Consider the following 57,671-nt stretch of genomic DNA (forward strand, 5'->3'; position numbering starts at 1 on the left):
GCGTATAAATCCGGAGCAAGGATTTTTTTCCATTCTTCATTGGAAATATTAAGTTTTGCAGTATCGGTTCTGGAATAGTATGGATTGTTTTTTGCTTCTGTATTTTCCATAAGAGTTTTTTTAATAGGTTCGTATTTCTGCGTACATGCCTGCAGAAAAAATAATAAGGGGACTGAAACTAAAAATTTCATCGTAAATTTCATTCTTTAACCGCAAAATTTTTGAAGTTTAAAAGCTTTTATTAAGATTAAACGGTTTCATAACCAAATTTAGTAAATTTGAGAATATGAATGACGAAGCAAAAAGAAAACAACTCAGAAAATATAAAGCATTTGCCACTGGATTATTTGTCCTGATGGCCATTATTTTCATTGTTACCACTATTTTACAGAAGTCTAATACCTCTCATTGGATCGGCTATGTACGGGCTTTTGCTGAGGCTGCTATGGTAGGGGCACTTGCTGACTGGTTTGCAGTAACCGCATTATTCCGTCATCCTTTGGGACTTCCTATTCCCCATACCAATCTGATTGAAAACAGTAAACAGAGACTGGGAGACAATCTTGGGAGTTTTGTGGTGGGCAACTTCCTTTCTCCTCAGAATATCCGTCCTTATATCCAAAAACTTAAAGTTTCTAATTTTGTCGGGGAATGGCTGGGCAAGGAAAAAAGCCAGGAGATTTTGATTAAAAATCTTTCTGATATTGTTCTTGATATTCTTAATAAGCTTGATGATTCTACGGTAAGCCAGTTTATCAGTAAAAAGGTTTCTGAAATGACGGATGATATTAAGCTTAATAAAGTGGTTGGAAACGGAATCGGATATATTCTTGAAAAAAATGACCACCAGAGAATCATCACCAATCTTTCGAAACAGATCAAAGAATACATCATTGAAAATGATGCAATGATTCAGGAACGGGTAAAAAAAGGAAGCTATTCTTTCATTCCATCATTTGTAGACACTAAAATTGCAGATAAAATTGCAGACGGACTTTCTGATTTTTTCAAAGAAATAGAAGAAAATCCTGAACATGAAGTAAGAGCATTGATTACTCAGAAAATTCATGAGTTCTCCGTTGATCTGAAAGAAGATCCGAAATGGGACGAAGAATTTAAAACTATCAAAAACGGACTTCTCAAGAATGATAAATTGGATGAATATTCCAACGATATCTGGGTCTCTATCAAAAAAACGCTGATGAAAGAACTTCAGGAAGAAAATTCTGCTTTGAAAAACTATCTTACTAAAAATCTGAATGAATTTGCTCAAAATTTAAAGACCGATGAAAATCTTCAGAACAAAATTGATCATTGGGTGCGTGTGACAGCTTATAAATATATTCTGAAAAACACCCATCAATTCGGGAACCTCATCAGTACAACTGTTGGGAACTGGCAAGGAAAAGAATTGAGTGAAAAGCTGGAGCTGGAAGTGGGAAAAGATCTGCAGTTTATCCGGGTCAACGGAACATTGGTCGGAGGTCTGGTAGGATTGATTATCTACACCATCGCACACTTTTTCATTTAAAAAACTAAAATCCACGATCACTCAACCATGAAAAAAATTTTCACCGTATTCTTTTTCTTTTCCTTCTCATTTTTTCTCTGCCAGAAAGTTGAACTCAAGAAAGTAACAGATTCTTCACAGACTTTTACAGGAGAGATCGGCGGAACTCCCATTACGATAGAGCTCAACTATACCGGTGTGGTAGATTGTGACCAGTATCAGCATTATGTTGACGGATGGTATTATTATGACAAATACAAAAAGAAAATCCCTCTCACCGGAATATATGATTACTATGGAAATCTTTCTCTGTATAGTTTTGGAACGAAACAAAAACAGAAATCAAAGCTTCTGAAAGAACAGATCACCTCTCTGCAGAAAGTAGAAAAAACAGATGAAATTGCACAAAAGCTTCTGCCTCAGGAATATTTTATATTTGAAGAGATCAATATGAGTAAAAATCCGGTTTCGGGGCATTTTTATGTTGGAAAAAAAGTTCATCCTGTAAAACTGTCTACAGGGAATATTATGATTTATCGCCTCAACAATTATCTGTTTTTACCGAATAACAAAAAAATTAATACCTACGATTTCATTAATAAAGCGGGCGGGAATGAATTGATTTCCTATGCCACCGGAGAAAACGGAAACAGAGTGCTGCTTTATTTTGAACAGACTTCAAATTTTAATGCCTGCGGACAGTGCGGAGCAAGTGAAGGGGAGAAAGGCTACAGGGTTCTTTATTTTACAAAAGACTGGAATTATAAAAACTATGAAGAATTTCTCACTGAAAGCTGCCGGGAAAATATTGATAATGCAACCAAAACAAAATCAAAAGACAAGCAAACCATCCAATATAAAATAGGGAAATCTAATACGACTCCCGCTCATAAACTTACTGTAGATATTAAAAATGCAACTGTTGTGAAGTCTAAATAAAAAAGAGAGTCGCAATAACTCTCTTTTTTATTTATCTTGGTAATCTGCTGGCTCTTTTCAGAATTTCCTTGTTGATTTCGTTGATCAGTTCCGGACCTTCATAAATAAATCCGGTATACAGCTGGATCAGACTCGCTCCTGCATCTAGTTTTTCCATAGCATCTTTTGCGGAATGTATTCCTCCTACCCCAATGATTGGGAATGCTCTGTTGCTTTTATCAGAAAGATACTTGATCATTTTTGTACTTCTCTCACGAATCGGCTTTCCACTTAGCCCTCCGTTTCCTATCTGTTCTAGGACTTCCGGAGAGGTTTTCAGCCCTTCTCTGCTTACGGAAGTATTGGAGACCACAATACCATCAATTTTTGTCTCTGCAATCAGCTCAATGATTTCATCTAATTGATTATTATTCAGGTCCGGTGCGATTTTCAGTAATATAGGTTTCTGTACAGATTTTGACAGATTTATTTTCTTTACTTCCGTGATCAGTTCTCTCAGATATTCTACGTCTTCCAGTTTAGCGTGGCTTCCTACATTCGGGCAGCTTACATTCAGTACGAAATAGTCTACATGAGGGTGAAGACCTTCAAAACAGTCCAGATAATCCTGCGTATAGTTTTCCGGGATTGTATCGGTATTTTTTCCGATGTTTCCACCGATGATTATTTTTCCTTTGTTGGATTTCAGTTTTTCAATAGCGGCTTCAAGACCTTCATTGTTGAATCCCATTCTGTTGATGATTCCGCCATCTTCGATGAGACGGAACAATCTTTTCTTAGGATTTCCGGCCTGAGCTCTCGGGGTTACTGTTCCGATTTCTACAAATCCAAATCCCAGGTCTCCTAACTCGTTAAATAGCACTGCATTTTTATCGAAACCGGCTGCCAGTCCTACAGGATTTTTAAATTTTAATCCGAAAACTTCTCTTTCCAGACGTTTGCCTTCAATAGGTTTGGGTAAAAACAGTCTGGTAAGAAATCCAAAATTTTTAAGCATTGAAAATGTAAAATGATGAACTTCTTCAGGGTCAAATTTGAAGAGGATAGGACGAATGAGCGATTTGTACATTGAAAAAAAGTTTTACAAAATTACTCATTTTAAAATTAATCTCAGATTATCCTATGATATTTTATCAAAATGTTTTATTTATAGAATCTAAGAGCCTGTTTAAATTTTCGTAGAAAATTTTGTTAAGAGGCTTTCAGAGGTTGGATATTTGAAAAAAAAAAATGAAATACCCAACCGATTTAACTGAAAACCAGTGGCAATATATAAAGAAAACGATGAACCTAAAAGAGAGAAAGAGAAAATATCCTCTTCTTTTGATTTGGAACTCCTTAATGTATTTGATAAAAACAGGTTGCCAGTGGCGTATGCTTCCTAAAGATTTCCCCAAATGGCAATTGGTTTATTACTATTATATCCGTTGGACGGAGTTGGGATATTTTGACTTAATTCTAGAAAAGCTACGAATGAAAGTTCGTATAAAAAAGGGTCAGCGAGCAGAAGCCTCCTTAGGAATAATGGATAGCCAAAGTGTACGCTGGGGCAATAATAGAGGTCTTCATGGCGTAGATGGAAATAAGAAAATAAAAGGAATAAAACGCCATGTGCTAGTAGATAAGAATGGATTTTTAATCGCAGTGATGGTTTGTGTAGCCAATATTCATGATAGTAAGGCTGGATTGCTTTTGCTTAGATTACTCAGGGAAGAGCTGATGAATTTCAAGTGTATTCTTGCTGATGCAGGCTATAGAGGAGATTTTCTAGATAAAGCTCATAGCCTTTATTCATACCTGGTAAAAGTGGTAAGTCGGGATAAAGAAAAACAAGCTAAAAAAGAGTTTAAACCCGTAAGTAAACGATGGGTAATAGAAAGAACTTTTGCTTGGTTTGATAATGACAGAAGGCTTTGTAGGAACTATGAACTACTGCATGAGTCTTCCGAAAATATGACCAAATTATCCGCTATAAAATTATTACTCAATAAAATTTAAACAGGCTCTAAAAGAGAGAGTATAATGAAAGAGGCTGAGTACGTTGAAAACTTCATCTTTAGAAAGTGAAGTTAGGTAGATTTAATCGTTTGGGCTAAATTAAGAGTACGCACTCAGATCAAATTTCAGAATATCTCCTACTTTTTTAAACTCCTCATCTATAGTGGCATTTACTGTAATTCTTTCGTTAGAAACAGGATGATTAAAAATCAGCTGATGGGCATGAAGTGTCATTTTGCTGATCTCAAATGTTTGAAGCCATAATTTATTCTGTTTATTGCAGCCGTGTTTTCTACAGCCTAAAATAGGATGCAGAATATGTTTAAAATGTTTTCTCAGCTGATGAAACCTTCCTGTTTCAGGAATTGCTTCCACTAAAGAATATCTCGAAGTCTGATGTTTTAAGAAAGGCAGATCTATTTCTGAAGTCTGCAAACGACGATAGTAAGTAACTGCGTTTTGCTTAACTTCATTTTCATTAACCAAATCATAATCAATGGTTTCTTCTTCTTTTGTCCAGCCACGAAGAATAGCCAGATATTTCTTCTCCACTTCGCGTGACGCAAACTGATCACTCATGATTCTAAGAGTATCTTTATCTAAGGTAAACAGCAGAACGCCCGAAGTTTTTCGGTCTAACCGATGTACGGGATACACTTTTTGCCCGATCTGTTTCTTCAGTTCCTGAATGGCATAAGTATCGGCTTCTCCCGCATAGAAGGATTTGTGAACCAGTAATCCGCTGGGTTTGTTGATGGCAATAATATGCTCGTCACGATAAAGAATTTCTAACATTCGGCAAAAGTAAAGATTTTCAACTGATATTATATGCTGCCATCTTTGTAAACCTAACAGGTTTTGAAAACCTGTTAGGTTTAGACATTTCTTTATCAATAGCCCCGATCTAAGAGAAAATCCCGCAGTGAGGCGGCGGCGCGAAGCAGAGCCGCCGAGCGAGGAATTGCAACGGAGAGCGGGTTCCCGGCTCCTTAAAAATTAAATTGTAAATATTTGTCTGTTTATTAACTGCTTTTTTTATTGAAACTCATGATTTTGATTCCAAATTCATATTTTTGCACATCAGACGTAAAAAAATTATGGCAAAGCAAGAAGATGTTTTCAAGAAAGTGATTTCTCACGCTAAAGAATATGGTTTTATTTTCCCATCGAGTGAGATCTATGATGGTTTATCCGCTGTTTATGATTATGGACAGAATGGTGCCGAACTAAAAAATAATATCAAACAATATTGGTGGAAAGCTATGGTACAGCTTAACGAAAATATTGTCGGCATTGATTCGGCGATCCTTATGCACCCAACTACATGGAAAGCATCAGGCCACGTAGACGCTTTCAACGATCCATTGATTGATAATAAAGATTCCAAGAAACGTTTCAGAGCAGACGTTTTGGTGGAAGATTACTGTGCTAAAATTGAAGATAAAGAGAACAAAGAAATTGAAAAAGCTGCAAAAAGATTCGGAGAGGCTTTCGATAAGGATCAGTTTGTTGCGACGAATCCAAAAATCATTGAATACAGAGCAAAAAGAGAAGCTATTCTTTCAAGACTGGCTAAATCTCTTGAAAATGAAGACCTTGCTGATGTAAAAGCTTTGATCGAGGAGCTTGAAATTGCAGATCCTGATACGGGTTCTAAAAACTGGACAGAGGTAAGACAATTCAACCTGATGTTCGGAACTAAATTAGGTGCTTCTGCTGACAGTGCAATGGATCTTTATTTGAGACCTGAAACAGCTCAAGGTATCTTTGTTAACTTCCTGAATGTGCAGAAAACTTCACGTCATAAGCTGCCTTTCGGTATCGCACAGATTGGTAAGGCGTTCAGAAATGAGATTGTTGCAAGACAGTTTATTTTCAGAATGCGTGAATTCGAACAGATGGAAATGCAGTTCTTCGTTGCTCCGGGAACAGAACTTGAATTCTATGAGCAGTGGAAGCAAAAACGTCTGAACTGGCACAGAGCTTTAGGTTTAGGAGATGAAAACTACAGATTCCACGATCACGAGAAATTAGCTCACTACGCGAATGCTGCTGCTGATATTGAATTTAATTTCCCATTCGGATTTAAAGAACTGGAAGGGATTCACTCAAGAACAGATTTCGACTTAAAAGCGCATGAAGAATTCTCAGGAAGAAAGCTACAGTTCTTTGACCCTGAAAGAAACGAAAACTATGTTCCTTATGTAGTGGAAACTTCAGTAGGTTTAGACAGATTATTCCTTTCTATATTCTCACATTGTTTAAGAGACGAAGTATTGGAAGACGGTTCAGAAAGAACAGTTCTATCTTTACCTCCGGCATTAGCGCCAATTAAGGCAGCTATTCTTCCATTGATGAAGAAAGATGGTCTTGCAGAATATGCAGAAAAGATTTTCAACGACCTGAAGTATGACTTCAACTTGTTCTACGAGGAGAAAGATGCCATCGGAAAACGTTACAGAAGACAGGATGCCATTGGTACTCCTTACTGTATCACTGTAGATCACGATTCTTTAACGGATCATACGGTGACCATCAGAGACAGAGACACGATGCAGCAGGAAAGAGTTCCGGTTTCAGAGTTGAGAAGAATCATTGATGAGAAAACAAACTTCAGAAATTTACTTTCTAAAATATAATTGAAAAGCCCTGGTTTCAGTAGTCATGGTCGGAAGAAATTTCCGACCATTTTTTATGTTTTAAGTTTTGAAGACTTTTGCAGGATCCCCCCCGCAAATATTATTAAAATTGCGGTAATCATATCCCGAAGTTCCATAGCGATGCGTCTTTTAGCTGTTTTATATCCTAAATTGTTTACTTTTTTGTAAATCAAGAGCAGCATAGAAGCAATCATTGTCATGTAGAGCATTACTTCAATTCCGTTTTTATTGAGCGAAACAAGATGGCTTAAATTCAACTCTTGTTTCATAAATCTGAAGAATACCTCAATATCCCACCTTTTACGGTAATAATCCGATATTTCTTTGGCAGAAAGTTCAAATTCGTTGGTTATGAACCAAAGTTCTTTAGCTGTTTTTTCATTTTTGATAACGATCAACCGAAAATATGTTTCTACTTTTTCTTCACGATGATGAATATTTCCCCGTTTGTTTTGGATGGGTTTTCCGGTGTAAAGCTTCACTTTGCTGTCTTTAATAACTCCCCAATCATCCCATTTTATTGGGGTTTCTGTTTTAATAAAAGATTCAATCTCTTCATATTTCCTGTTTTCTTTGGAACGGATAATAAATTTCAGAAGCTTTTCTTCAAAATCTTTCATCGTCCTTGTAGACTGGATCCCTCTGTCTATGATATAAATATTATCATGATGATCTTCTTTTTTCACCTGGTTCAGAACAGCCTGGGCAAGAGCATTATCTTCTGTTGAGTATTTTTGCCCCGTAAAAACATCTACCGCTGATGGCAAAATTCCGTCAAATGAAAAACTGAATTTCACTAATTTTTTTCCACTTTTCTGATCAATTCCTTCTTTAAGCTTGTTACATGTATCAGCTACAATGGTACTGTCAACTCTGATTAAGTTGTATTTTTCGATTTCTGTCTTGGAATAAAGTTCCGAAAATCTTTCGTACATCTGTTCGTAGATTTCTAGGAAATAATTGGAATCAATTTTTGAAAGCCTCTCAGAAATTGAACTCCTTCGAATCTTTTCCTCTTCCCCTAAACCAAATAAGGCTTTGAATCCACTGCTATTAAAAGTATCTTCGAGTGTTCTTTGACTTAATTTTTCATTATCAAATATGCAATACAAAAGCAGGTAGAATATTTTTCTTCCATGCAAAACTTTACTATAATAATCCACTTTTGTACTTGCGGAAAGGTGACTTAAAAGTGCTTCGGGAATAAATTCTAAAACATCTTTAAGTGATATTTTGTGATCTTTAAAAACTGACATAAACAATTGATTATCAGCAATAAAGATACAAAAAATGAAACAATAAAACAAATTAAATAGTTGATAATCAATTAATTACAATAATAATATTGAATATCTAAAAACAAAAAGTCGGAAGAAAAAATCTTCCGACCATGACTACTGGTTTCAGGGCTTTTTTAATTTCCTGAAAAACATATGTCAGAAATGATTATTTTTGTGAAAAATACAAACCATGAAAAAAATCATCTGCCTTCTGCTAGGCCTATCTTATGGGTTAATGCATTCTCAATCTCAAGATCTTGCAACAATTGCACAGGGAAAATACCTGGGTTTACAGTCTATTTCAGACAACGAAAAGAATCTTTTCGGATACATGGCTCTTTACGACCTTGGTAAGACAGAAAGTGATAAGAAGAAAAACAAATTAGAATATATTTTGTTTGATAAAAATCTCAATTCTCTTTCCACAGGAAATTTTGAAAGCGATGAGACTGCCGTTGAATACTTTCCTTATATTAATTCAAATAAACAGCTTGTTATCACCCCTTCCTTTAAAATCTATGACTACGCTTTTGACAAATCATTTTATGTTCCTTCGGATTTTATTATTGATCTGCATGATTATCAGATTAAAAAGAAGGATAAACTGGAGTATGACGGAACCAATCTGACATCTATTTCATCTTCAAAAACGAACAGGGAATTAAAAGACGACAATAAGGATCTTAAAAAAGAAAAAGGATATAAACTATATTCTGAAATTGTAGAACTAGACAACGGACAAACAGTTATTTCCGAATTTAAAGATGCTAAAAACGGTTTCAAGGATATTAAGGTAAGCCTTTTCAGCAAAGATCATCAGAAACTCTGGGAATACCCTTTTTTTGATAAAGACCATAAAAACAATTCTGTTAAGTTTAAAATAGCCAATTATGACGATGATGTTTTAATCGCAAAAATATTTAAATACCAGGAGGGAGATCCTGAGTACTATTTTATGGTTTTTGACATGAAAACTGGCAAGCCTTTAAATAAACTTCCGTTTCCCTATGAAACTCATCTTTATATTACTTTGAATTCTGTTGACGGAATTATAAACAGCAAATACAATACAGATAAAACATTAACATCATTATTGAAGTATTCCGGCAGCGCTTCAAATATTGAAGGTTTTGTAAAGCTTACTTATGACAAAACCCAGAATCGGTTATCTTTTAATGAGATCAATCTGCAGGATCTTTATAAGGACCATAAAGATATTGAAGAGCTAAAAGACCCTTTTGATTCTAAAGATCTGGATATACAATCTGTCAACTTTTTACAAAACAATGATGTGATCGCCATTTTTCAGAAAATCAATAAAAAAAACAATGATGTTTCGGATCTTGTGGTGATGGATTATGATCCTGATATGAATCTAAGGAATATCAAAACTTACCCTTCTCAGAAAAACAGTACTTATCTTTTTTCACAATATCTGAACGACAAAAAAGACCTAGCCTTCTTTTATGCCAATACAGAGAAGAAAAGCAGAGAAAAAAAGTGGAATCTTTACATCAATACATTCATAAACGGACAATTCAAACAGGAAACCCTCCCTATGTCTTCAGAAAATAATTTTATCATTCCTTACAATGCAAAAGAGGGATATATTCTGCTTCAGGAACTCAATGAAAAAGAGAAATACAATAAAATTCGTCTGGAAAGATTAAATTATTAAATTTCCTTTTACTAATTCTGTATTTTTGGCATTCAAATTTTAACCATGAAAAAAATAACTATGATCATGTTTGGATTGATCCAGACATTTGCGTTTTCCCAGACACAGGACCTTACGACACTCGCTGCCGGTGATCATGTGGGAATGAATGCTCTATTTGATGATAAAGACAATCTTTACGGTTACGTTTCTCTATATTCTTACGGAAAATCCGGAGATAAGACTAAAAAGTTTGAATATGTTATATTAGACAAAAACCTCAATCCTGTTGCCAATAAAGAATTTGAAGGAGATATCACCGCTGCTTCTTATTTAGGATATGTAGATTTTAAAGGTCAGATTATTCTAAAGCCTTCCATGATGGATTATTCCCTTGTAAAAAGCAAAGAAATCTTCACTCCGGTTTCTATGGTAATCGATCCGAAAACCAACTCTATTACCAGAAAACTCTATTACGACTATCTGGAAAATGGAACCTTCAAAGAAATCAACGAGCCGAAAAGCTGGAAAGAACAGCGTAAGGAGAACCGTGATGAGAAAAAAGATAAGGGCTACAACTACGTTTCTGCTGTAGGAGAACTGAAAAAAGGAGGTTATTTTGCGGTTGAATACAAAGATTTCGGTAAGTACCAAAATAGCAACAGCCTTATGAAGTTTGACGAAAACAAAAAGGAAATCTGGAGGTATAAATACAATACAGACGGAAGCAAAAAAATATACACTACACTCTCTGTTTTGGAAAGAGACGAGAATTATATGTACTGCATCATGAAAAAAGTGAATGACAAGCAGAAAACATTCAGTCTTCTGGTGCTTGATATGAAAACCGGAAAAGAAAAGTCTAACAAGCCTGTTACCGGATTATCTGATGATACAATAGACAATATTGAATCCTATTACTCTAATTACAGAAAAATTGATAATGATAAAACTTTTGATGATAAGGTAGTTTTATTGGGAAGAAATTATGATGATTCCCAATCTGTAGGATTTGCAAGAATGATCCTCAACAAATCGGATTTCTCAGTAGATACAAAAGCAATTAATTACGAGCCTAATATCTCTGCCTTTCTTCCAAAGCTCAACAAAATAGGAATGGTAGAAAGCGGTTACATGCTTCAGACCAAAGACATGTACTTTATGAATGACGGAAGTGTTGGCATTTTATCAGAAAAATATAAACCCGAAGGTCAATACTCTGCTCCCAAAACTACAGATCTTGTCTACATCTACACAGACAAGGATTTTAAAGTGAAAAATGTACAGGTTTTTGAAAAAGAAAAATCAAAATGGGTCAACAGTGATTACCTTTTCTCACAATACCTCAACGGTGGAAAAGATGTGGTCTTTTTCTACCGAGACTATCAAAAAGATGAAGTAACCAAACAGAAAAGATGGAACCTGTTTATCAATACCATTATTGATGGGAAATTCAAACAGGAGATTATTCCTATTTCAGAAAAAGACAATTATGCCGTAACGCCGTATGTAGGAAAAGAAGGCTATATTCTTCTTCGTGAGTATAACGAGAAAGAAAAATTCAATAAGATCCGTTTGGAAAAATTAAATTACTAATACAAAAAGAATCCTGACGAAACATCAGGGTTCTTTCTTTTATGTTTTGGCTAAAGTTCGTTCCTATTGATCCTTTAATTATGATCAGTTTACCTTCGCCATTGTCTCATTCGTCTGATAAAAATCTGCGATATTTTTGATTTCATCAAGGCTTAAATTCCACATGAAATTCAGAAACTGCTGGTAACTTTCACTCTGATCTTTAGGTTCTATCCTATCCAGATACCGGTTCAGATTATAATTTTTTCTCGCTTCGTATATTTTGGAGAAACATCTTCCCAGCCAACTTTTATAATACTTTTCTTCCTCCTCATCCTGCAAAAACTGCATGGCAGTATAAATTCCCACTCCGTAATCTTCCGAATGAAAATAATTAGGTAAAATTTCCATTCTTGCTGTTTTTCTTAGTGCAACAAATAAATCCGTAGGCTTTTCCGGTGTAGCCGGATTTTTAAGCTCAGCAAAAGTCTTTTTAAGCATTTCAATTCTTCTGGATATTTCAGGATGTGATGCCAGAGAATCTTTGTTCAGTTTTTCCTTGTAGAAATTATAGTTATATAGAGAAAAATCTTCCTTTTTCATCCATTTTTCATTGAATGCCTGTTTCGGGAGATTAAATAATTTCCTGTAGGTATCCACCTTCAGTTCTCTTGGTGAGATGGTATCAAAATCTTGCAGCCTCTGAAGAGCATTTACAAACTCCGCTTTCTTAAAATCACTGTTTTTAAAAATGACATAGCCCAAAGAGTCTGCCTGCATTTCGCTTTGTCTTCTTTCCACTCCTTTTTTGTACGCTGTGTTTTTTAAAATATCAAAAGCTTTCTGATTCTGGCTTTGGCTTCGGCTTGTTGTTGTGGATTTTATATTTTCCACTACCACTTTGTCCAGTTTATCCTGCTCAATAATTTTCAGAAAATTTTTCAGGGAATGTCCCTCTATTTTGTGCCCCAGCTCATGGGCTATCACTGCAGCAATCTGTTCTTCATTATTCAGCCAGCTGTAAAGTCCCATATTGATTACAAAAGTACCGTCAGCAAGGCAGTATGCATTGGGAGTATTATCTTTTGCAATCAGAATTTTAAGATCCTGAGGAATTTGTGGATTATTCTTTTTAAGACGTTGAATCATAGCCTGTATACTGGTTTCAAATTCAGATTTAAAGATAAAATCCTTATTTTTCACCTGCTTTTCAAAATCAGTTCCGAATTCTTTATAAATTTTGGATAATTCCGTACCTGTCTTCCCGGAATACTGGGATTTTAATCTCTTTACCGTCGCTTCATTATTTCCTTCGAAATTCTTTAAAAAAGATTTTCGCTGTATATAATCTGCTGTATCTATCGGTTTATAGATTTGGGCAAGTCCCATCATAGAACATAAAAAACATCCCAATACAATCAATTTTCTGGTCATAGTTTTCATCAAATAAGAGCAAAAATAATGTATTTGATGATTCATTGTAATTTTTATAACCAAATTATTTTAAATTTGTTAAAGACCCATTCATGAAAAAATGAGAATACTAAAGTATATGATAGGCGGAGCTGTAGCAGGTGCCGCAGCGGCTTATTTTCTGGGATATGATTATTTATTTAGTGGTATTTCCAAAACTTATCTTAAAGGAAAATCAAGTGCACACATTGATGACGGAAATCTTTTCCCCAGCCATCCTATTGCTACAGAAGAACCCATACTTTGGGAAGAAGATCCGGATTACAATAAAAAGGAATTACCTAAACATTTAGTTGAAAACTTACAACACTCCAGAACAGCCGCTTTTGTAGTGATAAGGAATGGAAAAATTCTTCATGAACAGTATTGGAATGGCTATAACCAGCTTTCACAGACCAATTCTTTTTCTATGGCCAAAGCAGTCACTGTAATGTTGTTAGGAAAAGCACTGGAAGAAGGTATCATTCCAACTATTGATGAAAAACTATCTGATTTTTATTCTGAATTTAAAGATAAACCCTTCGGAAATGAGGTAACCCTTAAAAATCTGGCTCAAATGGAAGCCGGACTGGACTGGGATGAAAATTACAATAATCCGTTTCTGCCCAATGCAAAAGCTTATTATGGAAAAAGCCTTGTAAAAGCAGTGTTTTCAAGAAAATTCAAAGAAGAACCAGGAGTAAGATTTGAATATCAAAGCGGATCTACGCAGCTTCTTGGCTTCGCCCTTAGAAAAGCATTGAATAAACCATTAGCAAGCTATTTATCAGAAAAATTCTGGGTTCCTTTGGGCATGGAGCAAAATGCTAAGTGGAGCACAGACGATCACGGTATGGAAAAAACGTATTGCTGTATTCATTCCAATGCAAGGGATTTTGCCAAGCTGGGACAGCTATTTTTGGATAACGGAAAAGCCGGAGACCAGCAAATACTCAATGCAGACTTCATTGAACAGATGAGAACTCCTACCGAAAAGTCTGAAAACATCTATGGAATGGGGCTTTGGATTAATCATGACAATCCTATTAAACATTATTATTTCCTCGGATTACAGGGACAATACATTATCATGATTCCGGAGCATAATATCGTTATCGTAAAAACCGGAAGCTATTCCAACAACCCTAAAAATGACAGAGGAAGACCAGACCAGGTAAGATTCTTTGTGAATGAAATTGTATCATTATTCCAATAAACACTATGGAAAAATACAGCATAAACGTTGATGAATACATTGAAAAATCTCCGGATTTTGCGAAACCTATTTTAGAATATCTCCGTGAAACCATTCATGAAGCCTGTCCCGATGCAGAAGAGGCCATCAAATGGAAATTTCCTGCTTTTATGTATAAAGGAAAAATTCTCTGCTCCATTACTGCTTTCAAGCAATATTGCAGTCTGGGATTCTGGCTTCACCAGGAGATGAAAACTTTACAGGAAATAGAAACAACTGCTGAAAAAAGTTCAATGTTCAGTTTAGGAAAAGTAACCCGCCTTGAAGATCTTCCATCCAAACCTCAGCTAAAAAGCGCTATCCAGGAAGCCATGGAGCTTACAGACATGGGAGTTACGATGAAAAAAGCCCCTCCATCCAAAGTAGAAATGGATGTTCCTGATTATTTTCAGTCGGCTTTAAATGCCCAGCCAAAAGCAAAAGAAATTTTTGAAAAAGCTTCACCATCTTTCAGAAAAGAGTATATTGCATGGGTTTCCGAAGCCAAAACAGAAGCTACCAAAAACAAAAGATTGGAACAGTCTTTGGAATGGATAGCCGAAGGCAAAGGCCGGAACTGGAAGTACCAGAAAAAATAAAAAACACACGCAATGAAGAAAAAAATTATTCTCTTTTTCTTCCTTATTATTTCATTTTTTACATTCGCTCAATCGTTTGATTTTGAGGGACAATATAAGTATGCCCGCATGCTTTCTTCTAAAAATCCGGACAGCTCGGAAATTGTTCTGAATAAGATTATAGATTCTGCACAGAAAAGAAATGTCCCTGAATTTCTTGCAAAGGCTTATTATTTAAAGTCTTTCAACAGTTATTTGAAATCTGATGCTGAAAAAAGCCTTGATTTTGCTGATAAAGCGCTTAAAGTATCTACTCAAAGCAATTACAGCATTGGGAAGGCACTGGCGTACAGAATGCAGGGAACTCAATATGCAAAGCTTGGGCTGCTTAAAGAATCTTCTACAAGCCTTAGAAATGCACTAGCAGAAGTAAAAACCAATAATACGGAAGAAGGGCATGAGCTGAAAGGGATGATCTTTAATTCTTTTTTGATTCTTCTGAATAAGAATCAGTACAAAGAGAAAGAATATTACTCTAAAAGTGCCATTCAGGAGTTTCAGAAACTTAAAAATACAGCCAGACGAAATGAATTACTGATCTCAGCTTATACCAATATGGGGTATAATTTATCTGAGGTGAAAAAGTTCAGGGAAGCCAAATATTATTTTGCAAATGCTCTTTCGTTGGTGGGAGAAAGCAATTATTATCTTCGGGCCAACATTCTTAATGATATCGGATTTTCTTTTTCAAAACAGAATAAACCGGACAGTGCCGTGCTGTACTTTCAGAAGTCTCTGGCCATTGTAGATCAGTACGGTTTCAATGAAAAAAAGATTGAGGTGACCAAGAATCTTGAAGAAGCTTATGCCCAGCTCCACGATGAATCCAATACCGAGAAGTATAAAATTGAAAATCTTAAATTAAAAGACAGCGTTGCTTACAACAGATCCATGGCTGTCAACAAAACATTATCAAAAAAAGAGAAAAGTTTCCATCAGCAGCTCAACGAAAGCCACAGTATTTCAAAATGGCTTATTATCGCCTGTATTGCTCTGCTAATTGTTTTAGGAGCGATGATTTTCAATAGCATTCGTCTGCGAAAAAAACATAAAGAAGCGGTTGCTAAAATTTACAAAGATGGAATTTCACCTGTTGTTTATGAGGAAGATCCACTGGAAACTTCTGAGGATATTCAGACAAAAAACACCCCTACTCCTATTGAAATAAAAATTTCGCCTGAAGTAGAGGAAAACATACTAGATGGATTAACAATTTTTGAAGAAAACCTTGAGTTTAACAACAAAAACATTTCTCGTTATAATCTTGCAAATACGTTGAATATCAACACAAAATATCTTTCAACGGTTATCAAGAAACATAAAAAATTTAATTTTAACCAATACATTAATCACCTGAGGATCAATTATATCGTCAATCAGCTGAAAAATGAGCCTCAATACAGGAAATATAAGATCAATCACCTTGCTGAAATCACAGGATATTCATCTCACAGTGCCTTTTCTCTTGAATTCAAGAAAATCACAGGACTGCATCCGTCTGCCTTCATCAAAACCCTTGATGAGATTTCCTAATTACTGTTCTGCTATGGTCAAATTATTATAACCGCCCGTATTATTAAGCGAAAAATTCGCAACGTTTGAGTTATTTAAATTAAACCAGATGTAAGGCATCAGCCTCTGCCCTGTCGTCATATAGAATGAAGCGGTGCAGTTACTTCCTGCGTCAATATTCCCAACACTGTTTGAGGACATGGTATTGGCACATTTCACGGTATTAACAATGTTGGCGGCAGTCAATCCTGCTGTATTATCATAAAGCTGCCAGATCGCTTCTATCTGAATAGGGTTTAAAGGATCTGCCGTGTAATTAATAGCCATTGGAGCCAGATCTGTGGTGAACGTGGCTACATAAATTCCGTTTCTGGGTGCTGTAAAAATACCCGTTCCAGCATTGAAAGTTGTCCCGGAATTACTCTCAAAAGTTTTACTCCAGTCTACCAGATAATTACTTGCTCTGTTCTGCAAACCAGCTGTTACCGTTGGCGTGGCAGGAGTTACAAGCTTTACATTATTCGTTGTTTTGGCCGCAATCACAATCACTTTATTACTGGCAGGCTGAGCTGTCAACAGGGGAAGCCATTCATTTCCGTTGGAGTATTCCACTCCGCTGTTATAACGCACCGCTCCTTCATCTGCTGCAACTGCTGTGAGGGTGGAAGTTCCAAAACCAATGGCACCGTTTCCGGAATTTCTGGCATCTACTTTTACCGCGGGGCTCAAAGTTCCCACTCCTATTTTTCCCGCGCTGTTCACAAGAATATCATTAGCCTGCTGAGCGGGAGTAAATGTTGATCCTGAAACAGGATTATCTTTCTGCCCGTCAATATGCAGAATACCCTGCGGGTTTGGGGTATTGATTCCAATTTGTGAAAATGCAAACTGGAAGCTTAAAGTCATTAAAATCAATAAACAATTTTTTTTCATCATGTATCTTTTTATAATCCGAAAATACTTAAAGAAGTCAGCGTAGAATCCGTATCCAGTGTTTTTGAACTTCCCAGTTTTTGATTCAGGCTTACGGTAATATTATCACCCTGGTTCAGGTTAAAAATTCCGGAGCAGTTCCCTGCAACGCGGTTTCCGATCGTATTGTTTCCTGGGTAACTTCCTACACATTTAAAAACTTTACCTGTTGAAGAAGACGCCGAATTGGTCTGAATTAAAGTTTCATACCTTGAATCATCCGCAATACTTCCCGAAGTCAGTGAAAAGGTAAATGAAACGATGTACACACCCGTTTTTGAAGCGATAAATGTTCCTGTACCTGCATTAAAGCTGCTGTTCACATCCGTTTTCTTAGTCCAGCCAATAACAGTTGCCTGTACTCCATCACTAAAGCTTTGTGTAGAAGCATTTTCTGCATCCACAAAGTCATTCGGAGCTTTATGAGCCAATGTTACCCAGGCTGTTCCGTTAGAATAGCTCAAATCCTGAGTCCCGGAATTATACCTCATCGCTCCGGCCTTTGCTGCCGAAGCAGCTTGTGAAGTTCCTCCGATTCCTATTGCATTTAAACGTTCTCCTGATCTCAGATCAAGTCTTGTTTTGGGAGTTTTAGTTCCTATCCCTATATTTCCAGATTGGGTAATGACAACATCATCGTAATAGCTGGAAGGTGTAGAAACTGTGGTATTTTTTTGTCCGTCTATATGTACTGTTGCTTCCGGAGAAGACATATTGATTCCTATCTGTGCCTTTATCCCTATGCCTAAGCAAATGACCAGGAGCAGTCCTAATTTTTTTCTCATATCAAATGTGTTATTGTTCTAAAATAGAAAGATTTACAAAGCCGTATTCATTGCTTGCAGAAGAGGTATCTGTTCTCAGGCTCAGGTTTCCATTATAAACAGACTGATAAATATAAGGCTGAAGGGTATCCCCTTTGTTCAGCTGAACTCCGGCAACACAGGATCCTGCTACCTGTGCCTGTTTTGAAATATTGGAGTAAGATTTTACGCATTTCTTTACCGTAGTGTTTCCGTTCACAACATATCTTGCTTCTGAAAAATAGCCTGAAACAATAGGAATTCTTACAAAGTCATACGTAAAAGAAACAAGATACACTCCGGTTCTTGGAGCCGTAAAAACACCTGTTCCGGGAGTAAAATTTCCTGTGGGATCGGAAACCTCCGTCCATCCTGTAATGCCTGTAGAAACCTGATAAGGGATTTTTACAGCAAAGTTAGCTGCCTGAAGATTGGCTGCTACTACCGCTTTGGTAGGGGAAGAAATAAGATCCTGCCATACTACACCATCAGAATACTGCATCTTTCCGCCATTCAGTGGATTATATCTTACAGCCCCTCCACCTGCCACTGAAGCGGTTTGGCTGGTCTCTCCTATTCCGATTGAGTTGTCTGAATTCGTTACCGAGCGTGTGTCTATCTTAACAGCTGGCGTTAAAGTTCCAATTCCTATTTCTCCGGCAGAAGTGATGGCAACATCATTAGCTATCTGAGCAGAGGATGGAACTCCGGATGAGGGATTATCTTTTCCCCCATCCACATGGAAAGTGGTTTGAGGATTTGAAGTATTAATACCTACTTGTGCTTTTGAATAACTTATCGTCAGGCACAAAGGAAACAGTATTCCCTTCATCAAAATACTTAGATTTTTCATGTAATTTGTGGTTTTTAAATCGTGTACAATTCTTGGTCAAAGATAAATGTAAAAGCATATGTCCTACAATAGCACTACACCAGCCACAAAAACATAAAACACTGACAAACAATAAAATAACGCTTTATTTTACATTATCAAAATACGGAATTTTACTATTTAAAATAAAACCAGCACGTTATTTTGTTGGAAATTTTAAAAGAATTTTTATTTTTTTGAAGAAAAATTTAAGCCTAATGAAATCTGAAATTGGCTTCCGGCAATGTATTCTTTTTCAGGAAGGCTTCATATTCCGGGGAGAGTTTTGCACGTCCAAAAGTATTTTCTCCGCTCATGCTTCCAAGACGGACTTTATCTTTCCCGAATTTTCGGTTCATAGCATCCATGGCCTTCATCACAGGAAGATGCTGGTTTTGAATATCTTCCTCAAAAAGACCAATCTGTCTCTGATCTTCGGGAACAAAATCATTCACCATCACTCCGGCTCTCTTATAATGAAATCCTTCTCTATAAACAGCTTCAAAGAGCTCATTCACCACTCTTCCGATCAGGATGGATGAATTGGTAGGATTAGAAAGAATGCGGGTCATTGCATTTTTGTATTCGGGCAGGTCTTTTCTGAATCGGTTGGTCTGCACAAAAACCGTGATCATTTTGCAGCAGGTATTCTGCTTTCTTAATCTTTCCGAGCAATACATTCCAAAAGTTTCTACTCTTTCCCTCACTTCTTCTTTCTTAGTGAGCATCTGCATAAAACTTCTGGTAACAACTATGGATTTTTTAGGAGAAGGTGCATCCAGCTCAAGCTGACGAATTCCTCTCAATTCATTAATCATTCTTACTCCATGAATTCCCATCACTTTCCTGATCCACATTTCGGGCTTCTGAAGAAGATCCCAGGCTTTGTATACACCACTGTCGTTCATTTTAACGGCAAGTCTTCGCCCTATTCCCCATACGTCTCCTATGTTGAGCCATTTCAGGGCTTTTTCAATTTTTTCAGGTGTATCCAGAATGTAAACCCCTTTAAAATTATCCGGAAACTCTTTTACAATCCTGTTTGCCACTTTACATAAGGTCTTGGTGGGAGCAATTCCTATACTTACCGGAATATTTTCTTTCTCATGGATCTCATTTCTGATTTTAAGACAATATGCGTAAATATCAGTGTATTTGAATCCCGTCAAATCAAGAAAAAGCTCGTCAATACTGTACACTTCATGGTCTAGAACATAGGATTTAGCAATATTAATAACCTGCTGGCTTTTATAATTATACAGTTCAAATTTTGCAGAAAAACTTTTCACATCATGTTTCTGAAAAAGCTCTTTGTACTTGAATGCAGGAGCTGCCATAGGAATTCCCAGATCTTTTGCTTCTTTACTTCTGGACACAACACACCCATCGTTGTTGGAAAGTACCACAACGGGTTTGCCTTCAAGATCAGGATCTAAAGTCCTTTCGCAGGAAACAAAAAAATTGTTACAATCTACCAGAGCGTACATGACAATTGTATAGTAAATATCTATACAAAATTATAGCTTTTAAAGAATAAAATCATCTTTTCAACTATAATTAACATCATATTTAACAGTCTGAAAAACAAATAAATAAAATTTTTAAACACGACACGTTTTGTCGCATTAGCGCTTTAATTTTGTATTCAAAAACATTTATTAAAACAAAGATTAAATCATTCTCAGACGTTCTTCCTCAAGATCCAGCTGGTAGAGCTGATGGCGGATAATTTCTTCATTAACGGTAATATCTTTATTCAATTCTGAAAGAAACTGTCTTTGGCTCTCCAGCATTTCAAAGAAGATATCTTTAGTCTTTTCATTCATCCATTCCGTATCATTATTCTGTATTTTTTCCTCCCAGTGCTTCAGCATTCTTTCTAATCCGGCATGGCCGTTAAGTTCTTTTTCATGCTTGCTTTTAAGAAAATGATAAACATGTTGTTTCAGTTTGTGTTTTATTTCTTCCCGGGCTTGCTTGTCTTTATCTTCATCAGTAAAGTCATCAAACACATGTCCATATTTTATAATGTATGGTAATGTAAGTCCCTGAACAAGCAATGTAAGCAGAATCACAACGAAAGTAATGAAGAGGATAAGGTTTCTGTTCGGAAAAGGAAGTCCGTTTTCCAGGGTAATTGGAATGGCCAGTGCTGCAGCTAGTGATACAACTCCTCTCATTCCCGTCCATCCAAGGATAATAGGCAGCAGCATACGTCTTCTTGGTGAAGAAGCACGGGGAGCCACACTTGGCCGGAAAATCAAAGTGGCCATCATAGCGGCATAGGAACTTATGATTCTGGCAGCAATCAGAATACCGGTCACTAATACTCCATATTGAATGGCAATTTTCAAAGGAATACCTTCAGATCGAAGACCGCCAACAATTTCAGGAAGCTCAAGCCCGATAATTAAAAATACAATCCCATTCAGAATAAATACAAAGCTCTGCCATACGCTATATCCCATTATACGACTTGCGCTGTTCAAAAAGATCAGTCTTTTAGCAGACATATACAGACCTCCGCAAACGACAGCTAAAACCCCGGAAGCATGAAACTGTTCTGCAATCCAATACATTAAATAGGGTTCAATAATCGTTAATGCAATATCTGAAGAAGCCTCTGTAGGGAGCCTTTTATGAACCTGCACAAAGATCCAGGCCAATATTAAGCCAATTCCGGCACCCCCGATAATCATCCATAAAAAATCCAGCGAAGCTTCCTGCCATATAAACTGTCCTGTTCCCACGGCAATTAAAGCAAAACGGAATATAATCAGTGAAGAGGCATCATTCAACAGGCTTTCTCCTTCCAAAACAGCGGCTGTAGTAGAAGGTATTTTTACAAACTTCATAATCGCTCCTGTACTTACTGCATCTGGTGGAGAAACAATGCCTCCCAACAGAAATCCGAGAGCAAGAGTGAAACCCGGAATAAAGTAATTAGCCGTTACCGCCACTGCAAGTGCCGTAAAAAAAACCACTAAAAAGGCAAAACTTCCAATAATACGCCACCACCGTTTCATCTCTTTAAAAGAAATAGACCAGGCAGCCTCAAATAAAAGAGGAGGCAGGAATATAAAAAAGATAAGATCCGGATTGATCTTTACAACCGGAAGCCCCGGCACGAAACTAACGAGAAGCCCAAATACAACAAGCAGAATCGGGTAGGCAATTTTTAATTTGGTAGCCCACATATTAAGCAGCACGATGGCTGCGACCATAGCAAGTAAAAAGGGTAAGATGGTATGCATTTGATATTGTGTTTTTTGTCCGTCATATTTACTACTTCTATTTTTTAAAAGCAATTTTTTTTCTCATTTTTATGTTGAAAAATAAATTTTAGTGCTGTAAATATGTTTACAGCCTCAAAATGAATGTCCTGAGATTTTAAACAAAATTCAAATAAAATACGTCAAGTTTCGTCGCTTTCGCGCTATACTTTTGTCCTGTAACAAAATAAGAAATATGGACAAAGTAACCTTAGAACGGATTCAAAAACTTCACCCGTTGGTAAGAGATGAAGTAAAACAAATCATACAGGAATGTGATGAAGCACTTACCGGAAGAGCCAAAATAAGAATCACCCAAGGATTAAGATCTTTTGAAGAACAGGAAAAGCTGTATGCTATCGGAAGAATTACTTCAGGAAAAAAGGTGACTAATGCGAAGGCTGGACAGAGTATTCACAATTATGGCCTTGCGGTAGATATGTGCCTGATGATTGATGGAAAAACGGCAAGTTGGGATACAGCAAAAGACTGGGACAATGATAAAGTTGCAGACTGGTATGAGTGTGTAAAAATTTTTGCCCGCCATGGCTGGGACTGGGGTGGAAACTGGAAAACATTTAAAGATCTTCCCCACTTCGAAAAAAAGAATATTCCATCTAAAAAAGGCCCTGTAAAAACCAGTTGGAGAACGCTTTTGAAGATGCCAAAAGATAAGCAGAATTACGTTATTTTTTAGTGTTATTTATTTGAAATTAAATATAATACGACATGTTCTGTCGCTTCCCTAGCCTACCTTTGCTTTATAAGAAAACAACGGAAAAAGCAATGAAATCTAAGTACAGAATCTCAACATTTTTTGCCCAATTAATGGGTTCTGCAGATTTAAGATTGCATGTGTCCTTTTAACAAACCATTAAAAATATCACATGAAAAAGACAACCATTCTTTCTTTGGACGGAGGTGGAATAAGGGGAATCATTACCTGCATTATTCTGCGTTACATAGAAGAACAGCTTCAGCATTATGATAAGCCAACTGCCAAGCTCGGAGATTATTTTGATCTGGTAGCGGGCAGCAGCACCGGAGGTCTGATTGCTTCTATTATTTTATCTCCCGATGAAACCCGAAAAGCAAAATATTCTATCCAAAAAGGATTGGAATTATATGCTGAAAAAGGCGGCGACATTTTCCAGGTTTCCTTTTGGGAAAAGCTGGTTAATCCATTCGGATTATTGAATGAAAGAATTTCCCAGGAAGCTCTTGAAAAAAACTTAAATGACTTTTTTGGAAATTTAGAATTAAAAGAATTAATAAAACCATGTTTAATAACGAGTTATGATATCGAGAACAGAAGAGCAAAGCTTTTCAACTCATGGAAAGCCCACCTCAGCACAGATAACTTTTTTGTAAAGGATATTTGTAGAGCAACATCAGCGGCTCCCACCTATTTCAGCCCTGTACAGATCAAGTCTATGTACGGACAGATCTTCAGCCTGATTGACGGAGGAATGTTTGCGAATAATCCCGCTCTTTGTGCTTATGCAGAAGCAAGAAAAATTCCTTTTGCAGAGGTTTTAAAGAACCATCAGAAAGCCAATCATCCTAGTGTAAATGACATGATTATTGTTTCTATCGGAACAGGAATTGAGGCAAGACCTTATCCTTTTAAAAGACTTGAAAAAGCCGGAAAAATTGGATGGGTAAGTCCTATTATTGACATTTTAATGTCTGCCAATGCAGAAACCGTAGATTATCAGCTGGAACAGATGTTTCAGACGCTGGGACTTAGAAACCAAAAGAACTATTACCGCCTGAATCCTTCTCTGAAAAATGCTTCTCCAGCAATGGATAACGTGAGAAGGTCTAATATTGAAAACCTGATACAGGCCGGATTGAGCTATATTGATGATAACAGAGAAACATTAAACCAAATTGTTCAGAAGCTCATCAAAAATAAAATATAAGCTTTTAACCTTATAAAGACCCAATATAAGCTTTAGAAATTATATTTTAAAATTGGAAAATATTTTTAAAACACGTCAAGTTTTGTCGTTATCCCCTACTACCTTTGAAGTATCAAAAAAGACACAAAACAACAATCCATAAAAACTTTTAAAAGCCTTTGAATTCAACATTCACCTATGCTGAACAGCCTGAAATATGTTCAAAATATAACCAACACCTTACAACACAAAACATGGAAACACCCAATCACAATACCCATATACTCTTCGATGAAGACCTCTACACTGTAGAATGGAGCGACATCGAGAATGCTGAGATGGATTATGAAAACTATCTCAATGACATTGAAAACTTCTTCAGAGAAGATTTTGAAGAAGGAATACTAGAAGAAGATACTTTTTAATTAAAATTTAAAAAACACGACAAGTTCTGACGCTGTCCGCCATTACCTTTGAAATCTCTATAATACACGCACAGCAATCTCATTAAATAGTCTCAACACCTTTGAATTCACCATTCACAAAATGCTGGACAGCCAGAACTATGTCTGAAAATATAGTAAAAGTGGCATCCTCCACTAAAAAAGGATACAACAATCAATTTATTAACCAACAAATCACACAAAGTTTTATGAAAACAAAAGAAGAATTAAGACTCTATTTCGAAAATGGAGATATCCCAAAGCAGGAAGACTTTTGGGAATGGCAGAACTCTTATTGGCATAAGAGTGAAAAGTTACCCAACAGTTCTCTCGAGCTAATAACTTATGAAGAATTTTTACCTTCTCCTACAGACAATACAGAGATTATGGGAATAGGAAAAAGAATTGTATTTCCTGAAGGGATCAAAGTTATTGGGGTATAGCTGGAGGACCAGGTTTTCTGTATCAGGCAGCAGCAAAAAATATTATTACACAAGTGACTCTTCCAAGTACTTTGGAAAGAATAAAAGCTAATGCATTTGGTAACCAATTCATAACCGGAACTTTAAAAATACCCGGATCATGCAAAATAATTGAAGCATCGGCATTCTCCGGTTCAAATTCCAGAGTATCTGAACTCATCTTAGAAAATGGTATTGAAGCTATTGACAATTATGCTTTTCAACTTGCTGGAGCGACAACAATTACAGATTTATACATTCCAAAGTCCGTAAAATCTGTAGGGCAAGGTGCTTTCAATATCCCTTCCTTAAAGAAGGTTTCTGTAAAACAGGGTTTAGATATCAGTAATGCTGGTATTCCGGTGACAGCAACGATCTTATACTATGCAGACATCTAATAATTAACAATATGAAAACAAAAGAAGAATTAAAGCTCTATTTTGAAAATGGAGATATCCCAAAACAGGAAGACTTTTGGGAATGGCAGAACTCTTACTGGCATAAGGATGAAAAATTACCCAACAGTTCTCTTGAAGTATCTGTATATGAAGAGTTCATCTTTTCTCCAACAGATAATACGGAAATCATCGGGTCTGACACCGTTATGGCTTTTCCTGAAGGAGTAAAAGTCATTGGAGGATTTTCCTATCTACTTCCGCTCAAACGTACATCAAAAATTATCTTTCCAAAATCTCTAGAAAGAATAAAAAACAGAGCGTTTAGTGGACAATATCTGAAAGGAACGTTAACAATTCCCGGATCATGTAAAATAGTGGAAGCATTTGCTTTTTCAAGTACTGCTGCCAACTTATCAAAATTAGTATTAGAAAACGGTATAGAAACTATTGAAGAAGCAGCTTTTCAATTGACTACCAGCAAGGACTTAACAGATCTTTATATTCCTAAATCTGTAAAGTCCGTAGGACAAAACGCATTCAACATCCCTGCTTTGAAAACAGTTTCTGTCAAGCAAGGTTTAGACATCAGTAATGCCGGTATTCCAGCCACAGCTACCATCTTATACTATACAGACATCTAACAATTAATAACATGAAAACAAAAGAAGAATTAAAACTCTATTTTGAAAATGGAGATATCCCAAAACAGGAAGATTTTTGGGAATGGCAGAACTCATACTGGCATAAAGACGAGAAAATTACCCAAAATTCTATTGAAAGCGTTGAAAAGGTAATACCATTTTTTACGAATGACAATGAACTTCTTGGTTCAGCATTGGTAATTACCATTCCATCTAACACAAAAAAAATCATTAATGGTGCTTATATCTTTTCAGGAATGTCTTACCAGATTGTGAAAGTAAATTTCAATGAGGGACTTGAAGTAATTGGTCCTTCTGCTTTTAATCAGCAAAACATTAAAAGCGTCCGAACACCCTCAACCCTTAAGATTATTGAAAACAATGCTTTTGGCCAACAAGCCAATATGACTAATGGATCTGATTCAATAGAAGAAATTATTTTAAATGAAGGTTTAATTAGTATTGGAGATTATGCTTTTAACTGCCCCAGAGCAACGGTTATAGAAACTTTATATATCCCAGATTCAGTAAAAACGGTGGGGCAAAGTTCATTTTCTCTTCCTTCTCTTAAGAGTGTTTCAGCACCTGCAGGATTAGATCTAAGTAAGGCAGGCATTCCGTCAACAGCTACAATCACCTATAGATAAATTTAACAACATGAAAACAAAAGAAGAATTAAAGCTCTATTTTGAAAATGGAGATGTCCCCAGACAGGAAGACTTTTGGGAATGGCAGAACTCATACTGGCATAAGGATGAGAAAATTTCTACACAAAAGGTTTCAGGACTGGAGAATGGTACATATAATATCATTTACGCTGAAATGGATAAAGATAAAAATGCCTCAATGGAATTTTTTCTAAAAAGAAAAGTAATTGTACCACCGGGAACTTTAAGGATTCCCCAATATTTTACAATGGGCATAATGATAACAGATATACAAATACCTGACGGTATCGTAAGTATTGGAGAAAATGCTTTTTTAAGCTCACAACTTACTTCCATTACGATCCCTAATACCGTTACTGAAATTCAGAAGCTTGCATTTGCAAGTAATAAACTCACCTCGCTCCGACTTCCTGAAAATCTATCTGCAATTGGTTACGGCGCATTTTCAGGTAATGAAATTTCAGATTTGTTGCTCCCAAAGAAACTTAAAGTCATTGAAGAAGCTTTATTCAGCTCCAATAAACTTACTTCTGTAATCATTCCTGATGACGTTACTGAAATTAAAAATTATGCTTTCGGAAATAACCTTATTACATCTGTACATATTCCACAAAATGTTCTCAATATTGAGTCGGGGGCATTTTCAGGCAACAAACTAACAGAGGTTGTATTAGGAGAAAACACCAAATATCACATGTATTCTTTTGATCCTGAAGTTCAGGTAACCGGAGGGCAACTTATTAATTAAAATTTTAACAAAATGAAAACAAAACAGGAATTAAAAAAATATTTCGAAAACGGAGATATTCCAAAGCAGGAAGAATTTTGGGAATGGCAGGAGTCATACTGGCATAAAGACGAAAAACTTCCTTTAGAAAAAGTAGATTATGACTTTTCTAAAAAAGCAGATGTAAATGCATCCAACTTAAGCCCGCAAGATGCCCAACTATGGAAAAGTAAAATTGAAACCCCTACATCCATCCAGGCTCCTCAACTCAATGGAAATATTTTAACTGTATTTTATACAGGAGAAAATGGTGTTCAACAAAGTAAATCTGTGGATTTAGGAACTTTAGTCACCAATAATATTCATATTGACAGAGCTGAGTATGATGCCGCTCAGAACATCATCACCATTACTCAGAATGACGGATCTGCATTTCATATTAATCTTTCGGAATTCAGTATTATTCCTACTTCCAATGCTGACGGAAGCCTGACATTAGCTCAGGAAGGTCAGGAGAAAGTAATTTTGAAAAAAGTAGCACTTACGGGCAGCTATAATGATCTCTCTGATAAACCATCATTTAGTGGAAATGATAATTTGCAGAATGTTATTGACAGAGGTAATGGAACAAATAACCCTATCATCTTCCAACCAGGCGAAGGCAGAGCGGGTGAAATCAATTTCAGTTCCAAAACCTATTCTTTATGGTTTGGAAACATGAATACAGACCATACCGGAACCTACGGAGTTGGAATTGGATATAATACTTTACCAAAATTAACAACCGGGCAAAGTGATATTGCTATCGGAGGTTTTGCCGGAGCTAATGTAACAACTGGAGACTGGAACACTTTTGTAGGTGTAAACAGTGGTTCTCTTTTAACAACCGGAAGTTATAACGTAATGGTTGGAACTGAAGCTGGTAAAAATTCAACAACAGCTCTAGGATGTACTTACGTGGGAGATGAAGCGGGTGTTAAAAACATTGATGGTAAGTACAATACCACATTAGGAATAGGTGCCGGATACTGGCTGACTCATGGGGTTCAGAATACGTTTCTTGGAGCTTTTGCTGGTCAGAATTACGGAAAAGTGACTACTTCCGGTGCATGGGGTTCCAATACATTTATCGGATATAATGCTGCTTCAACCACTCATGCAATGGGGGTCTGGGGAGATAACAATGTCGTTATTGGCTGTAACGCTCCATTAGGAGGTTCCACATTCAATAAGTTGGTTATTGAATCCAATCCGGTAGCAAGACGTCATGATTTCGTTACACCATTAATTGGAGGAGACTTCGCCGCAAGAACACTGGATTTTGATGCTGTAGTTTCAGCAAAAAGAACTCCTTTGGCAGACAGTTCTTATACAAAAGTAGCAGTGATGAATGACGGTAATGTATTTGGATATAAAAATATATCAGACTTTACCGATTTTGTTCCGCTTGTGGGAACGGAATCTACTAAACCTATCAAAGGGGATCTTGTCTTTGATAATACAAATGGAAATAGGGAATTAAAAGGAGCTGCGTATGGATCATACATTTCCTTCCTTGATGACGGAGTAGTTGAAATCAATAATAAATACAATGCAGGCAGTAATGTAAGAATCTCTGGAATTGACTTTGTGGGAACATCATATGGCTCTTCGGGAATGATTGGATCTTTCTATTATGGAGATTCATATCAGGAAAATTCTTTTATTCAAAAGAAATATGCAGACAAACAGCATTCTTATACTACGAAAGAAGAAAAAACGGGAGGAATTTGGATCAACAATAAACCAGTTTATAAAAAGACATTATTCCTTGATCAGATTCCAAGAACAGGAGAACTTCCGATTGACAAAATTTTTGAAGATGTTGAAGTGATTGTCTCCAATCAGATGTTTACAGAATGGTATGCAATAGATGTAGCATTTGCAGGAAACCAATGGATGACGAAAGCTTTCATTACACTTGAAAACAAAAAAGTAAGATTTGAACTGGCAGGAGTTCTAGATTATGATTACTCTCTGATCAATTCATTTGCTCTAACACTTGAATACACCAAAAAAAATGACAGTCCTGTATACTAACAGCTCAGCAATTAAGAAAAAACTAAACACACAACAAAAACAAAATATTAAAAATGGCAACAAACGAAACAAATAATAGCGCACCACAAACCTTATTCAGATTTGTAAGCTTAAGAAACCCTGAATTAACAGAAACTAAAAAAGTTAATCTTGGATTCATTCACAGACCGTCACAGCTTACAACCTCTTTTGATACAGCAATTAACCCGGCAAGTACAGCTTTAGAAAAATTCCAGGCATTGGAACGAGCTGCAAAATCTTTCAATCCGGTTGGCTATCAAAGCGAAATTGAAATTGAAGGTGGCCCTCTTTCCGAAGCGCTAAAAATCGGAAGAAAAATTGCAAAAAAAGAAGTAATTTCTGTAGCAGATGAAATTACAGCTAAAAATTTATATAATAGCAACGCTATCCAATCCAAAATGGGTGAGGTTTGGGATAATCTTATTTATCAGACTGTTACCCAGGAGAATTTCTATGTAAAAGAAGCATTAGTTCATATTTTAAGAGCACTTCACTTTGGATATGTTGCTGATTTACCTTCCACACCGGAACTAGTAAAAATCAATGGTGAAGATCTCAAAGCCAAAGCATTGGAAGCAAGAGTTGTTTTACCAATGAAGCTTTTTGGAGATGGATATGAAGGAGAAGGTACTCCATCAAACCCTTCAGGAAATGCTTTTCAGGTGAATATCTCTAAAATTGGAGAAGGAATTATCAATGGTACTGCACCCCTTTCATTTTCAGTACAGCAGCAATTAAAAGCAGAAGGAGAAAGAATCTCAGAACTTTCTTATCTTACTTTTGAGAAAGATGGCCTGTTACAGCTAAGAGCTGAATTGGAAGCCACTCAGAAGTTATTCTATACATTAAGAGCAAAAGCATATGATGCCGCTTACAGACAATACATGGATACCCATCAGGCAGATATTGAGAGATACAATACCTTGCAGGAAAGTGTTAAAGCCCAAATTGCAAAAGGAGGTTTAACGCAGGAACAGATTGATGCTCTATACGCTTCATTGGAAGCCTTAAAAGTTCCGCCATTCAAGTTTGAATATAAAAATGAAATTAATTTCGGAGATCTGAAAGAAAAACTTTCACTGGACTCTTTCAAATTATTTGTCAATATTTTCACAAAAGTAACAAGCGAAGAAAAGCCTGAAACCGGGTTGGATTTCTCAACAATTACCATATTGAGTGACAGAAAACTACAGTTAGGAACTATTGAAGTTTCCATTACTGACGAGTTTGATACTTTCCCGGAAATTTTTGAAAAACTGGATGAAGAAACCACTTCAACAGTTCAGTCTTTATTCCAGAAATCACCAGCTCCAGAGCAGACGTATGCAAGTGTAGGAGGAGTATTGGTACCCGTTGTTTCTTCTTACAGCGCTTCATCCAGAGTTGTTCCAAGATCATACTATCTGAAAACATCATATGAGCCCATCTATTCGAGAATGCCGGCTACAGCCACCTTCTATTATCAGGCTGAAAGCAATGCCTGGGGAGCTGCTTCTGTAAGAATTAACGCCAGCACAGATTTTGGAATGTTTGAAGAAAGCTTCTCCAATATTGAAGTGGTAGACGGAAAAGTGGCATTACCGCTGTTCTTGGTTGATAAATTTGGTAAGTTCATCAGATCTATGGACATCAAAGTTTATTTTAATAACGGAAAAGAAGCTTCATTAAGCCTTTCTGAAATTGAAATCAACAGAACTTTCACAGGAATCCTATATACCGAAGAAACAAAAGATGAAACTGAAAATCCATCTGAAGGAAACGGCGGTTACAAACCAGGAACATTCATTCCTAAACATTTTGGAGTAAAAAGACTGGGTATTGCAGATTATTTAAAAGTTGTTCAGACAACGCACGCCTATGTTCCGGGTGAGGTAACTCATATCGAAAACATTATGGCGAAAGAGTTTAAGCAAAAATCAACCCGTAGGTTGAGAAGAAGTGAAATTCAAACCACAACTTCCAAGTCAACGGAAAGAGAAACGCTAAGTGATACTACAACTACAACCAGAAATGACATGCAGTCTGAAGTTGCGAACGTTATCCAGCAGGATATCAATACAGAAGCACATTTCAGATATGGAGGCATGGGTAAATCTTTCGAAGTGGGAGGAAGCTTTGCCGCCAGAAACTCTAAAGAAAACAGTACCAGACAGGCTATTTCGAAATCTCAGGAAATTACAGAAAAAGCTACGGAAAGAATCCTTACCAAAGTAGCCGAAGAAAGAATTGAAAAAATCATTGAAGAGTTTGAAGAAAACAATGCTCATGGTTTTGATAACAGAAACGGTAATAAACATGTAGTGGGAGTTTACAGATGGGTAGATAAGAAAATGAAAAACCAGATCTTCAATTATGGTAAACGTACTATGTTTGAATTCATGGTTCCTGAACCGGCAAGACTTCACACTCTGGCAACAGCCGCTTCGAAATCTGATACATTAACGCCACCTTTAGATCCGAGAACAGTTACCGGAGAATGGAATATGCCAAGCGCCCAAAAAGCGACTCAGCTGCAAATTGAATACTGGGCAAATTATTATAATGTAAAACTTACAGAGCAGCCGAAATCCCCTATCAATCTTATTCTTGGAAAACAATGGGAAAAAGTAGACGGAAACGGAGAATTCAGACACAGACAAATTGATATCCCTGATAACTATGAAGCAAGTGCTGTAAAAATGTTCTATGGGTTCGAAAGAGATTCTAGAGGTAAAAGTGTTTTATACAGCAGCAATTTTGCAGGAGGTACAGTAGCTTTAGAAAACTGGAATCCTTCTATTGACAGTACAGCTTACTTTACACCACAAAACGTAACCGGTTCTTATGATTTCGTTTACAGATGTGAAAATATCGACTCTGTCAACATCGCATTCGAAATTACCTGTAAACTTTCTGCAGCGTACATGTCATCATGGTTCTTAGAAAACTTTACAGCCATTATCAAAGCTTACGATGAAGCTTATGCCATCTTCTTGGAGAAAAAAGCAGAAATAGAGAAAAAAGCGAAGGAAGAGGAAGAACAGAATAAAGAAAAGCTTAACTCAAGCAACTTTTACCGTAACATGGAATCTGTTATCCTGAAACATAACTGTATTGCTTATCTATTACAGGATTATGCTTCACTGGGGAAAAACTTTACCAACGGAGCAGAAAGAATGCAGGATTTCAGTATTGTATTAGGTGAAGATCTGGAACAATACACGGCATTGGCAAAATTCATGGAACAAGCCTTTGAATGGAGCATTATGGATTATACCTTCTATCCTTACTATTGGGGAGATAAAGCAAAATGGCAGGATATGTATCTGTCTCAAAGTACAGATCCTTTGTTCAGAAACTTCCTTCAGGCAGGTATGGCCAGAGTAATTGTAACCGTTAAACCAGGATTCGAAGATGCTGTACAATTCTTCATGTCTACCGGAAGAATCTGGAACGGAGGTGAAGTACCTGTAATCGGAGATCCAATGTACTTGAGTATTGTTGACGAAATGCGTGAACCTGTAGGAATAAAACAAGGAAAAGCATGGATCACTGTACTTCCTACTTCTCTGAATATCTTACAGGAAGACTCAGCCGGATTAAAGACATCCACAGCATTACCATTTACAAAGGAAAACCCTGAAGATTTCGAAGTTCCTTCAGATGTAGTTATAGAAACTGAATTTTCTATTGTTGACTCTAAATTAAATTCAGGAGACGATAAGTTTGTAGATAAAATCGAGCTTAACAACGGATTCCTTGAGCTGACAACAGATGATAATCCTAAAGAAGTTATTGCTTCATTACCATTATCTGAATTAAAGCAGGCATTGCAATAATTCTGTTGAATCATACTTCATGAGGCAGAGTATTTTACTCTGCCTTTTTTATTAATCTTTAAAATTATTAAAAATGAAAAACACAGAATATAAAGATGTATTTGATGTTGGTGAAGAAGCATGGTCGATGGATAATAAATTTTCATTTCCTTCAATGCAAAATGCTTTTACCATAGGTGAAAATATCCGAGGGATGAATAATGTAAGCCCACTGGCAACGGTAAAGCTTTTCAATCAATCAACTGAAGATATACTTAAAAAATATTATCCGGATGGAAATATCTCCGCCAATGGCAATACCAATATTATAGAAGATATAAATATTACTGTTAAAAATAAATATAAATTCAGCACCTATAATTATTATTTTGACAATAACAGGAACTCAAAATATGGAGATGAAGGAGATCTTCTGGCTTTTAAATTATTATTATTTGTTTCAAATGATGGAAATAAGGTTAGAGAATGTTATGAAATTGTACAGCCCAAAGATGATGAAGTCATTTTATTCCTGGAAAGTGATTCAGGAGAGTTAAGCAAAGATGTTTTATTTGGTAAAATGTCTGCAAAAGTCCGAAAACAATTTACTGATGATCAGGGTAATCTTAAAAGTAATCTCTTCGATAATGAGATTATGAAAGCTGTATTAAAAAATACAGATAGTGTAAATCAGGAAATTGTAGAAGAATTAATGAAGAATGGCTACATCAAAGAAAGTAAAATAAAAAGCGGATTCTTTAGCCTTTTAAGATATGTTATGTTGGGAGTTTCCGCTCCTGCCAAAGCATTAGGCTGGGTATTAAAGAAACTTGGAGAAGGTGTCGACTTTTTAAAAATTTCAGATAATTTCTGGGATACAGAGATTGAAGGTTATTTTTTCAAAAAAGATAAGTTAACAGAAGCATTTACAATTCCAACAGAAAAATTAAAATATTTACGCAATCTTTTCACCGATAAAAAAGGATTCGATCTTGCTGATCTTACTCCAAAATTTTTAGATGATTTGATTATCGATCAGCTAGATAGCATTGAAAAATTTATAATCAAATATAATACCTATGTAAAACAACAAATAGAAAAATTCTTCGAACCATCTGACTCACTAGCAGGGTCTTTAAAAGAGAATTTGACTGAAAACATTGCTTTACTTTGTGGAATATGGAACGGCTTGGTAGACTTTGTTGCTTCTACTCTTAAATTCTTTGGAGGTTTATTAGAAGCACCTTTTGACATTAGCAAAGATTTTCAACATACTTTAGAAATGATTGATAATTTCTGGGATATGCTGGATATGACACTATTTGAAAATCTATGGGAAGCCATAAAAGAAGGTGTAAAAAAAATCAAAGAATATCTTACCAGTAAAGACGGTAATGATTTGAATTGGGTTAGAATTAATTATGCGGCAGGTTTTACCATTTCATTTATAGGTACGTTTTTTATCCCGATAGCAGATATAGCAAAAGTATCTGAAGTTGGAAAAATGGGAGAGATCCTTGCAAAAATTAATTCTGAAATTGGAAAAACAATCTCTCAAACTACTAAATTTGTAAAAATCCAAACTGCTGAAGCTTATCAAAAAGTAAGCAAAGCCCTAGAAGATCTCATACTTCTGATTAAAGAAGGAGGAAAGAAATTACAGGATTTTGTAAATAACCTTTGGAAAAAAATCGCAGATTGGTTTTCAAATAATAAAAAGCTACTTCTTTATGAAGGTGCAGGGAACGAGATCAGAAGTACCTTAGCAAAAGTAGTGGATATAGCGTCTGATATTGCACCTTTGAAAATATCACAGTATGAAAAACAAATTTTTGATTTACCTACTGAATGGGCTGGAATGATAACGAAGGAAGGAGAAATAATTAATAATATAACTAGCAATAGCAGAAAAGCAGTTGATCTTATTGCTAAATATGGAAAAAAACTACAAGGAGCAATAGTAACTCATAACCATCCTAGAGGCAATAGTTTAAGTACAAGTGATATTAGGATGTTCATGTTTGAGGGAATTAAAGAGTTAAGAGCAGTCGCCGGAACAGATGGTAGTGTATTTGCACTAAGGAATATCGGTGAAAAATTAACAATTTCCGAAATTGCAACTATTCAAAAAAATATTGTAAAAGCACTTCAACCAAGTGGTGCCGGAATTAAAGATAATGCCTTAGATGTTGCTGATGCCTATATTAAAGAACTTATGAAACATGAAGGACGTTTTGAATATATTCATTATAAAAAATTATAATTATGATAACAGATAAAGATTTAGAAATTTTATTTTATACTACTCCTGAAAAGTACAGATTAACTGCACTTGATCAGGAAATACATGATCCTAATACATTGGAAAATATGAATAAAGAAGAACATTTGGAAGAATTGCTATTACAATGTTCTTTAAATGATTTACTGGCAACCATTGTCAAAGTATTCAAAAACAAATATGCTAATCCACTGCCTATCTGGACAGGAATTGTAGATTATGACATGAAAACAAAAAAAGAATCATCTAAAAGAAAAGATATCAAAAAAATACAATTTGATTTTAAAGATGGAGTAAAAACTGACTTCGGAGGAAATACTGAATATTTGGATAACTTATTTATGGAGTTTCAAACGCCTTCTCAGGTTTTCAAAGATATGGTAAAAACTAATTTGCAAGGAAAGTCATTTACAGAAAATGAACAGAGTGATAAAACAACTTTCGTTATTTCCAATAGTCCTATTTCAAAGATAGAAGTTACTCCTACTTCATTCCATATGTTCATAAATAAGAGTTCTTTCATAGATTACGGGCAATAAGTTTATAATAAAAAAATAAAACACGACACGTTTTGTCGCTTTAACCGCATATATTTGTCTTATAAAACCTTACCATGAAACGCAGCACTGCTGCACCCTAAAAAAAGAGAAATGAAGAAAGATTTTTATCTGACAAGATATGCCTTAATTATAAAAAGATTAGAAAGTTCTCCAGCTACTTATTCCCAGCTGGAGCACTATCTTTTGAATTCTTTTGAATTCCAGGATGCCGATATCAAAAGTTATTCTATCCGTACCCTGCAGAGAGATATCCGCGAGATTTCTGATCTCTTCAATCTTTCCATCCACAACAAGAAAAAAGGAGACAATCGATACTATATTGAGAGCCGTCCCATTATGGAAGTGGATGAGTACAATCAAAAATTACTGGAATCTTTCCAGGTGAGTAACGCAATGAATACCCACCCCGACTTTTCAGATTTCATCTTTTTCGAAAGCCGTAAACCAACCGGTGTGGAGCACTTCTATGACCTGTTCTTTGCCATCCGAAATAAAAGAGTGGTGAGCTTTGAACACTACAACTACAAAAACAAACTGATGACTTCCAGAAAAGTTCATCCTTTAGCTCTGAAAGAATCCAAAGACCGATGGTATCTTATTGCCATTGATACAAAAGATAAAGTTTTAAAATCTTTCGGGCTGGATAGAATCAATTATTTGGATGTATCCAAAAATCAGTTCAGAGAGAAGTACAAATACAACTTCAGAGAGCATTTCAAAAATGCATTCGGAGTGATGAATCTGGCAGAACAGAAACCACAGAATATTGTTTTAAAATGCAGCCGTCATCAGGGAGAATATATCAGAAGTTTTCCTCTTCATCAATCTCAGAAAGAAACCAAGGAAACTCCGGAAGAAATATATTTTGAGTTCTTCCTCCACCCTACTTACGACTTTATGCAGGAAATTCTTTCTTTCGGGAAAGAAGTTACCGTTCTGGAACCGAAAGGTTTAGTTGATGACATTCGCAATCATTTACAGGAATCTTTGAACCGTTATCTGGAGAGTTAACAATAAACAATACAATTCATATTTTTCGTTATATTTACATAAATATACCCTTATTGAAAACTCTATTCATTGTTATAAGCTGTTTTATTTCTTCCTTTTTGCTGTCTCAGCAGAAAGAAGAATTCAGGCTTGTAAAAAATTATTACAACCAGCACAGAACGATGCTGAATAAAGAGTTCAAGAAAAAATTTGATGCAGAATCCAATACTGTAAAAAAGACTGAAATAAAAGGAGATTTTCTTTTTTTCATGAAAAAAATGGACAGTATTGAAAATAATGCATTGATTGGCGCTTTATTAAAGGTTAGAAACCTGGAAGACCTTCAAACCATCAAAAATCCTAAGCAGAGCTTATCTCAAAAATTTTCGAGTGCGGAAAAGGCTGCAGATTATCCTGGTGGAATCAATTCTTTACGACAGGAAGTGGCCAATCTGCTATATATTGACGGAGTATATTCTGAAGAAAAAACGGTAAAAACAGATGTTGCATTTATTGTACAAAAAGACGGAACTGTGAGCAATGTTCATGCACAAGGAGATAATTTCACATTCAACCGACAGGCAGAGATTGCCCTTTACTCATTGGCAGAAAAATTTTCTCCCGCCATGATAAAAGGCGATCCCATATGCTACAGTTTCAAGCTACCATTAACTTTAACGATGACGGATTAAAATGTTTACTGACGAATATTATATGAAAATGGCGCTGCAGGAAGCAGAAGTCGCTTTAGAAAAAGATGAGGTTCCTATTGGATGTGTGGTGGTTACTAACAACCGTATTATCGCAAGAGCCCATAACCTCACCGAAACGTTGAACGATGTTACTGCCCATGCTGAAATGCAGGCCATCACCTCAGCCGCCAATTTCCTTGGAGGAAAATATTTAAAAAACTGTACACTTTACGTAACTATGGAGCCCTGTGTAATGTGTTCCGGTGCACTCTCCTGGTCTCAGATTTCAAAAGTGGTGATTGGGGCCAGGGATGAACAAAGAGGATTTATCAACAAGCATCTTTCCTTACATCCTAAAACCGAAATCATTACAGGAGTTATGGAAGCAGAATGTTCTTCTATCGTAAAAGATTTTTTTAAAAGTAAGAGATAGTCTTTTAATCATCAAATAAAAAATCGGAGAATATTAGAAAATATTCTCCGATTTTATTTTATAAAGTCAGGAATGATTAATATTCCTTAAAGATCAGTCTTTAAAAATTGAATATCTCACGATGTCAAAATATTCTCCGTCTTTCTTCATTTCCTGTTTTAGGACAGCTTCCTGCTCCATTCCTATTTTCTCCATAATTCTTCCTGAAGCCGGATTATGAAGAAAATGAGTGGCAAAAATTTTATTGAACTCCAGTTTTTTAAATCCAAAATCTACAATCGCTTTTGCAGCTTCGGTTACCAGTCCTTTATTCCAGTAAGGAACTCCTATCCAGTATCCCAGTTCTGCTTTATCATCATCCCTGTCACTCAGACCAATTCCCCCCATAATCTGCCCTTCTTTATTACGGATCGCAAATATATATCCTGTATGATTCTCAAAAGCTTCTTTTGACATTTTCAACCAGGATCTGGCATCATCTTCTACATATGGGAAAGGAATATTGGACGTAAGATCAGAGAAAATCCTATGCTGAAGATACTCTACAATAAAAGGGATGTCCTTTTCTTCCAGTTCTGAAAGAATCAATCTTTCGGTTTGTATGATTGGAAATTTTTCCATGATATTCAATAAGGTTGAGGGTAAGATTAAAGCATTAGCAGGACTTAACCTCAACTTTAATCATATTAATTTATAAATCTTTTCCAAGAAAATAAAGACCTTTCAGGGTATGAAGCCTGTCCATCACATGAATTTTATCCGTAAGAGGTTTGTAAACATGAGAAACACCTCCTGTTGCCACCACAAAACAGTCATCATTCACTTCCTCATTAATACGGGCTACAAAACCTTCTACCATTCCAAGAAAGCCATATACCATACCACTTTGCATACAGGTTACCGTATCCAGGCCCAAAACAGATTTTGGTTTCTTCAGTTCAATATCCGGAAGCTGTGCTGTCTGGTTAATTAATGAATTCAGAGAGGTAACAATTCCCGGAGCAATAATTACTCCTAAAGTCTCCCCTGTTTCTGCTACACAACTTGCTGTAAGAGCGGTTCCAAAATCAATAACAATCTTTTTCTTACCAGGATACAGATTATGTGCCGCCACAAGGTTGGCATAGATATCTGTTCCCATCTGTTTGGATTTTGCCTGAACTGCGGAAGGAGTGGATCTATCTACAATTACAGGAGTCGTCCCATGAATTTTTTTGATCCCGGAGCTCATTACCTTCGTAAGCTGAGGTACTACGGAGCCTATGATAACCTTATCAATTTCTTTAGGATCAATTTTATAGGTTTGATATAACATTAGCATCTGTACATAAAGTTCATCTGCTGTTCTGTAAGGTTTTGTGTTGATTACCCAAGAAATATCACAATTATCACCATTGAAAAGACCAAATCTGATATTGCTGTTTCCTACATTTATTACAATTGAATTCATTGACATATTTTTCAGGAGAAATTCATTAGATGCAATTGAAGTTCCCGCTTAATTTTGAGGGAATAAATTTAATAATTTTTATAAAGATAACCAGCCAATCTCCGATAAATTACAATGATCTCAATAATATCATTGACAGAATTCTCATCAATTCAAAGCAAACCGTTGGTACCTGTACAACTCCTCCGGAAGTTACAAACACGGGTGTTTTAGTCTTACTGAGACCTCGGGAGGTTTAAAACAGGCTTGCGGGAAAGCAAATGGGCCCTCCGGAAGGCTCCTGCCTATGCGCTTGTAACAAAATGAGATATTTTTTCATCATTATCAAACATGTTTGATATGATATACCATTCAAAAACAGCGATATAGATAAAAAAGATAACAGCGCGGAAATAAAATTTCCGCGCTGTTTATTGGTATTTTGTATTAATTACTTTACTTCAACAAAATTATTCTCCATATTTACATCTGCAATTCTCTGGCTGAAATCAATTCCAAGAGCAGATAATTGAGATTTTGTATAAGGAATGGTAAGAGTATATTCTTTCTGTGTCCAAGGCCAGTAAGGCATTGTTTTAAAATCACCGTAAACATCCTTTTCTTTCCATGTATGCGTCATATTCATCGGAATCTGATACGTAACGATTTTTTTATCGGCAGTCATTACCCCAAAATCAATAGGCATAGGAACCTGACCGTTATTAACCAAAGTAATGGTAGTGGATTTTGCATCGTATTTTACATCCTTAATTCCGTAATCAATGGTCTTCGTGGTATTGATCCAATAATTTTGGAACCACTTCAGATCCATCCCGGAAACTTTCTGTGCAATATGAAGGAAATCTCTGTCCGAAGGATGCTTCATACTCCACTGATCATAGTACTGTTTTAGGGTTTCCGCAAGATTCTGCTCTCCCATGATATATCCAAGCTGCACCAGATATAGCTCCCCTTTTACATAAGATGCATAGGTATAAGCATTTCCGTTATCATGGTGATCTCCTAACCAGACTGCCGGCTCTTCGATTCCTTTTTTGATAAAGTTTCTGTAAGCATCAAGCGTTTTAACAAAAGGATTCGGCAGGTCTTCCGGAAACAGCTGATACATGGTATAGCCTTCTGCATAGCTCGTAAAACCTTCATCCATCCATGGACGTACAGATTCGTTAGTGGCAAGCATCTGCTGATACCATGAGTGAGATCCTTCGTGAGCCATTAAGCCTAATAAATCTTTAACGCTTTTGGCTTCACCTAAAATCATAGTACACATTCCGTACTCCATTCCGCCATCTCCTCCCTGAATGAATGCATAGGTAGGATACACATATTTTCCAAAATGAGAATTCATAATCTGGAAATACTTGGTGATATAAGGTTGTGATTCTCCCCAAGCTTTGGTTTTATCATTTTTCTGATAAACCAGATATACTTTAGGCCCTTCCGGAACGTTGAAGCTTTCTACAGAATAGTCTCTGTCTGCACTCCATGCAAAATCAAGAATATTTTTTGCAGTCCATTTCCAGGTTGCTTTCTTATCTTTTTCTGCTTTTACTTTAGCATTGGCATCATAGCCTTTTACTTCTGTAGGATTTTCCAGAATTCCTCCTGCTCCTACCACATAATCTTTGTTGATTTTAATGGTAACGTCAAAATCTGAGAACGGTGCATGAAATTCTCTTCCCAGATAATCGAAAGTTGCCCAGCCGTCATAATCGTACTCTGCAATTTTCGGATACCACTGAGTCATTGTCATATCTACCCCTTCTCTGTTATTTCTTCCGCTTCTTCTGATCTGCTGAGGGATTACAGAATCCCAATCCATTGTAAACGTAGTGGTAGAGTTTGGTTTGATAGGCTCTGCCAGATATACTTTCATAATGGTTTCCTGAACTTCAAATTTCAGGTCTTTCCCATTTTGCTTAATCCAGTGAATATTCTGAGCGCCTTCCTGATCTTTAGGAATGGAAGCTAATCTTGAGACCCCGTCTTTCTGCAGTCTTCCGTCACCATTTTTGCCTTGGGAAGCCACTCTCTGATCCATCATAGAATTGGGCTTGAAAGCATTCCAGTATAAATGAAAATAAACCACATTCAGCTCATCCGGCGAATTGTTGGTGTATTCTAAAGTTTGTTTTCCCTGATAGGTAAATTTTTCAGCATTGACATCAATATCCATCTTGTACTTCGCAGCCTGCTGATAATAAGCTCCTTGCTGAGCCTGAAATTGTGAAATGATAAACGCAAAAATGATTGCAGCCGATTTTCTCATTTAAAATTTTATTTTTTCTAAAGGTAGGTAATTTAAATAAAAACCTCAAATAGGAGTTATTCTGAGATTTTATTCTGTTTATTACCGTTTTAGATGGATTTTAAACGGGTTTGTTAAATTCTTTTTTTGCTTTATTTCCAGTACACGTTGTCAAGGTGTACTTATGTTTATCTGCTTTTCAAAAAGCTTTTTCATTAAAGTAATCTGTCCCAGATGATAGTAGCCGTGCTCAATCATTCCGTCGATATTTCTTCGGTAGGTTCCATATTTTTCATCAACAAAAACCTCATCAAGTGTAGAATCCGGTATTTGTTCCAGTAATGATGCAAATTTTTCAGAATCTGTCCAGAGTTTATTCAACAACTCTTCCCATTGTTGCTGAGATTCTATGGGTGGAAGATCAAAACTGAATTGGTCTTTGATCTCGAGATCGCCGCCTTCAAAAACATTAATAATTCCTGCAATATAATAATGAATGTGAAAGGTGAGCATAGCAATGGTGTTCAAGGAATCTACTTTTGCCACCGCCTGTTCCCAGCTCACATCTGAAAGCTGATCTTTAAAATTGGTATTGGCGATCCAGAGACCATCCAGCATAACTTCTCTGAATCTTTTTGATAATTCTGACACTGAACTCATGGGTTTCTATTTTTGCTTTTCTAAGATAAGTAATTAGAAAATAACTTTAAAGTTCTCACAGTTGTGCAGCAGGGCAATTATCAGCTCACTTCGCAGAAGATTTTCCTCCATTTTGTAATGGTATTTCTGCTGAGTTTAAAATACTCTGCCAACTGAAGGTTATTAAGATCATTCTTTTTCTGATAGTCTAATATCTTCAGAATAGAAGATTTACTGTAGGAACGATGTTTCTGGTTAAGATCTTGTGTTTCTTTGTCTGCTGTTCCAAATATTTTATGATTAAGCGTTATAATATCTATTGCTGATAGATTTTCTTTTTGCAGTAAAGGAAGACACGCTGTTTTTTTCTCAGGATATTTAAGATCAAGAATATCCATAAAAATTTGCCGGTAATTTATATTAGATTCTTTCATTGTTGTCAGGATTTAAGTTTGCATATGCGTTGTTTTTCTGTATTTTTCTATCCATTTGTAAAGTGTGGTTTTAGGTATTCTGTAATCGTCTATTACCTGAAGTTTTGTTTTCTTTCCACTTTCAATGAGTTCAAGGATAAAATCTATAATTTCTCTGGTATAAATATTCTTTCTGAATTGAGGAAGGGCTGTCTTTTTACAGTTGCTCTTTTCAGGAGAAGGTGGGGCATATAATATCAGATGCTGTGTATAAATTCTAAAAAAATCGTATTCCAAAAGCTTGCTCCAACGGAGTAGAGCCTCAGCATCTAAACTTTCGGCTTCATACATTTTGATTATTTCTTCCTTTGAACATTTCATAAAGCTACAGATACGGGATATGTCCATCCCACATTCTGTAACTCTTTTTTCAATCATATTTCCTATATGTATTTCCTTAAAATTTGTCATTGTAAAGCTTTTTAGATTTAAAAAGATGCAGCCTTCGACTTTCAATATTTTTTCATGATATTAAAAGAAAGAAGTACTGCATCATTATTCAGAACTTGGTTTTATATATTAAAATCCAGCTTTTCCTAAAGCATAAGCCATGATATTATGTAAGAATTTCTCTTGCTGAGTATCAATTACAGTACCTGCCACCGAAGTATCTCTGAAAGCTCCTTCATCCCAGAAGAAGATAGCTTTTCCTTGGTTTCCGGCAACAAATATCTGAGGTGTAGTTCCGTTACTTGCCAACAACGTATATCCTGGAGGCAACTGGGAAGTTGTAACACTACCATACGATCCCTGACCTGTTATCAGAGTATTGGTTGTATTACCAAATATTCCATTGTTAATTGCATTGGTATTGGTTGTTGCAGTTGCTACACCAGAGCTTACAGCACCTGTACCTCCGAATGCATTCAACAAACTAGTTCCAGTACCAGAATCAAAAAGAATGATGGCTACTCCTCCACCGTCTACAAATCCTTTGATTTTAGCAGCATCAGCAGCCGTCATATTGGCGAATCCTGTACTTATAACATCGTAAGAACTTAACAAGTTTGCTACAGTAAGTCCGGATAAAGTGGATGTGATATCCGTAAAGGTAAATCCGTTGAAATTACCTGAATAAGTTCCCGAAACTCCATAATTAGCAGCCGTATTTAGCTGTGAATTATATACAGCTTGTGCACTGCTTCCTATTGAATAGCCTGACCAGGATGCAAAACGAACAGTTTTTCTAACAGGTACAGAGTTTGAACAACTTAAGTTAAGTTTAGCCCATGATCCCGTTAAAGTTCCGGATACAGAAGGTGTTCCGCTTAAGTTGTAAGTAATTACCTGAGATTGTCCTGCGTTAAGAGTAGCAGATGTAGGTGTTACAGAAGCTACAGTCACTCCGCTTACACCACTTAAAGTAAGGTCACTGGCCTGAAAGCCAATTGTAGCTGTAGAGAAGGAATTATTGGTAAGCGTCACAGAAAATGTAGCTCCAGACAATGCTGCTCCTGCAGTATATATTCCCTGAAATCCGCTTTGAGTACAGTCTGCTGCTATGGTAGGCGTTGTGGAACAAGCGTCGCATAAACAGTTTGACCATGCTGTACCATTAAATACTTTTACACATTTCATACTGCTGTCATAAATAATGGTTCCTTCTGCCACATTCCCTCCCTGCGGATTTATAATATTTCCGGTTGAGGTATTGGTAGGTAATACCAAACCCATATTGTAAGTGGTAGGTTTATTAATATCTAATGCACCTCTTGGTGCTGTAGTTCCGATTCCGACCTGACTGTTTGCTACTTGAAATAGCATTACAAATAAGATTAACAAATACTTGTTTTTCATACTATAGATTTTAAACTAATTATATTTTTTGCGTTTTTTTAAACTTGAATATTGTTATGTTAGAAGACTTTATATTCTTTTCCAAGGTTTTGAGATAGGATAAGAATTGTAAAGCTTAGGCAGTTAAAACATCATAAAAAGGAGGTGGCCGGGAATACTGAGTCATCATTTCTTCTCTTACCGGAGAAGATGAGTGGGTTGAAAATATGATGATCGCTTCTTTGACAAAAGAGTTTACAGGCAGATATAACTCTTCATAGATAAACTGAAATTTTTGGACAGAAGGACTATTGTTTAATACTGCAAATCCCGGATAGCCTTCAAACAGTGCAAAGAATGTATGACTGCTTTCTGAGGGTTTTATAAAAGAAGTAACATGATTTTTTTCTCAGCCTTGCAAAGTTGTGCATTTTGATCTTTAGGCCTTACATCTGCTTTTCTCTTTTCTGATCTGCAGGCAATTGTTTTTTCTTTGTTAAATATTGAATTCCCAAAATGTTCTGTCCCATATATATTTGCACCTTTTGCAATATAAACTTCTGTTTTTCCGGTGCTGGGTTGCGTTTTCGGATCATTTAAATCTTTAGTTTCACCGGAAAAATCATCTGTGATATAGAGAATAACATTTTCCTGAACACTTATCGCCGGATTATTGCTATTAAAAGTTTGAGAGAATAAAAACACTGAGATGAACTGCAGAAAAAGCCCAATAGACATACCGCATTTACGGTATGCTATTGGAAACAAACTCTCTTTCATCAGGATGTTTTTCATCATAGGATTTAATAGTAGTCCTCTTTAGACTATTATTTAATCCATTGATTTACAAATCAATAATTTTAAAAATGAAAATTTTACATCAATATGCATTAATTTATATATTTTTTTCACACACAAATAGCAAACCAATGAAACCACATCCTTACAACAAACTATAAAACAGGATTTTAAATTATTTGGTTTCTCAAAAAAAAGTTTATATTTGCATAGAAAAAGTAGTCTAAAGAGGACTACTTTTTTTGTCTTAATTTAGCCTGTAATAATCGTTAAACCGGGCAGAATGACATTCCAATTTTTCTTATCTAAAAATAGTGGTTTACAGAAAAACATTCATCTGAGAATTACTGACAATCAACAAAACAAAATTTACAATTTTCGCACAGATCTTGTTATTTCCGAAGAAAATTGGGATAAAGAAAAGCAGCGCCCCTGTAACATTTATTTAAAAAAATATAAACTTCTTAATGCAAAACTGGATCGCATAAAAAGAAAACAACAAGATATATTAACCATAAAGAAACAGGTCACAAAAAAGTTCTCAGACGTGAAATATCATGCAAAATAAAAAAGATATGTAACGGATTGAAAGAACCATTGCAGGAAAATACACTTCTATATTATATGCAGTGGTATATAGACAGCAAAAAGGATCTGATATGCCATTCAACTTATAAAAGGTATAAAGTTTTCTTTCGTCTCATGGAACGTTTTGAAGGTTTTATATGCCAATCAGTTCATATAGAGGATATGGATTCTGATTTTATAAGGGATTTTATGATTTTTGGAAAACAGGAAGAATACAGTGAAAATACCATCTACCGTACCATTCACTTTATCAAAACCATTTTAAATTTTGTAGAAAGAAAAGGAATCAGAACTTGTGTAAGAGAGCTGGAACTTCGCAGGGAAAAACAAAAAAAAGAGGTGGTAACTCTCACAGAAAAAGAAATCATCAAAATACAGAAAACGAATGTTCCGGAAGAGCTGCAAGCCGCCAAAGACTGGCTGCTCATCAGTTGTTATACCGGTCAGCGATTTTCAGATTTTATACGCTTCAGCACACAACAGATACATATTATTGAAGGAAAAACCTGTCTTTCTTTTGCTCAGCAGAAAACCAAAAAAGAAATCTTTCTTCCCTTACATCCTAAAGTATTGCATATTATTAAGCGAAACAAGAATCGTTTTCCTAAAATAATGGATATTCAGCATTATAACAGATCCATCAAAGAAATTGCAAAACTAGCCCACCTCAACGAATCTTTAAAATCCCGGAAAAGAATCGGGTACAGAAGCAGGGAAGTACAAACCGAAAAATGGGAAGCCCTATCGAGCCACATAGGAAGGCGGAGCTTCGCGACAAACTTTTATGGAAAAATCCCGACACCACTGCTGATGGAAGCTACCGGACACAGTACTGAACAAATGTTTCTAAGATATATTAATCCTGTAAATAAAGACCGTATTTTATCTCTGAGTAATTATTTTGACACCATTGATGAAGGGAGAACGGTATTTCAATAGCCAGCAACAAATCCTGTCATTCATATTAAAAAACCTCAAATGTATTTTACATTTGAGGCTCATATTATAATGTTTGAATTACAATTATTTTTTAGCAGAAGTTTCTTTTTTACCGCTTCTTAAAATCTTTTCAAGGATTCTTAAAGTAATCAGATACGTTGGTTTTACTCCTGTAAGGCCAAGTCCTCCTGAAGATAGTGTGCTTCCTGTTTCCAGCGGATTATCTGATGCATAATAAGCATACATCACAAACAGATCCGGTGAAATGTGGTGTCTGATCTTAGAAGCTACCTGAATGGCCTTCTGATAATGTGCTCCTTCCATTTCAAGACCAATGGCCTTCCATGAAGTATTCATAAAGTATGATAGAATATCTTTATTCTGAAGAGAGGTTCCTAAAACCGTGATCATTGGTCCTTCAAAAGCTTTCAATTCATCATCTTTGAAATCTTCCAGTTTTAAAGCATTTTCAAAAGGATAGTTGTCTGCTGTTCCTTCAAAGATATGAGAAGTAGGGATCATAATATCCCCTTTCGCTCCTGTAAGAATACCTGCTTTCCCCATAATAGAAACAGATTTCACATGCATCATGTATACTTCTCCTTTATGTTCAAAAGGTCTAAGCAACTCATCCATCACTTCAAAAGCCTGCTCTCCGAATGCATAGTCAAAAACCATGACAACATCATCCCCTCCGAACTTACAGTCTGCAAACGGTGTATTTTTTAAATCTGTTTTGCTGAGGTCTATGATTTGTACATCTATATTACTTCCGCTTTTGTCAGCAATATGGACCATCCCTTCATCCAAAGCGTATTTTGAAACTTTATCACGAAGCTCTTTTTTATTAGAGATCTCTTCGTACAGTTTATAATCCACTTCATGATGCTGTTTCTTTTTAAGGGCATTATTAGCATACAGCATATTTTTCACTGAGTGCATATTGGCAGAAATAATATGTAACGGACGCATGTGAAGATTGTTTTCAAATAAAACCTCTTTCACTTTGTTGGCCCATTTTTCACCAAAATAATGGTGGCCTACTCTTTCTTTTAATATAGAACTGAAATGAATTTCTCTCTCTCTGCTTCCTTTAGCATCATCAAGACTTACTTTTCCTAAATTGTAAATGATTTTGAATAAACGGTCAGGATTATGATCATCACCGAAAGTATTGTAAGCTCTCAACGTTTCATCAAAAGATCTTCCTATTAAAGAAGAAAGATGAATAAGCGCTACCTCTTTTTCTTTTCTGCTGAATTTCTTTTCACCTTTCACTACTTCTTCAATAATTTTGAAGGCACGTGTTGGTTTCCAGTTTTCGTCCTGAATGAATGCCAGGTTACGGATTTTATCAGCTTCTATAAACAGGAAGGTAAGGTGGGTAAGAATGTCATAAATTTCGGAACGGCCCAAAAGAACCTCAATATTCATCTGGTGTTCGTCTATTCTATAACAGTTTCTTCTTCTTTTCTTTGGAACAATAGGTTCGAAACTTCCTTTATCAAACCCTTCATCAGATGTAAGATGAATAAAAGCACATTCCTCAATCCCTTCCGGAAGCCTGTCTAAAACATACATCAACCCGTCAAGTTCCAATTTGCTTGGAATATTCATGGTTCCATAAATTTCCGGATTGATCGTCTTCAACAAACTTCTGATACTCTCTCCTGAAACTCCACCCGGCTTGAAAAATCCTCTATAAAATAAATGTCTCATAGAGATGTATAGTCTTTCAATAGCCTCTGTAGTTTCTCTTGCTCTAGAATTTGTCATAAAATAAATTTCACACAAATATACAAAATCTTTACCCATTTTATTTTAACTGTCTTTTAATAAGTAGCTTAATCTCGTAGAATTATTGTAAATTGTACTCCATATAGTATATTTACATTTACACCTTACAAAACAGGCTCAAAATCTCATATTTTAGATTACAAATCCCAAAACACCCTGTTAAAAAACCCCAAACAATTGTTTAAATTATATAAATTTTCACAACACCCCTAAAAAAATTAGGGTTAAAATGTTTTGGATTCATTTTTTTTGTAAATTTGCCCAGTAAAAATCAACCCAATTATGTCAACCTTAAGATTCAAAGCATTAGAAACCCTTCCATTTAAGGATTTCAGAAAAGACAACTCTGTTGAAATCCCTGCGAAATTATCAGAGCTATTCTGCAAAAATGTTTTCTCAGAAGAAACCATGAGAGAATATTTAACAAAAGAAGCATTCGGTTCTATCATGGATGCCATTAAAAAAGGAACTAAAATCCAGAGACATATTGCAGATCAGGTAGCTGTAGCAATGAAAGACTGGGCGATGAGCAAAGGTGTAACGCACTATACACACTGGTTCCAGCCTTTAACAGGTACTACTGCAGAAAAGCACGATTCTTTCTTCACTCCAATTGAAGGAGGCAGAGCTATCGAAAGATTTAGCGGAAACATGCTTATCCAGCAGGAGCCTGACGCATCGTCTTTCCCTAACGGTGGTATCAGAAATACTTTTGAAGCAAGAGGTTATACAGCTTGGGATCCTACATCTCCGGCATTCATTATGGGAACTACATTATGTATTCCTTCTATCTTCATCTCTTATACAGGAGAAACGCTGGATTATAAAACACCTCTTTTAAGAGCTTTGAGCGCTGTAGATGAAGCTGCAACCAATGTAATGCAGTATTTTGACAAAAATGTAACGAAGGTAACTCCTACTTTGGGTTGGGAGCAGGAATATTTCCTTGTAGATTCAGCATTATACCAATCTCGTCCGGATCTTGTGCTAACAGGGAAGACATTATTAGGACATTCTCCTGCAAAAGGGCAGCAATTGGATGACCACTATTTCGGTTCTATTCCTACAAGAGTAATGAACTTCATGAAGGAATTGGAAATAGAATGTATGAAATTAGGAATTCCTGCAACAACAAGACATAATGAGGTTGCTCCTAACCAGTTCGAGCTTGCACCAATGTTTGAAGAAGTAAACGTTGCTGTAGACCACAACTCTTTGTTGATGGACATTATGGCAAGAGTAGCTCACAAACACCACTTCCACATTCTTTTCCACGAAAAACCATTCGCAGGAGTAAATGGAAGCGGAAAACACAACAACTGGTCTTTAGCAACAGATACTGGTGAAAACCTTTTAAGCCCGGGAAAAAATCCTAAGAAAAACTTACAGTTCTTAACATTCTTTGTGAACACCATCAAAGCGGTTCACGAATATGCTGATCTTTTAAGAGCAAGTATCGCTTCTGCAAGCAACGACCACAGACTTGGTGCCAACGAAGCTCCACCGGCAATTATTTCCGTATTCATTGGAACTCAGTTGTTCAGCGTATTGGAAGAACTTGAAAAAGTAACGAACGGAAAATTATCTCCGGAAGAGAAAACAGAATTAAAATTAAATGTAGTTGGAAAGATTCCTGAAATTTTGTTAGATAATACTGACAGAAACAGAACTTCTCCATTTGCATTTACAGGAAATAAATTTGAGATCAGAGCGGTAGGTTCTTCTGCAAACTGCGCAGAGTCTATGACCGTAATGAACACTATTGCTGCAAAACAGCTTAATGACTTCAAGAAAGAAGTTGATGCTTTAATTGAAACTGGTCTTAAGAAAGACGAGGCGATCTTCAATGTATTGAGAGAATACATCAAGCAGTGTAAAAGCATTATGTTTGAAGGAGACGGATATTCTGATGACTGGGCTAAAGAAGCTAAGAAAAGAGGATTGAACAACCTTAAAACAACTCCTGAAGCTTTAAAGCAGGAAATGGATAAAAAATTCTTGGATCTTTATGAGGAAATGGGAATTTTCAACCACAGAGAAGTTGAAGCAAGAAACGAAATCAAGTTAGAGAAATATTCTACTGTTATCGATATTGAATCTAGAGTATTAGGCGATATCGCAAGAAACCACATTATTCCTTCTGCGTTAAATTATCAGAACAGATTAATTGAAAATGTAAAAGGTCTTAAAGAAATCTTTGGCGATAAAGAATTCAAATCTTTAGCAAAAGAACAAATGAGTTTAATTACAAGCATTTCTGAAAATGTTTCTAAAATTAAACTTGGTGTTGAAGATCTTCTTAAAGCAAGAGAAGCAGCAAAAGGTATTTCAGACAGCCAAAAACAGGCAGAAAGCTATTGTAATAAAGTAAAACCATTATTCGATCCTATCAGAGAAGCTTCTGATGCATTGGAAATGATGGTAGACGATGAGCTTTGGCCGATGACAAAATACAGAGAAATGTTGTTTACAAAATAACGTCCTGTAAAGTTCCATATTAGTTTAAATTCCCCGTTTTCCGGGGAATTTTTTATTTAACCTAAAATACTAATAGACAAAGACTTCTATAACTTCAAATTTGATACAGAATTTAATTCTACTTTTGCTCTCATTATGAAAATCCTGATCATAGAAGACAACCATGAGCTTGCCCAAAGTATGAAATATTACCTTGAAGGTGAAAGCTATATCTGCGAATGTGCCTGCCATTACAATGAAGCTCTGGAAAGACTCAGCTTCAATTCGTATGACTGCATTCTGTTGGATATTATGCTGCCTGACGGAAACGGATTAAACATTTTAAATTATATTAAAACCGAAAAAATCAACAGCGGAATACTTATTATTTCTGCTAAAAACGCATTGGATGATAAAATTAACGGGCTGGAAAAAGGCGCTGACGATTATATTACCAAACCCTTCCATTTACCGGAATTACATGCCAGATTAAGAGCCGTATACCGCAGGAAAAAAATGGACGGTTACAGCGAAGTGAAATTCAATGAAATAGCATTAAATACAGACACTTATGAAGTCGCTGTTCATACAAAAAGACTGGAAGTCACCCAAAAAGAATTTGAATTGCTGCTGTATTTTCTCGTGAACAAAAACCGCGTCTTATCAAAGCAGTCTATTGCTAATCATCTTTGGGGCGATTATACGGATAATTTGGCTAATTTTGACTTTGTTTATCAGCACGTTAAAAACCTTAGAAAAAAGATCGGGGCTGCCCGCGGCAACGATTATATTGAAACCATCTACGGATTGGGTTACAAGTTTAATGCTCTAAAACATAGTGGTGCATGAATTTATTGAATAAAATATCTGTCTGGTTTATTGCCATTATATTACTCGTTACCCCCATAAGCATGTACATTTCGTACACCAGTATAAAAAAACGTCTGGACAATGTTGAAATAGAAAGACTGAAACACGTTAACATCTACGTGATTAATCAAATAAAAAAGGGAGAAGATCCTGCAAAAACATCTCAGGGACTTCCGATTTCCATAAATTTACAAAGTAAAAAAAATATTCCATCCGAACCGGAAGTTATCCATACCTGTATGGAAAACAAAGGGGTTTCCAATAATGAATGTAAAATTCAGGTTAATTCCTACACAAAAGTTGATGACAAAATTTATAAAATTTCTTCTTATGGCTATATTTCGGCTACTCAACAAATTATGAGCGGAATGCTTGTGGCTCTTTTCTGGAAACTGTTATTAATTACACTCATCGTTTTTATCACGGCAAGAATTTTATCTAAATTCATATTAAAACCTTTCCATCATGCCATTAATGAACTTCAGCAATTCAGCATTCAGAAAAAGGAAAGGCTGCAGCTTTCAGAGACAAGTACCAAAGAGTTTAAAAAGCTCAATGAATTTCTGAAAACAATGACAGACAAAGCTTTGGAAGACTATGCTTCTGTGAAGGAATTTTCAGAAAATGCTTCTCATGAAGTGCAGACTCCCTTAGCCATTATTCAAAGCAAAATAGAACTGCTTGCAGAAACAGAGATCAATGAAAACCAAGCTATTCTGTTAACGGATATTCAAAATTCTATTGATAAATTAAGCAGAATAAACCGCTCACTTATTCTTTTGACCAAACTGAACAACAATGAATTTTTAACGAACAAGGAGCTGAAATTCTGTACTGTTGAAAAGGAAGCATTATGCATGTATGCTGATCATCTTGCGCTGAAAAACATTACGTTAAACAGGAATTGTGAAAAAAGTGTTTTTGTTAAAATCCATCCTACATTAGCAGAAATTCTGTTAAGCAACCTCCTTTCAAATGCCATCCGTCATAATCTTGAAGGTGGAAAAATTGAAATCAATTTAACCCAGAATTATTTCCAGATCAACAACACCGGACTTCCGCCTCATGTTCCGACCCAGGAACTGTTCAAACGATTCAAAAAAAGCAACCAGTCTCAGGAAAGTATCGGGCTTGGGCTTTCTATTGTAAAACAAATTTGTGAAGTCAATGACTTTTCAGTTCATTATGATTTTACAGACGGCTGGCACAGCATTACTATCTATTTTGACAATATCAAAACACATGAATCTTCAATTTCCGAAAGGAGATTAACTGAAAGCACTATGGCTTTTGAAACCGTAGAGCAGATGGTCAATTTTGCTAAATAATCTTCGTTTTAGTTATTTTTTCTAACTTCAAATTTGCTTCAAAATGTATTTTTTACTTTGAAAAAAGAAAAATACGTTAGATGCTTTCAAGAGTTTTTATTCTCGCATTATTATCCGTCTTTTTTACGAACACAACAAAAGCACAGCAGGTTCTCACCCTTCAGTCTGCGCTGGAAACAGCTGTTCAGAATTACGGATCCATCAAAGCCAAGGAATCTTATCGGCAATCATCGAAGGAATCAATAGAATTGGCTAAACGGCAATACCTGCCTAATCTTAACATCAGTATCCAACAGGATTATGGAACCGTCAACGGACAAAATGGTCCTTTGTATGGTTTCGGAGGATACGGAGTCGCTTCATCCGGACTTCCTCTCCCTGATCAAAACTGGAATGCTTCTTTCGGAGCTTTGTATCTGGCCAATGTCAACTGGGAATTTTTCTCTTTCGGAAAGGCTAAGCAAAGAGTGAAGGTTGCGGAATCCAAAAATCAGAGAGACACCAAAGATTTATCAGATGAAATCTTCCAGCACAAAGTAAAAGTGACTGCAGCCTACCTGAATGTTTTAGCGGCTCAAAAACTAAAACTTTCCTACGCCCGAAATCTGGGAAGAACCGATACCATCAGAAGAATTGTTGAGGTGAAAGAAAAAAACGGCATCGTTCCCGGAGTTGAGTTATCTCTTGCAAAAGCAGATTATGCCAATGCAATGATTACTTACACCAAAGCAAAGGACAATGAACAGGAACAGGAAAACAAATTGGCCCAGCTATTGGGAATTCCCGCTCAGGAATTTGTTCTGGACAGTACTTTACTGAAAAGAATTCCGGCAGATTTCCCTACAGAAACAAATTCTTCTTTAGAAAGCCACCCTTTACTGGCTTTATATAAAAGCAGAATAGATGTAAGCGAACAGGAAAAACAATTTCTTAAAACACAGTATTATCCATCATTTTCAATGGTAGGCATTATTCAGACGAGAGGTTCTGGATTCGGGAATAATTATGCCCAAAATCAAAATGATTTTTCTTCCTCCTATTGGGACGGAATTCATCCTACAAGAAGCAACTACCTTCTCGGGATTGGTGTTTCCTGGAATTTCACACAAACCTATAGGCTCTCAAAAGAAATTAGTGTTCAGGATTACGTAAGCCAGGGTTTAAAACATGAATATGATCTTGCAGAACAGCAACTAAAAGCCCAGCTCAATTTATCTGATAATAAATGGAAAAATGCAGTTTTGATTTATGATCAGGTCCCAATTCAGCTCAAATCTGCCAATGATGCTTATATCCAACGGTCTGTTTTATACAAAAACGGATTAACAGATCTGGTGGATTTATCCCAAGCCATTTATGCTCTCGTAAGAGCCGAAACCGACAGAGATATTGCCGTAAGCAATGTCTGGAACGCGTTATTATTAAAAGCAGCCGCGATGGGTGATTTCTCAGTATTTGAAAACGAACTGTAAGATGAATATCAATTATAAATCAATAGTATCTCAATGAACTTAATAAGATTTGCATTAAGAAAACCCATTACGATTTTAGTGATTGTCGCCGGGCTGTTTTTCTTCGGAATCCGGTCCATGAACTCCATTAAAGTCGATATCTTTCCAAAACTGGATTTACCGGTGATCTATGTTTCCCACCCTTTCAGCGGCTATACGCCACAGCAGATGGAAGCATTTTTTGCTAAACAATACATCAATATCTTCCTTTTTGTAAACGGGATCAAAAGCATTGAAACCAAAAACATTCAGGGATTAACGTTAATGAAAATTAATTTCTACCCCGGAACTGATATGGCTCAGGCCGCTGCAGAATTAAACTCATTTTCTACCAGAATTCAGGCCGCCTTTCCTCCGGGATCCAACCCTCCTTTTATCATTCGTTTTGATGCTTCCACCCTTCCTGTCGGACAACTCGTTTTAAGCAGTGATAAGAGGTCAAACAATGAACTGCTGGATCTCGCCAACGTTTATGTACGTTCTACATTTACCTCCATTCCCGGAATTGTTTCTTCACCTCCGTTTGGGGGAAATATCCGTACAGTAGTTATCAATGCCAATCCGGACCTGCTCAGGCAGCACAACATGACCCCTGATCAGCTTGTTGAAGCACTACGTCTGAACAACCAAACCGCCCCTTCCGGAAACGTAAGAATCGGAGATAAATATTATATCACTCCTACCAATACGATGATTAAAAACGTAAAAGATTTTGAAAATATCCCTTTGTACAAAGGCAGTGTTCAGAATCTTTATTTAAGGGACGTTGCCACAGTAACCGATGGAGCAGATATGACCTCAGGCTACGCTTTGGTAAACGGACGACGTTCTGTATATCTGAGTATTGCTAAAAGTGCCGATGCTTCTACGTGGGATGTTGTACAGAATTTAAAGAAACAATTGCCACAGATTCAATCTAACCTTCCGGATGATGTGAAAGTCAGTTTTGAATTTGACCAGTCAACCTATGTAATTAATTCCGTTAAGAGTTTATTGAGTGAAGGAACTATCGGAGCCATACTCACCGGATTGATGGTTATTTTATTCCTCGGAGACATCAGAGGGGCTTTGATTGTAATTCTTACCATTCCGACTTCTATTATTTCGGCGGTTTTATTTTTAAATCTTTTCGGTCAGACCATTAATATCATGACCTTAAGCGGACTTGCCCTCGCCATTGGAATTCTTGTAGATGAAAGTACCGTTACCATAGAAAATATTCACCAGCATCTGGACATGGGAAAACCGAAATCTCTTGCCGTCTGGGATGCCTGTAAGGAAATTGCCTTTCCGAAACTGCTAATCCTATTCTGTATTCTGGCTGTTTTTGCCCCGGCATTTACGATGGGAGGAATTCCTGGATCTTTATTCCTGCCGCTTGCACTCGCTATTGGTTTCAGCATGATTGTCTCCTATTTCCTTGCACAGACCTTTGTTCCTGTAATGGCTAACTGGATTATGAAGGTGAAGCATCACAAAGCAAAAGACGGCCATATTCTGACAGATTCCGAAGAACTTCAAAGAGCCAGACTAACGGACGAAAATGATACATGGAGCCAGAAAGAAATTCTGCTTCAAAACGAAGACAGCAACCGTGACGGAAAAGTAAGTATGTTTGAAAAAATCCGTTTCCGATATCTGAAGTTTTTAGACCGGATCATGCCTTACAGAAAAATACTTGTTTCTGCCTATATTATATTGATGATGGCAATGGTGGCCTTATTCCTGAATAGCATTGGCCGTGACGTTTTACCACAGATAAACGGAACTCAGTTTCAGGTAAGAACCAGAATTCCTGACGGAACAAGGATCGAAAAAAATGAGCTTCAGACCTTAAAATTACTGGATGGAATCAAAGAAATTGTAGGAAAAGACAATATTTCAATCACTTCCGCATATGTAGGAACGCATCCTACTCTTTTCTCCGTAAGCCCAATTTATCTTTGGATGGCAGGATCCCATGAAACCGTTTTACAAGTGGCATTAAATGAAGACTATCATACCAATATGGATGATCTGAAAGACAAGATCAGAGAAAAGGCAAAAAGCATTAATCCTGATATGAAATTATCTTTTGAGCCTATTGAATTAACAGAAAAAATACTTAGCCAGGGATCTCCTACCCCGATTGAAGTAAGACTATCAGGAAGAGATAAAAGTGTAAACGAGGCTTATGCTAAAAAAATAGAAGCTGAACTTAAGAAAATTCCGTATTTAAGAGATGTTCAGATAGGTCAGTCTATAAAATATCCTGCACTTGACATCAATGTAGACCGTGTTCGTGCCGCTCAGCTGGGTATAGATATGTCAGACGTTTCACGTTCATTGG

The 57,671-nt window shown here is 36.2% G+C and carries 50 protein-coding genes (2 of these 50 only partly in view); 31 read left to right on the plus strand and 19 right to left on the minus strand.

Annotation, left to right across the window (positions count from 1 at the left end):
- Positions 1 to 110, minus strand: the 5' portion of a protein-coding gene (gene msrB, locus CLU97_RS02155) for a peptide-methionine (R)-S-oxide reductase MsrB (protein ID WP_228437468.1). The gene continues 337 nt to the left of window position 1, outside the view; only the first 110 of its 447 coding nucleotides appear in the window; its start codon is at positions 108 to 110; its stop codon lies off the left edge, out of view.
- Positions 111 to 286: 176 nt separating this feature from the next.
- Between msrB and CLU97_RS02160 the strand changes: the two genes are divergently transcribed.
- Positions 287 to 1,531 carry a DUF445 domain-containing protein gene (locus CLU97_RS02160; RefSeq protein WP_121486488.1) on the plus strand — a complete coding sequence of 415 codons (1,245 nt, stop codon included), beginning with the start codon at positions 287 to 289 and terminating at the stop codon, positions 1,529 to 1,531.
- A gap of 27 nt (positions 1,532 to 1,558) precedes the next feature.
- Positions 1,559 to 2,449 carry a hypothetical protein gene (locus CLU97_RS02165; RefSeq protein WP_121486489.1) on the plus strand — a complete coding sequence of 297 codons (891 nt, stop codon included), beginning with the start codon at positions 1,559 to 1,561 and terminating at the stop codon, positions 2,447 to 2,449.
- A gap of 31 nt (positions 2,450 to 2,480) precedes the next feature.
- Here CLU97_RS02165 and CLU97_RS02170 read toward each other — a convergent pair whose 3' ends face one another.
- The gene (locus CLU97_RS02170; RefSeq protein ID WP_121486490.1) at positions 2,481 to 3,518 is read right to left on the minus strand and encodes a quinone-dependent dihydroorotate dehydrogenase; all 1,038 of its coding nucleotides are present in this window, start codon (positions 3,516 to 3,518) and stop codon (positions 2,481 to 2,483) included.
- A gap of 161 nt (positions 3,519 to 3,679) precedes the next feature.
- Here CLU97_RS02170 and CLU97_RS02175 point away from each other — a divergent pair, with 161 nt between their 5' ends.
- The gene (locus CLU97_RS02175; RefSeq protein WP_121486240.1) at positions 3,680 to 4,447 is read left to right on the plus strand and encodes an IS5 family transposase; all 768 of its coding nucleotides are present in this window, start codon (positions 3,680 to 3,682) and stop codon (positions 4,445 to 4,447) included.
- Positions 4,448 to 4,546: 99 nt separating this feature from the next.
- On the opposite strand, the gene CLU97_RS02180 is transcribed toward CLU97_RS02175, so the two are convergent.
- The gene (locus tag CLU97_RS02180) at positions 4,547 to 5,242 is read right to left on the minus strand and encodes a pseudouridine synthase (RefSeq protein WP_121486491.1); all 696 of its coding nucleotides are present in this window, start codon (positions 5,240 to 5,242) and stop codon (positions 4,547 to 4,549) included.
- Between the two features lie 302 nt (positions 5,243 to 5,544).
- On the opposite strand from CLU97_RS02180, the gene CLU97_RS02185 reads away from it, so the two are divergent.
- The gene (locus CLU97_RS02185) at positions 5,545 to 7,086 is read left to right on the plus strand and encodes a glycine--tRNA ligase (protein WP_121486492.1); all 1,542 of its coding nucleotides are present in this window, start codon (positions 5,545 to 5,547) and stop codon (positions 7,084 to 7,086) included.
- A gap of 53 nt (positions 7,087 to 7,139) precedes the next feature.
- Here CLU97_RS02185 and CLU97_RS02190 read toward each other — a convergent pair whose 3' ends face one another.
- Entirely contained in the window at positions 7,140 to 8,363 is a 1,224-nt protein-coding gene (locus CLU97_RS02190) for an IS4 family transposase (RefSeq protein WP_121486493.1), read from the minus strand.
- A gap of 214 nt (positions 8,364 to 8,577) precedes the next feature.
- On the opposite strand from CLU97_RS02190, the gene CLU97_RS02195 reads away from it, so the two are divergent.
- Both CLU97_RS02195 and CLU97_RS02200 read left to right on the plus strand, forming a co-directional pair.
- A complete protein-coding gene (locus CLU97_RS02195; protein ID WP_121486494.1) occupies positions 8,578 to 10,065 on the plus strand; it encodes a hypothetical protein in 1,488 nt (495 codons plus the stop codon).
- 45 nt (positions 10,066 to 10,110) lie between these two features.
- Positions 10,111 to 11,640 carry a hypothetical protein gene (locus tag CLU97_RS02200; RefSeq protein ID WP_121486495.1) on the plus strand — a complete coding sequence of 510 codons (1,530 nt, stop codon included), beginning with the start codon at positions 10,111 to 10,113 and terminating at the stop codon, positions 11,638 to 11,640.
- An 84-nt stretch (positions 11,641 to 11,724) separates the two neighbouring features.
- Here the strand turns inward: CLU97_RS02200 and CLU97_RS02205 are convergent, their stop codons facing one another.
- Entirely contained in the window at positions 11,725 to 13,053 is a 1,329-nt protein-coding gene (locus tag CLU97_RS02205) for a M48 family metallopeptidase (protein WP_228437470.1), read from the minus strand.
- 100 nt (positions 13,054 to 13,153) lie between these two features.
- On the opposite strand from CLU97_RS02205, the gene CLU97_RS02210 reads away from it, so the two are divergent.
- Genes CLU97_RS02210 through CLU97_RS02220 form a run of 3 tightly spaced genes read left to right on the plus strand, consistent with a single transcriptional unit; the run spans position 13,154 to position 16,476 of the window.
- On the plus strand, positions 13,154 to 14,287 hold the full coding sequence (locus CLU97_RS02210; RefSeq protein WP_121486497.1) for a serine hydrolase domain-containing protein: 1,134 nt from the start codon (positions 13,154 to 13,156) through the stop codon (positions 14,285 to 14,287).
- Positions 14,288 to 14,292: 5 nt separating this feature from the next.
- The gene (locus CLU97_RS02215) at positions 14,293 to 14,904 is read left to right on the plus strand and encodes a YdeI/OmpD-associated family protein (protein WP_121486498.1); all 612 of its coding nucleotides are present in this window, start codon (positions 14,293 to 14,295) and stop codon (positions 14,902 to 14,904) included.
- Between the two features lie 12 nt (positions 14,905 to 14,916).
- Positions 14,917 to 16,476 (plus strand): helix-turn-helix domain-containing protein, encoded by a 1,560-nt coding sequence (locus tag CLU97_RS02220; protein ID WP_121486499.1) that lies wholly within the window; start codon positions 14,917 to 14,919, stop codon positions 16,474 to 16,476.
- On the opposite strand, the gene CLU97_RS02225 is transcribed toward CLU97_RS02220, so the two are convergent.
- From CLU97_RS02225 to CLU97_RS02245, 5 genes are all read right to left on the minus strand, one after another.
- Positions 16,477 to 17,391 (minus strand): hypothetical protein, encoded by a 915-nt coding sequence (locus CLU97_RS02225; RefSeq protein WP_121486500.1) that lies wholly within the window; start codon positions 17,389 to 17,391, stop codon positions 16,477 to 16,479. It abuts the gene before it with no gap.
- An 8-nt stretch (positions 17,392 to 17,399) separates the two neighbouring features.
- Positions 17,400 to 18,212 (minus strand): hypothetical protein, encoded by an 813-nt coding sequence (locus tag CLU97_RS02230; protein ID WP_121486501.1) that lies wholly within the window; start codon positions 18,210 to 18,212, stop codon positions 17,400 to 17,402.
- A gap of 10 nt (positions 18,213 to 18,222) precedes the next feature.
- On the minus strand, positions 18,223 to 19,083 hold the full coding sequence (locus CLU97_RS23525) for a hypothetical protein (RefSeq protein ID WP_183084501.1): 861 nt from the start codon (positions 19,081 to 19,083) through the stop codon (positions 18,223 to 18,225).
- A gap of 233 nt (positions 19,084 to 19,316) precedes the next feature.
- A complete protein-coding gene (locus CLU97_RS02240; protein WP_121486502.1) occupies positions 19,317 to 20,588 on the minus strand; it encodes a Y-family DNA polymerase in 1,272 nt (423 codons plus the stop codon).
- 183 nt (positions 20,589 to 20,771) lie between these two features.
- Complete coding sequence (locus CLU97_RS02245) at positions 20,772 to 22,355, minus strand: Na+/H+ antiporter (RefSeq protein WP_121489626.1); 1,584 nt, start codon at positions 22,353 to 22,355, stop codon at positions 20,772 to 20,774.
- Between the two features lie 214 nt (positions 22,356 to 22,569).
- Here CLU97_RS02245 and CLU97_RS02250 point away from each other — a divergent pair, with 214 nt between their 5' ends.
- The 15 genes from CLU97_RS02250 (at position 22,570) to CLU97_RS02320 (ending at position 38,468) form a co-directional block, all read left to right on the plus strand.
- Positions 22,570 to 23,070 carry a M15 family metallopeptidase gene (locus CLU97_RS02250; RefSeq protein WP_121486503.1) on the plus strand — a complete coding sequence of 167 codons (501 nt, stop codon included), beginning with the start codon at positions 22,570 to 22,572 and terminating at the stop codon, positions 23,068 to 23,070.
- Between the two features lie 190 nt (positions 23,071 to 23,260).
- A complete protein-coding gene (locus tag CLU97_RS02255) occupies positions 23,261 to 24,298 on the plus strand; it encodes a patatin-like phospholipase family protein (protein WP_121486504.1) in 1,038 nt (345 codons plus the stop codon).
- A gap of 158 nt (positions 24,299 to 24,456) precedes the next feature.
- Positions 24,457 to 24,702, plus strand: a complete 246-nt coding sequence (locus tag CLU97_RS02260) for a hypothetical protein (RefSeq protein ID WP_121486505.1) — start codon at positions 24,457 to 24,459, stop codon at positions 24,700 to 24,702.
- A gap of 140 nt (positions 24,703 to 24,842) precedes the next feature.
- Complete coding sequence (locus tag CLU97_RS02265) at positions 24,843 to 25,163, plus strand: hypothetical protein (protein WP_121486506.1); 321 nt, start codon at positions 24,843 to 24,845, stop codon at positions 25,161 to 25,163.
- Between the two features lie 53 nt (positions 25,164 to 25,216).
- On the plus strand, positions 25,217 to 25,579 hold the full coding sequence (locus CLU97_RS02270; RefSeq protein WP_183084502.1) for a leucine-rich repeat protein: 363 nt from the start codon (positions 25,217 to 25,219) through the stop codon (positions 25,577 to 25,579).
- An 11-nt stretch (positions 25,580 to 25,590) separates the two neighbouring features.
- Positions 25,591 to 26,220 carry a leucine-rich repeat domain-containing protein gene (locus tag CLU97_RS02275; protein ID WP_121486508.1) on the plus strand — a complete coding sequence of 210 codons (630 nt, stop codon included), beginning with the start codon at positions 25,591 to 25,593 and terminating at the stop codon, positions 26,218 to 26,220.
- A gap of 11 nt (positions 26,221 to 26,231) precedes the next feature.
- Positions 26,232 to 26,867 (plus strand): leucine-rich repeat domain-containing protein, encoded by a 636-nt coding sequence (locus tag CLU97_RS02280; RefSeq protein WP_121486509.1) that lies wholly within the window; start codon positions 26,232 to 26,234, stop codon positions 26,865 to 26,867.
- A 10-nt stretch (positions 26,868 to 26,877) separates the two neighbouring features.
- Positions 26,878 to 27,636, plus strand: a complete 759-nt coding sequence (locus CLU97_RS02285) for a leucine-rich repeat domain-containing protein (RefSeq protein ID WP_121486510.1) — start codon at positions 26,878 to 26,880, stop codon at positions 27,634 to 27,636.
- A 12-nt stretch (positions 27,637 to 27,648) separates the two neighbouring features.
- Positions 27,649 to 29,694 carry a hypothetical protein gene (locus CLU97_RS02290; protein ID WP_121486511.1) on the plus strand — a complete coding sequence of 682 codons (2,046 nt, stop codon included), beginning with the start codon at positions 27,649 to 27,651 and terminating at the stop codon, positions 29,692 to 29,694.
- 53 nt (positions 29,695 to 29,747) lie between these two features.
- Positions 29,748 to 33,533: a hypothetical protein gene (locus tag CLU97_RS02295; protein ID WP_121486512.1), complete on the plus strand. Its 3,786-nt coding sequence runs from the start codon at positions 29,748 to 29,750 to the stop codon at positions 33,531 to 33,533.
- A gap of 73 nt (positions 33,534 to 33,606) precedes the next feature.
- A complete protein-coding gene (locus tag CLU97_RS02300) occupies positions 33,607 to 35,775 on the plus strand; it encodes a hypothetical protein (RefSeq protein ID WP_121486513.1) in 2,169 nt (722 codons plus the stop codon).
- Positions 35,776 to 35,777: 2 nt separating this feature from the next.
- Positions 35,778 to 36,332: a hypothetical protein gene (locus tag CLU97_RS02305; RefSeq protein WP_121486514.1), complete on the plus strand. Its 555-nt coding sequence runs from the start codon at positions 35,778 to 35,780 to the stop codon at positions 36,330 to 36,332.
- A gap of 111 nt (positions 36,333 to 36,443) precedes the next feature.
- Positions 36,444 to 37,364, plus strand: coding sequence for a helix-turn-helix transcriptional regulator (locus tag CLU97_RS02310; protein ID WP_121486515.1), 921 nt, complete (start codon positions 36,444 to 36,446; stop codon positions 37,362 to 37,364).
- A gap of 53 nt (positions 37,365 to 37,417) precedes the next feature.
- Positions 37,418 to 38,035 carry a hypothetical protein gene (locus tag CLU97_RS02315; protein ID WP_228437472.1) on the plus strand — a complete coding sequence of 206 codons (618 nt, stop codon included), beginning with the start codon at positions 37,418 to 37,420 and terminating at the stop codon, positions 38,033 to 38,035.
- Position 38,036: 1 nt separating this feature from the next.
- Entirely contained in the window at positions 38,037 to 38,468 is a 432-nt protein-coding gene (locus CLU97_RS02320; RefSeq protein ID WP_121486516.1) for a nucleoside deaminase, read from the plus strand.
- A 93-nt stretch (positions 38,469 to 38,561) separates the two neighbouring features.
- Here the strand turns inward: CLU97_RS02320 and CLU97_RS02325 are convergent, their stop codons facing one another.
- The 8 genes from CLU97_RS02325 to CLU97_RS02360 all read right to left on the minus strand — a co-directional run bounded on the left by CLU97_RS02325 (position 38,562) and on the right by CLU97_RS02360 (position 45,852).
- A complete protein-coding gene (locus tag CLU97_RS02325) occupies positions 38,562 to 39,089 on the minus strand; it encodes a GNAT family N-acetyltransferase (RefSeq protein ID WP_121486517.1) in 528 nt (175 codons plus the stop codon).
- Between the two features lie 70 nt (positions 39,090 to 39,159).
- Positions 39,160 to 39,918 carry a type III pantothenate kinase gene (locus CLU97_RS02330; RefSeq protein ID WP_121486518.1) on the minus strand — a complete coding sequence of 253 codons (759 nt, stop codon included), beginning with the start codon at positions 39,916 to 39,918 and terminating at the stop codon, positions 39,160 to 39,162.
- Between the two features lie 430 nt (positions 39,919 to 40,348).
- The gene (locus tag CLU97_RS02335) at positions 40,349 to 42,187 is read right to left on the minus strand and encodes a M1 family metallopeptidase (protein WP_121486519.1); all 1,839 of its coding nucleotides are present in this window, start codon (positions 42,185 to 42,187) and stop codon (positions 40,349 to 40,351) included.
- A 150-nt stretch (positions 42,188 to 42,337) separates the two neighbouring features.
- A complete protein-coding gene (locus CLU97_RS02340) occupies positions 42,338 to 42,826 on the minus strand; it encodes a DinB family protein (protein WP_121486520.1) in 489 nt (162 codons plus the stop codon).
- 80 nt (positions 42,827 to 42,906) lie between these two features.
- Complete coding sequence (locus CLU97_RS02345) at positions 42,907 to 43,239, minus strand: helix-turn-helix domain-containing protein (RefSeq protein WP_121486521.1); 333 nt, start codon at positions 43,237 to 43,239, stop codon at positions 42,907 to 42,909.
- 12 nt (positions 43,240 to 43,251) lie between these two features.
- A complete protein-coding gene (locus CLU97_RS02350; RefSeq protein WP_121486522.1) occupies positions 43,252 to 43,689 on the minus strand; it encodes a transposase in 438 nt (145 codons plus the stop codon).
- Between the two features lie 108 nt (positions 43,690 to 43,797).
- Complete coding sequence (locus CLU97_RS02355; protein ID WP_147436417.1) at positions 43,798 to 45,075, minus strand: hypothetical protein; 1,278 nt, start codon at positions 45,073 to 45,075, stop codon at positions 43,798 to 43,800.
- 360 nt (positions 45,076 to 45,435) lie between these two features.
- Complete coding sequence (locus tag CLU97_RS02360) at positions 45,436 to 45,852, minus strand: hypothetical protein (RefSeq protein ID WP_147436419.1); 417 nt, start codon at positions 45,850 to 45,852, stop codon at positions 45,436 to 45,438.
- A 283-nt stretch (positions 45,853 to 46,135) separates the two neighbouring features.
- Here CLU97_RS02360 and CLU97_RS23925 point away from each other — a divergent pair, with 283 nt between their 5' ends.
- Positions 46,136 to 46,420: a hypothetical protein gene (locus CLU97_RS23925; RefSeq protein WP_228437474.1), complete on the plus strand. Its 285-nt coding sequence runs from the start codon at positions 46,136 to 46,138 to the stop codon at positions 46,418 to 46,420.
- A 17-nt stretch (positions 46,421 to 46,437) separates the two neighbouring features.
- Complete coding sequence (locus tag CLU97_RS02365; RefSeq protein ID WP_228437476.1) at positions 46,438 to 47,379, plus strand: phage integrase SAM-like domain-containing protein; 942 nt, start codon at positions 46,438 to 46,440, stop codon at positions 47,377 to 47,379.
- A gap of 84 nt (positions 47,380 to 47,463) precedes the next feature.
- On the opposite strand, the gene CLU97_RS02370 is transcribed toward CLU97_RS02365, so the two are convergent.
- Positions 47,464 to 49,155 carry a DUF6909 family protein gene (locus CLU97_RS02370; protein WP_121486525.1) on the minus strand — a complete coding sequence of 564 codons (1,692 nt, stop codon included), beginning with the start codon at positions 49,153 to 49,155 and terminating at the stop codon, positions 47,464 to 47,466.
- A 303-nt stretch (positions 49,156 to 49,458) separates the two neighbouring features.
- Between CLU97_RS02370 and CLU97_RS02375 the strand changes: the two genes are divergently transcribed.
- From CLU97_RS02375 to CLU97_RS02395, 5 genes are all read left to right on the plus strand, one after another.
- Entirely contained in the window at positions 49,459 to 51,654 is a 2,196-nt protein-coding gene (locus CLU97_RS02375; RefSeq protein WP_121486526.1) for a glutamine synthetase III, read from the plus strand.
- A gap of 135 nt (positions 51,655 to 51,789) precedes the next feature.
- Complete coding sequence (locus CLU97_RS02380) at positions 51,790 to 52,482, plus strand: response regulator transcription factor (protein WP_121486527.1); 693 nt, start codon at positions 51,790 to 51,792, stop codon at positions 52,480 to 52,482.
- Positions 52,479 to 53,831 (plus strand): sensor histidine kinase, encoded by a 1,353-nt coding sequence (locus tag CLU97_RS02385; RefSeq protein WP_121486528.1) that lies wholly within the window; start codon positions 52,479 to 52,481, stop codon positions 53,829 to 53,831. The genes CLU97_RS02380 and CLU97_RS02385 overlap by 4 nt, the downstream gene beginning before the upstream one ends.
- An 80-nt stretch (positions 53,832 to 53,911) precedes the next feature.
- Positions 53,912 to 55,303, plus strand: coding sequence for a TolC family protein (locus CLU97_RS02390; RefSeq protein WP_121486529.1), 1,392 nt, complete (start codon positions 53,912 to 53,914; stop codon positions 55,301 to 55,303).
- A 33-nt stretch (positions 55,304 to 55,336) separates the two neighbouring features.
- Positions 55,337 to 57,671 carry the 5' portion of an efflux RND transporter permease subunit gene (locus CLU97_RS02395; RefSeq protein ID WP_121486530.1) on the plus strand. 935 nt of this gene lie beyond the right edge of the window, so 2,335 of the gene's 3,270 nt are visible here — the first part of the coding sequence; the start codon lies at positions 55,337 to 55,339; its stop codon lies beyond the right edge, outside the window.

This window comes from Chryseobacterium sp. 7 (assembly GCF_003663845.1).
Lineage (GTDB): Bacteria > Bacteroidota > Bacteroidia > Flavobacteriales > Weeksellaceae > Chryseobacterium.

What these genes read in the sequence shown, in the direction of transcription:
- CLU97_RS02370 (WP_121486525.1), bottom strand. Translation starts at nt 49,155, where the DNA reads ATGACAAATTCTAGAGCAAGAGAAACTACAGAGGCTATTGAAAGACTA.
- CLU97_RS02205 (WP_228437470.1), bottom strand. Translation starts at nt 13,053, where the DNA reads ATGACCAGAAAATTGATTGTATTGGGATGTTTTTTATGTTCTATGATG.
- CLU97_RS02220 (WP_121486499.1), top strand. Translation starts at nt 14,917, where the DNA reads ATGAAGAAAAAAATTATTCTCTTTTTCTTCCTTATTATTTCATTTTTT.
- CLU97_RS02250 (WP_121486503.1), top strand. Translation starts at nt 22,570, where the DNA reads ATGGACAAAGTAACCTTAGAACGGATTCAAAAACTTCACCCGTTGGTA.
- CLU97_RS02230 (WP_121486501.1), bottom strand. Translation starts at nt 18,212, where the DNA reads ATGAGAAAAAAATTAGGACTGCTCCTGGTCATTTGCTTAGGCATAGGG.
- CLU97_RS02300 (WP_121486513.1), top strand. Translation starts at nt 33,607, where the DNA reads ATGAAAAACACAGAATATAAAGATGTATTTGATGTTGGTGAAGAAGCA.
- CLU97_RS02225 (WP_121486500.1), bottom strand. Translation starts at nt 17,391, where the DNA reads ATGATGAAAAAAAATTGTTTATTGATTTTAATGACTTTAAGCTTCCAG.
- CLU97_RS02200 (WP_121486495.1), top strand. Translation starts at nt 10,111, where the DNA reads ATGAAAAAAATAACTATGATCATGTTTGGATTGATCCAGACATTTGCG.
- CLU97_RS02320 (WP_121486516.1), top strand. Translation starts at nt 38,037, where the DNA reads ATGTTTACTGACGAATATTATATGAAAATGGCGCTGCAGGAAGCAGAA.
- CLU97_RS23525 (WP_183084501.1), bottom strand. Translation starts at nt 19,083, where the DNA reads ATGAAAAATCTAAGTATTTTGATGAAGGGAATACTGTTTCCTTTGTGC.
- CLU97_RS02360 (WP_147436419.1), bottom strand. Translation starts at nt 45,852, where the DNA reads ATGATGAAAAACATCCTGATGAAAGAGAGTTTGTTTCCAATAGCATAC.
- CLU97_RS02180 (WP_121486491.1), bottom strand. Translation starts at nt 5,242, where the DNA reads ATGTTAGAAATTCTTTATCGTGACGAGCATATTATTGCCATCAACAAA.
- CLU97_RS02325 (WP_121486517.1), bottom strand. Translation starts at nt 39,089, where the DNA reads ATGGAAAAATTTCCAATCATACAAACCGAAAGATTGATTCTTTCAGAA.
- CLU97_RS02265 (WP_121486506.1), top strand. Translation starts at nt 24,843, where the DNA reads ATGTCTGAAAATATAGTAAAAGTGGCATCCTCCACTAAAAAAGGATAC.
- CLU97_RS02380 (WP_121486527.1), top strand. Translation starts at nt 51,790, where the DNA reads ATGAAAATCCTGATCATAGAAGACAACCATGAGCTTGCCCAAAGTATG.
- CLU97_RS02190 (WP_121486493.1), bottom strand. Translation starts at nt 8,363, where the DNA reads ATGTCAGTTTTTAAAGATCACAAAATATCACTTAAAGATGTTTTAGAA.
- CLU97_RS02175 (WP_121486240.1), top strand. Translation starts at nt 3,680, where the DNA reads ATGAAATACCCAACCGATTTAACTGAAAACCAGTGGCAATATATAAAG.
- CLU97_RS02275 (WP_121486508.1), top strand. Translation starts at nt 25,591, where the DNA reads ATGAAAACAAAAGAAGAATTAAAGCTCTATTTTGAAAATGGAGATATC.
- CLU97_RS02165 (WP_121486489.1), top strand. Translation starts at nt 1,559, where the DNA reads ATGAAAAAAATTTTCACCGTATTCTTTTTCTTTTCCTTCTCATTTTTT.
- CLU97_RS02240 (WP_121486502.1), bottom strand. Translation starts at nt 20,588, where the DNA reads ATGTACGCTCTGGTAGATTGTAACAATTTTTTTGTTTCCTGCGAAAGG.
- CLU97_RS02255 (WP_121486504.1), top strand. Translation starts at nt 23,261, where the DNA reads ATGAAAAAGACAACCATTCTTTCTTTGGACGGAGGTGGAATAAGGGGA.
- CLU97_RS02285 (WP_121486510.1), top strand. Translation starts at nt 26,878, where the DNA reads ATGAAAACAAAAGAAGAATTAAAGCTCTATTTTGAAAATGGAGATGTC.
- CLU97_RS02375 (WP_121486526.1), top strand. Translation starts at nt 49,459, where the DNA reads ATGTCAACCTTAAGATTCAAAGCATTAGAAACCCTTCCATTTAAGGAT.
- CLU97_RS02305 (WP_121486514.1), top strand. Translation starts at nt 35,778, where the DNA reads ATGATAACAGATAAAGATTTAGAAATTTTATTTTATACTACTCCTGAA.
- CLU97_RS23925 (WP_228437474.1), top strand. Translation starts at nt 46,136, where the DNA reads ATGACATTCCAATTTTTCTTATCTAAAAATAGTGGTTTACAGAAAAAC.
- CLU97_RS02185 (WP_121486492.1), top strand. Translation starts at nt 5,545, where the DNA reads ATGGCAAAGCAAGAAGATGTTTTCAAGAAAGTGATTTCTCACGCTAAA.
- CLU97_RS02330 (WP_121486518.1), bottom strand. Translation starts at nt 39,918, where the DNA reads ATGAATTCAATTGTAATAAATGTAGGAAACAGCAATATCAGATTTGGT.
- CLU97_RS02280 (WP_121486509.1), top strand. Translation starts at nt 26,232, where the DNA reads ATGAAAACAAAAGAAGAATTAAAACTCTATTTTGAAAATGGAGATATC.
- CLU97_RS02310 (WP_121486515.1), top strand. Translation starts at nt 36,444, where the DNA reads ATGAAGAAAGATTTTTATCTGACAAGATATGCCTTAATTATAAAAAGA.
- CLU97_RS02335 (WP_121486519.1), bottom strand. Translation starts at nt 42,187, where the DNA reads ATGAGAAAATCGGCTGCAATCATTTTTGCGTTTATCATTTCACAATTT.
- CLU97_RS02215 (WP_121486498.1), top strand. Translation starts at nt 14,293, where the DNA reads ATGGAAAAATACAGCATAAACGTTGATGAATACATTGAAAAATCTCCG.
- CLU97_RS02160 (WP_121486488.1), top strand. Translation starts at nt 287, where the DNA reads ATGAATGACGAAGCAAAAAGAAAACAACTCAGAAAATATAAAGCATTT.
- CLU97_RS02245 (WP_121489626.1), bottom strand. Translation starts at nt 22,355, where the DNA reads ATGCATACCATCTTACCCTTTTTACTTGCTATGGTCGCAGCCATCGTG.
- CLU97_RS02195 (WP_121486494.1), top strand. Translation starts at nt 8,578, where the DNA reads ATGAAAAAAATCATCTGCCTTCTGCTAGGCCTATCTTATGGGTTAATG.
- CLU97_RS02355 (WP_147436417.1), bottom strand. Translation starts at nt 45,075, where the DNA reads ATGAAAAACAAGTATTTGTTAATCTTATTTGTAATGCTATTTCAAGTA.
- CLU97_RS02295 (WP_121486512.1), top strand. Translation starts at nt 29,748, where the DNA reads ATGGCAACAAACGAAACAAATAATAGCGCACCACAAACCTTATTCAGA.
- CLU97_RS02390 (WP_121486529.1), top strand. Translation starts at nt 53,912, where the DNA reads ATGCTTTCAAGAGTTTTTATTCTCGCATTATTATCCGTCTTTTTTACG.
- CLU97_RS02210 (WP_121486497.1), top strand. Translation starts at nt 13,154, where the DNA reads ATGAGAATACTAAAGTATATGATAGGCGGAGCTGTAGCAGGTGCCGCA.
- CLU97_RS02345 (WP_121486521.1), bottom strand. Translation starts at nt 43,239, where the DNA reads ATGAAAGAATCTAATATAAATTACCGGCAAATTTTTATGGATATTCTT.
- CLU97_RS02340 (WP_121486520.1), bottom strand. Translation starts at nt 42,826, where the DNA reads ATGAGTTCAGTGTCAGAATTATCAAAAAGATTCAGAGAAGTTATGCTG.
- CLU97_RS02290 (WP_121486511.1), top strand. Translation starts at nt 27,649, where the DNA reads ATGAAAACAAAACAGGAATTAAAAAAATATTTCGAAAACGGAGATATT.
- CLU97_RS02385 (WP_121486528.1), top strand. Translation starts at nt 52,479, where the DNA reads ATGAATTTATTGAATAAAATATCTGTCTGGTTTATTGCCATTATATTA.
- CLU97_RS02170 (WP_121486490.1), bottom strand. Translation starts at nt 3,518, where the DNA reads ATGTACAAATCGCTCATTCGTCCTATCCTCTTCAAATTTGACCCTGAA.
- CLU97_RS02350 (WP_121486522.1), bottom strand. Translation starts at nt 43,689, where the DNA reads ATGACAAATTTTAAGGAAATACATATAGGAAATATGATTGAAAAAAGA.